The organism is Pseudomonas eucalypticola (assembly GCF_013374995.1).
Classification (GTDB): domain Bacteria; phylum Pseudomonadota; class Gammaproteobacteria; order Pseudomonadales; family Pseudomonadaceae; genus Aquipseudomonas; species Aquipseudomonas eucalypticola.
Genome location: NZ_CP056030.1, coordinates 564,920 through 621,178 on the forward strand (window position 1 = coordinate 564,920; position 56,259 = coordinate 621,178).

Below are 56,259 nucleotides of genomic sequence, written 5' to 3' on the forward strand. Positions count from 1 at the left end.
GTGCCACGCCGTCGGCCTCGGCGATGTCGCCACCCAGGTACCACACCCACTGGCCATCGTGGGCCGGGTGGGTCGTAACGGTGATGCGCGGCTTGGTGCCACCGCCCAGGCAGTGGGCGTACAGCGGCTTGAGGCTGGCACCCTTGGCGATGATCATGTGCAACGGCCGGCGTTGCATGGCGGGCTGGTCCACGCCCAGGTCTTGCAACAACGTGGCCGTACCGGCACCGGCGCTCAACACCACCCGGCCGGCGCGGATCTCGCGGCCGTCGACACGCAGGCCGGCCAGTTCACCGTTCTGTAGCAAAGGTTCGAAGGTTTCGCCGGCCAGCAGGCCGTCACCGCCCAGCTGTGCCAGCCGTTCGATCACGCTGGGGGTGTCGACCACCAATTCCGCCAGGCGGTAGACCTTCCCCTTGAAGGCCTTGTCCTGCAAGGCACGCGGCAAATCGCTGCCTTTGACCTGGTCTACACGGCCGCGCACGGCCTTGCTGGCGAAGAAACTGGTGAGATTGCCCGCCAGGGTGCCTGGCGACCACAGGTAATGGGCCTGGGACAGCACGCGCACGCCACTGAGGTCCAGCTCACCAGTGCCGGCCAACGCTTCGCGCCAGCGTCGCGGCATGTCGGCGATGGCCTCGCTGGCGCCGGTCAGTGCCCCGTGCAGGGCGTACTTGGCGCCGCCATGGATGATGCCCTGGGACTTGAGGCTCTGCCCGCCACCCAAGCTGGCATTTTCCACCAGCACGGTCGAATAACCCAGGCGCCGCAAGCGGGCGTTGAGCCACAGGCCGGCGACGCCAGCGCCGACAATCAGCACGTCAGTGGAAATAGCGGATGACATCAAGCAACCTCACAGGCGAAAACAGACCCGCAGTATACAGACTCAATGCCCGGCGGTTTTCGAGAACAGCTGGATCACTACCACGCCCAGCAGGATCAGGCCCATGCCAGCGACGGCAGGCATGTCCAGTTTCTGGCCGTAGACCAGCAGCGCGGCGATGCTGACCAGTACGATGCCCATGCCCGACCAGATGGCGTAGGTAATGCCCACGGGGATGACCCGCACGACCAGGATCAGCATCCAGAACGCTACGGCGTAGCCGCAGATGACCAGGATCAGTGGCAGCGGGGTGCTCAGGCCTTTCACGGCTTTCATGCTGGTGGTGGCGATCACTTCGCAGCAGATGGCAAGCGCCAGGTAGTAGTAGGCAGTCATGATTCAACCCTCTGAAGTTGCCTGCCATTCTAGGGGTAGGGCAGATGGGGTAAAGTGAATACCTATCGCTATTGGAGATAGGTCAGCATGGCTCTTCGATGGAATCTGGAGCAGATCCTGCTATTCGTGCAGGTCGCCGAGCTGCGCTCGTTTTCGGCGGTGGCCCGCCAGCAAGGGCGTGCCCAATCGGCGGTCAGCAGTGCCATCGCATTGCTGGAAGAAGACCTGGGGGTGACGCTGTTCAACCGCAGCAGCGGTCGGCAGCCGCAGTTGACCGAAGCGGGCAGGGCGCTGCTGGAAGAAGGCCGCGAACTGCTGCGCCAGTGCGAACGCCTGGACAGCCGCGCGTTGGCCCTCAACCGCGGCCAGGAAGCGCAATTGCGCGTGGCCCAGGATGAGGCCATGCCCTACCAGCCCGTGCTCGATAGCCTCGAGGACCTGGCTGGCACCTACCCGGCATTGGAGGTGCAGTTGGCCAGCGGTGCCCAGGGCGACGTGGCGCGCAAGCTGGTGGAGCGCCGCGCCGACCTGGGGCTGCTGTTTCACCATGAGCACATGCCGGCGGCATTGGAGCGCCGCGCCCTGGGCAGTGTGGAGATGGTCACGGTGTGCGCCGTCAACCACCCTTTGGCCGCTACTCCGCGCGTCAGCCGCCAGGAGCTGGCCCGCCATCGGCAACTGCTGATCGCCCTGGAAACCAGCCAGTACGCCGGCGGCGACCCCATCAGCCCGCAGGTATGGCGGGCCGACAGTTTTTACGCGATGGCCGAGTTGCTGATGCGCGGTCTGGGCTGGGCGTGGCTGCCGCGTCATGTGGTGCAATACCCCGCGTACCAGCAGCAGATGGTGGAGCTGGCCAGCGAGTGGGTGCCTCCGGCGCTGGTGGTGGAGCTGGTGTGGCGCCGCGATGAGCCGCTGGGCCCAGCGGCACGGCACCTGGCCGAGTGCTTTACCCGCCATCTGCGGGCCATTGGCTGAGCCGTGGCGCGACGGTGCCGTAGCAGTGGACCTGGCCACGTCCCGGGGCGCCGCGCAACGTCAGCACTCACCGAGTGCGATGCCGACGCGGCCGGGTCCGCTGCTACACGCCTTACTTTTCATGCAGAGCCTAGTAAACTCCGCCGCCATGAACAGAACCCTCTATACCTTGCTGTTTCATCTGGGGCTGCCGCTGGTGGCGCTGCGGTTGTGGCTGCGTGCGCGCAAAGCGCCGGCCTACGCCAAGCGCATCGGCGAGCGCTTTGCCCGTAATCTGCCGGCCGTGCCTACCGGCGGTATCTGGGTGCATGCGGTGTCGGTAGGTGAAAGCATCGCCGCCGCACCGATGATTCGGCAGTTGCTGGTGCGCTACCCGCAGTTGCCCATCACCATCACCTGCATGACGCCCACCGGCTCGGAGCGCATCCGGGCGCTGTTCGGCGACGAGCCGCGCGTGCGCCATTGCTACCTGCCCTATGACTTGCCGTGGGCGGCGGGACGTTTCCTCGACCATGTGCAGCCACGCCTGGCGGTCATCATGGAAACCGAACTGTGGCCCAACCATATTCACCAGTGCGCGCTGCGCGGCATTCCCGTGGCCCTTGCCAATGGGAGGTTGTCCGAGCGTTCGGCCCGCGGCTATGGCCGCTTCGCCAAGCTGACGGCGCCCATGCTGGCGCAAATGAGCCTGATTGCCGTGCAGACCGAAACCGAGGCCGAGCGTTTCAGGCAACTGGGCGCGCGGCCCGAATGCGTGCAGGTGACCGGGTCGATCAAGTTCGACCTCAAGGTTGACGGGCAACTGCTGGAGCGTGCCGCCGCGCTGCGCGAGCACTGGCAGGCATCGGGTCGTCCGGTGTGGATCGCGGCGAGCACCCACGAGGGCGAAGACCCAATCATTCTCGACGCCCACCGCCAGGTATTGGCCAGCCACGCCGACGCGCTGTTGATTCTGGTGCCCCGCCACCCGGAACGTTTCAACCCGGTGTTCGAGTCGAGCGTGCAGCAAGGCTTCGCCAGCGTGCGGCGCTCCAGCGGCCAGGCCATCACGGCGCAACACCAGGTGCTGGTGGGCGATACCATGGGCGAGTTGCTGTTCCTCTATGCCCTGGCCGACAGCGCGTTCGTGGGCGGCAGCCTGGTGGCCAATGGCGGGCACAACCTGCTGGAGCCGGCGGCACTGGCCAAGCCGGTGCTCAGCGGCCCGCACCTGTTCAATTTCCAGGAAATCGCCGCCATGCTGCGCGAGGCCAACGCGCTGATCGAAGTCGATGACGCCGCCGGGTTGGCGGTGGCGGTGCGTCAGCTGATCGAGTTGCCGCAAGATGCCCGGCGTATGGGGGTAGCGGGCTTGGCGGTGATGCAGGCCAACCAGGGTGCCCTGGAGCGGCTGCTCACCGCCCTGGGCACACTGCTCAGATAATCCTGCCCCGCCCAGGCGGCGCCAGCTTTACTGCTTTGCGGGCTTGAGCAGTTCCTGCGCCGCTTTGGCCAGGTCTGGCGGCAGGAAGTCCTTGTCAGGGTTGTAGTCGGGCTTCAGCCAGCGCGCCAGGTCCTGCAAGTCTCGCGGGCTGAGGGTGCCTGCCGCCTGCTTGAGGCGCAAGTTGTCGAGAATGTAGTCGTAGCGGCTGTTGTTGTAGTCGCGCACCGACGAGTACAGCTGGCGCTGGGCGTCGAGCACGTCGACGATGTTGCGGGTGCCCACCTGGTAGCCGATCTCGGTAGCCTCCACGGCGCTCTGGTTGGAGATGATCGACTGCTTGCGCGCTTGCACCTGCTCCACATCGGTGTTCACCGCCCGGTGCAGGTTTCGAGTGTTCTCCACCACCTGGCGACGCAAGCCCTCGCGTTGTTGTTCGCTCTGGCTCAGGCGCTGGTAGGCTTCCCGCACCTGGGAACTGGTCAGGCCGCCGCTGTAGAGCGGAATGTTCACCTGCAGGCCGATGGTGCGCTGTTCCACATCACCATGGTACTCCACCCCCGGGTAGGGGCTGGGGTTGCTGAAGCCCAGCAGGTCGTTGTCCCCTTTCTGGTATTTGGCCACCGCATCCACCGTCGGTGCATGGCCGGCCTTGCGCTGGCGCAGGGTTTCCTCGGCGCTGGTCACGGCGTAGGCGCTGGCCTGCAAGTTGAGGTTCTGTTGCGAAGCGGTCTCTACCCACGTCTTGGCATCGTTGGGGCTGGGCGGCAGCACCGGCAATGTGTGGACGATGCCCTGCACCGAGTTGTAATCGCGGTTGGTCAGCGTCACCAGCGCCTCGAAGGCATCGTCGACCTGGCGCTGCGCCACGATCCGGTTGGCGCGCGCGGTATCGTAGCTGGCTTGCGATGACAGCACATCGGTCTTGTCCGACAGGCCGACGTTGAAACGTTCGTTGGACTGGTCCAGCTGGCGTTTGAGGGCGTTCTCTTCGGCCTTGGTGGCCGCCAGGCTGTCCTGGGCGCGCAGTACGTTGAAGTAGTCCTCGGCGGTCTGCAGGATCAGGTTCTGCTCAGTGGCCGAGAGCTGCAAGGCCGCCTGCTCGTTTACCGCCTTGGCGGCCTTCAGCTGGAACCAGCGGTCGGCGCGAAAGATCGGCTGGGCGAGCGTGGCCTGGTACGTGGTGCCGCTACGGGAGGTGGTTTGCGCCGGCTCATCGAGCTGGGTGCGGACATCGGTGATGTCGCTGCCGGCCGACAGGTTGGGCAGCAGCCCGGCCCGTGCCTGGGGCACCACTTCGCTCTGGGCGGCGTAGTCGGCACGGGCAGCGGCCAGGTCGGCGTTGTTGTTCACCGCTTCCTGGTAGACGCTGACCAGGTCGGTGCGGCTGGCCAGAGGGGCGATCTGCGCTGCCACGGCGTTGCACCCACTCGACACGGCAATGGCCAGTGCAATTTTGCGCAGCATGATTCAATCCTTGTCATTAATCGCAGTGCGAGTGTAGATGCCTGCGGGTGGCACAACAATCAGGCATTTACGCCATTTATCGCACATGCACCCTCAAGGGCTTGGCGTTTTGCCGGCTGCGCGTCTAGACTGACGGCGTTCTTGTCGGGGTGCCTTGAGTGAAAGGCTGAGATCGGTTAATCCGGATCCCGTTGAACCTGATCAGGTTAGCGCCTGCGTAGGGAACAAGATTTCTCGTCCTCCCGGCGAGTCCTCTTGTGCTTCGTCCGGGAAAATCGTTCATTTCTTGAGCGGTTTGCGACGGTCCAAGCACAGCACCGCCCCAGGTGCAGTCCGTGCCTTTTCAGGTTCACTCCCGACATTCCACTGCTGGATGCTGTCTGGAGAGCCTGTGATGAGTAAACAAGAAAAAAACCTTGCCCACCTGAGCGAATCGGCCCAGGTCGACGCGCAATCGGTACAACCGTTCACCCGTTCGCAAAAAGTCTATGTGCAGGGCTCGCGCCCGGACATCCGCGTGCCCATGCGTGAAATCAGCCTGGACGTGACCCCCACCGACTTCGGCGGCGAGATCAATGCGCCGGTCACCGTCTATGACACCTCGGGGCCCTACACCGACCCCAACGTCACCATCGACGTACGCAAGGGCCTGGCCGATGTACGCTCGGCCTGGATCGACGACCGTGGCGACACCGAACGCCTGGAAGGCCTGAGCTCGCATTTCGGCCAGCAGCGCCTGAACGACGCCGAATTGACCAAGCTGCGTTTTGCCCATGTGCGCAACCCGCGCCGGGCGAAGGCGGGCGCCAACGTCAGCCAGATGCACTACGCGCGCAAGGGCATCATCACCGCCGAGATGGAATACGTGGCCATCCGCGAAAACATGAAACTGGCCGAGGCCCGCGCCGCCGGCCTGCTCAATGAACAGCACAAGGGCCACAGCTTCGGCGCCAGCATCCCCAAGGAAATCACCGCCGAGTTCGTGCGCGAGGAAATCGCCCGCGGCCGCGCCATCATTCCCGCCAATATCAACCACACCGAGCTGGAGCCGATGATCATCGGCCGCAACTTCCTGGTGAAGATCAACGGCAACATCGGCAACAGCGCCCTGGGGTCTTCCATCGAGGAAGAAGTGGCCAAGCTGACCTGGGGTATTCGCTGGGGCTCGGACACCGTCATGGACCTGTCCACGGGCAAGCACATCCATGAAACCCGCGAGTGGATCATCCGCAACTCGCCCGTGCCGATCGGTACCGTGCCGATCTACCAAGCGCTGGAGAAGGTCAACGGCGTGGCCGAAGACCTGACCTGGGAGCTGTTCCGCGACACCCTGATCGAACAGGCCGAGCAGGGCGTGGACTATTTCACCATCCACGCCGGTGTGTTGCTGCGTTATGTGCCGCTGACCGCCAAGCGGGTGACCGGCATCGTCAGCCGCGGCGGTTCGATCATGGCCAAATGGTGCCTGGCGCACCATAAAGAGAACTTCCTCTACACCCACTTCGACGAAATCTGCGAAATCATGAAGGCCTACGACGTCAGCTTCTCGCTGGGCGACGGCCTGCGCCCCGGTTCCATCGCCGACGCCAACGACGAAGCCCAGTTCGGTGAACTGGAGACCCTGGGCGAGCTGACCAAGATCGCTTGGAAGCACGATGTGCAGTGCATGATCGAAGGGCCAGGCCATGTGCCCATGCAATTGATCAAGGAAAACATGGACAAGCAGCTGGAGTGCTGCGATGAGGCGCCGTTCTACACCCTGGGCCCGCTGACCACTGACATTGCCCCCGGTTACGACCACATCACTTCGGGCATCGGTGCGGCGATGATCGGCTGGTTCGGTTGCGCCATGCTCTGTTATGTCACGCCCAAGGAGCACCTGGGCTTGCCCAACAAGGATGACGTCAAGACCGGCATCATCACCTACAAGATCGCTGCCCATGCCGCCGATCTGGCCAAGGGGCACCCCGGCGCGCAGATCCGCGACAATGCCCTGAGCAAGGCGCGTTTCGAGTTCCGTTGGGAAGACCAGTTCAACCTGGGCCTGGACCCGGACACGGCGCGGGCCTTCCATGACGAAACACTGCCCAAGGACTCGGCCAAGGTCGCGCACTTCTGCTCCATGTGCGGGCCGAAGTTCTGCTCCATGAAGATCACCCAGGAAGTGCGTGAGTACGCCGCCAACCAGAAGATCGAGGCCGTGGATATTTCCATGGAGGAGGGCATGCGCGAGCAAGCCCAGCGGTTCAAGCAGGAAGGTAGCCAGCTGTATCAGAAGGTCTGATTCAGACGCGTGTAACCCTTGCAGGCGCTGGCACGCCAGCGCCTGCAGGTTCTTCAGACAACCCATATCTCTTTCGAGATCCAAATTGAACACACCCAGCCATTACTCCCCGGACGTCGCCGTCCCTTCCTCCCAGCGCGTATTCGGCGCCCGGGACCTGTTTTCCCTGTGGTTTTCACTCGGCATCGGCCTGATGGTGCTGCAGACCGGCGCTTTGCTGGCGCCGGGCCTGGGCCTGTCCGGTTCGCTGTTGGCGATTGGGCTGGGCACCGCCGTTGGCGTGGTGCTGCTGGCGGCTGTCGGCGTGATCGGCAGCGACACCGGCCTGTCGTCCATGGCTGCCTTGCGCCTGAGCCTGGGCCAGTACGGCGCAGCACTGCCGGCGCTGCTCAACCTGCTGCAACTGGTGGGCTGGGGTGCCTTTGAAATCATCGTCATGCGCGATGCCGCCAGCCTGCTGGGCGCGCGCGCCTTCAGCGAAGGCAGCCTGCTGGCGAACCCCGTGCTCTGGACCTTGGTGTTCGGTGCATTAGCCACCCTGCTGGCGGTCAGCGGGCCGTTGACCTTCGTGCGCAAGATCTTGCGCAAATGGGGCATCTGGCTGCTGCTGGCGGCTTGCCTGTGGCTGACCTGGAACCTGTTGGCCAAGGCTGACCTGGGCGGCTTGTGGGCCAAGGCCGGGGACGGCAGCATGACCTTCGCCGTGGGCTTTGACATTGCCATTGCCATGCCGCTGTCGTGGCTGCCACTGATTGCCGACTACTCACGCTTCGGCCGTGCGGCCAAGGGCGTGTTCGGTGGCACCGTGCTGGGTTTCTTCGTGGGCAACCTCTGGCTGATGAGCCTGGGCGTGGCCTACACCCTGGCGTTTGCGCCCAGCGGCGAGACCAATGCCCTGCTGCTGGCCCTGGCAGGCGCCGGGCTGGGTATTCCGTTGCTGCTGATTCTGCTGGACGAGTCCGAGAATGCCTTTGCCGACATCCACTCGGCGGCGGTATCCACCGGCTTGCTGGTGCGCTTGAAAGTCGAGCACCTGGCCCTGGCCATCGGCGTCATCTGCACACTGATCGCCTGCTTCGCGCCCCTGGCCCAGTACCAGAACTTTCTGCTGTTGATCGGCTCGGTGTTCGCGCCGCTGTTCGGCGTGGTGCTGGTCGACCACTTCATCCTGCGCAAGCGCAGCAGCCAGGCCCAGGCCGTGCCGCTGCGTTGGACCGCACTGGTGGCCTGGGGGGGCGGCATCGCCACCTACCACGTGCTGGCCAACCTCTACCCCGAGGTGGGCGCTACCTTGCCGGCATTGCTGCTGGCCGGCATGCTGCACGCGGTGCTGGCAGTCATCAGCCGCGGCCGGGAAACAGTTCCGGCCTGATCACGCCATTGAGGCGCAGGTAGTCGACCTTGATCTCCGGCTGGCCCAGGGCGTATGGCGCGATGGTGTCCACGTCATACTTGAGGATGACGCCACCGTAGGTCAGGGCGATGTGCGGCGTTTGCTTGAAAGGCCAGTCGTGGACGAACTTGGGGTCGCTGGCCAGGCCGCGGGTCGTCAACCAGCCGCGGTGTGCTTCTTCGGCGGCTTTCCAGAAGGTCGCTTCCTGGCCTGGCACCAGCATGTCCTGCAATGTCAGCACCTTATGCTGCTGGCGCGACCAGTTGATGAAACCGCGTCCTGGCGTGCCGTGAGGCGCGCCGGTATCCAGGTAGCTGGACACTTCGATGATCACCAGGCCGTCATGCTGCTCGCGTACCTTCGATTGCAGGTAGCTGCCATAGCCCGTCGGCGCCTGGCTGAGGAAGGTGTTTTCGTAGGCCTTCAGCGAGGCAGGCAGCGGTGCGTCGTTGCTGGTGCGGGTCAATTGCAGCAGGCGGCGCTCGATGATCGGGTCAAGGTCTGGCTCGTCGGGAAAGTGGATCACGTCCAGGTTCACCAGCGGGCAGTCCGGCGTGGTGCAGCCGGGCTTGGTGTGTTCCCAGGCATCACGCTTGGTTTGCAGCGCAGTGTGCATGTTCGGCTGGAACAGGCTCTGGCAGGCGCCCAGTGTCAGGGCCACGCAGGCCATGGCCGTGAATTTCAGAAGCGACATGGTGTTCCTTGAAGTTCAGGAAGGGGGTTGCGGGCAAATGCTGCCGTGCTTCGACTCTCGACGCCGGCTTCAGTTCGCCACTAAGCTCAATAGTATCGGGCCAGGGGCTTGCCGCCTATCTTGCCGCTCGCGGATCGGTCTTGAAAGGGGCTGCAAACGGGCGACATCACAGTTAGGATGGCGCGAAGCTGCACGGATGATGACGAGGTTTTACATGACAGACAGGGCCCAGCCGACCAAGGTCGAGATACTCAAGCGCGAGAACTGCTACAAAGGTTTCTACCAGCTTGACCGCCTGCACCTGCGCCACGAACTGTTCGACGGCGGCACCAGCAAGGAGATGACCCGCGAAGTATTCGTGCGCCATGACGCGGTATGCGTGCTGCCCTACGACCCCAAGCGAGATGAAGTGGTGCTGCTGGAGCAGTTTCGCGTTGGTTCCATGCTCAAGACCGCCAACCCGTGGCTGGTGGAGATGGTTGCCGGTCTGATCGACAAGGCCGAGCAACCGGAAGAAGTTGCGCACCGCGAAGCCGAGGAGGAAGCTGGACTGACGTTGCAGGCGCTCTGGCCGATCACCAAGTACTTCCCTTCGCCGGGCGGCAGCAACGAATTCGTGCACCTGTACCTGGGGCATTGCAGCAGCGAAGGCGTGGGCGGCCTGTTCGGCCTGAAAGAGGAAAACGAGGACATCCGCGTCACGGTCTGGGCATTCGAAGACGCCCTGCAAGCCGTGCGCGATGGCAAGATCATCAACGCGGCCACGATCATCGCCATTCAATGGCTGGCGCTGAACCGCGAGGAAGTCAGGGGGCTGTGGAAGTGAACCTGTTGCGCGAACGCTACCGCGTCGATCTGGTCGGCCTGCAGGCAGCCTGCGAGGCCAACTATGCGCGGCTGATGCGCCTGTTGCCGAACATGCGCCACGAGCAGCATTCGCGCAAAGTGGCCATGACCCAGGGCGAGCAGATGCTCGGCGTGCTCACCCTGGAAGTGGTGCTGGCCTGCCCCTATACCACCACCCTGCGGGTGCGTCAGGAACATAGCCTGCCGTGGCTGCCGGTGCCGCAGCTGGAAGTGCAGGTCTACCATGATGCGCGCATGGCTGAAGTGGTCAGCGCCGAGCACGCCCGGCGTTTTCGCAGTGTGTACCCGTACCCCAATGCCAGCATGCACCAGCCGGACGAGAAGGCTCAGTTGAACCTGTTCCTGGGGGAATGGTTGAGCCATTGCCTGGCGTGTGGGCATGAGTATGAGTATGTCCGCTGAGCCATGCCCTCGCGTCAGCCCCTGGTTGCCTTCAGCGCCGTTTTGAAGGCCTTGAGGTCGGCCGCAGCGAACATCAGGTGGCGGCCTGCGGTCGAGAACTCAGCCCCGCGCAGCGAAGATTTTCATCCCCAGATGTGAGCCAAGTCCCCCATGAGGTTTGCCCCCCGCCCGCATCCCCACCATAATCCAGGCTGATCCCCGCCCAAGGAGACGGCCTTGCCGAGCGCACCTCTACCTACCGCCGATACACCTGTGCTGCTGGTGCAGATTTCCGACAGCCACCTGTTTGCCGAAGCGCACGGCACCCTGCTGGGCCTGAATACCGCTGACAGCCTGGCGCGCGTGGTGGAAAAGGTGTTGGCCGAGCAGCCGCACATCGACCTCGTAGTGGCCAGCGGCGACCTTTCCCAGGACGGTAGCGTGGAGTCGTACCGGCGTTTCGAGCAGCTCACCGCGCCAATCAACGCACCAAAGCGCTGGTTCGCCGGTAACCACGACGAACCGCTGCCTATGGAGCAGGCTGCCACGGGCCAGGATTACCTGAGCCCGGTGGTCGACCTGGGCAACTGGCGCATTACCCTGCTGGACTCTTCGGTTCCCGGCTCGGTCCCCGGCTACCTCGCCGACGACCAATTGCAGCTGCTGGCCCAGGCCCTCAGCGAGGCGCCGCAGCGCCATCACCTGATCTGCTTCCACCACCACCCGGTCTCCATCGACTGCAAATGGATGGAGCCCATCGGCCTGCGCAATCCCCATGCGCTGTTCGAGGTCCTCGACCGCTTCCCCCAGGCCCGCGCGGTGTTGTGGGGTCACATCCATCAGGATTTCGAGCGCGAGCGCAACGGCGTCCGCCTGATCGCTTCGCCATCCACCTGCATCCAGTTCAAGCCGGGCAGCGAGGATTTCGCCCTGGATGAGCTGGCGCCGGGGTATCGGTGGCTGCGGTTGCTGCCGGACGGCAGGATCGAGACTGAGGTTTCGCGGGTGGAGGGGTTTGAGTTCACGCCGGATATGGGGGCGGATGGGTACTGACGCGAACTTTGCGGCTATGGGGCGTCATTGGCGATCGTGCTGCTAATAAGGAGTTTGCATGTGGCTTAAGCGTCTGCTGGACAAAATTGATGAGCGGCTGCCTTCCCGCAGACAGGCCGCGTCGTTTCAGGTTGAACAGAACGAGCTCGTGGTATTGCGAAATGGGTGTGAGCCGCAGCGCTATTCCGCCACCGAAATAACGGATGTATACGCCCTTCGGCGTGAGCTCTATGTCGAGGACTGCTTATCATTGGTCATCGAATTCACTGGAGGTGCGCAGCTCGAGGTCGACGAAGGTTCACCGGGATGGGTGGAATTGGGTATCGGCCTGGCGCGATTGAAAGGGTGCCAGGTCAATGAACTTTGGTTTCTGGAGGTATTGCAGGCTGAGCCAGGCAAGCGGGTGCCGGTAGTGTTATAAATGTCGAGCCCCTGCAGTTATCCACAGGGGCCGCGTTACAGCATCAGTCGGCGCGGGTTGCCGCTGCTAGATCATCCACAATGGCCTTGGCATCAATCATTAGCGCTGTTGCACCTTCGTAACCGGGCCAAGCCCAGGCCGCTGTTGTGAAGCGGCGGACGGAACACCTTCAACCTCAAGATGCTTGGCACCTGCCTGTAGCCGCTGCCGGTCAGGTTACGCTGGCCTTCGGGTACGCTGAAGATCTGCAGTGGGCCACTCGGCCCGCGCAGCCTGGCGGCAGCGGCTACAGGCTTGGGCGCGTAATATATCGTTGCCAAACATCTCAACCTGCCTAATCCCCCCATCCCACGGTAAACTGGCGCTCTTTTGCTCGGGAGGTGTCGGCGTGGCAGGTTCCATTCTCTATATACACGGGTTGAACAGCGCGCCGGCGTCGAAGAAGGCCAGCACCCTGGTCGAGGTCATGCAGCGCATGGGACTGGAAGAGCAGTTGCGCGTGCCGGCGCTGCACCATCACCCGCGCCAGGCCATTGGCCAGCTGGAGGCGGCGATCGCCGAGCTGGGCGCGCCCTTGCTGGTGGGAAGCTCGCTGGGCGGCTACTATGCCACTCACTTGGCCGAGCGCCACGGGCTCAAGGCCCTGCTGATCAACCCGGTGGTCAACCCGCACCGCCTGTTCGACGGATTCCTGGGTACCCAGCAAAACCTGTATACCGGTGAGCGCTGGGAATTGACCCTGGACCACGTGGATGCGCTCGGCGAGCTGGAAGTAGCGGCCCCGCAAGACCCCCAGCGCTATCAAGTGTGGCTGCAAACCGCCGATGAAACCCTTGATTACCGCCAGGCAGAGCGCTTCTACCGTGCCTGCGCATTGCGCATCCAGGCCGGCGGCGACCATGGGTACCAAGGCTTTGGCGCGCAACTGCCGAGCTTGCTGAATTTCGCCGGGATCGAACCCGGGCTGTACCGCGGCATCGATTTTGCCCAGCTTTGAGCTGCTTATTTTTCATGAACGACTGACGACGAGAACCCATGGCCAATCCCAGCGCTAGCTCTTATAACGCAGACGCCATCGAAGTCCTCTCGGGCCTCGACCCGGTGCGCAAACGCCCGGGCATGTACACCGACACCACGCGGCCTAACCACCTGGCCCAGGAAGTCATCGACAACAGTGTCGACGAAGCGCTGGCTGGCCACGCCAAGTCGATCCAGGTCATCCTGCACGCCGACCACTCGCTGGAAGTAAGCGACGACGGCCGCGGCATGCCTGTGGATATCCACCCCGAAGAAGGCGTCAGCGGTGTCGAACTGATCCTCACCAAGCTGCACGCGGGCGGCAAGTTCTCCAACAAGAACTACCAGTTCTCCGGCGGCCTGCACGGCGTGGGCATTTCCGTGGTCAACGCCCTGTCCAACCAGGTGCGGGTCAAGGTCAAGCGCGACGGCAACGAGTACCAGATGACCTTCGCCGATGGCTTCAAGGCCACCGACCTTGAGGTGATTGGTACCGTTGGCAAGCGCAACACCGGTACCAGCGTGTATTTCGCCCCGGACCCCAAGTATTTCGATTCGCCGAAGTTCTCGGTCAGCCGCCTCAAGCACGTGCTCAAGGCCAAGGCGGTGCTATGCCCTGGCCTGTTGGTCACCTTTGAAGACAAAGGCACTGGCGAGAAGGTGGAGTGGCATTACGAAGACGGTTTGCGCTCGTACCTGGTGGATGCCGTCACCGAATTCAGCCGCCTGCCTGACGAGCCATTCTGCGGCAGCCTGGCGGGCAACAAGGAGGCGGTGGACTGGGCTTTGCTGTGGCTGCCCGAGGGCGGCGACAGTGTGCAGGAAAGCTACGTCAACCTGATCCCCACCGCCCAGGGCGGCACCCATGTCAATGGCCTGCGCCAGGGCCTGCTGGACGCGATGCGCGAGTTCTGCGAATTCCGCAACCTGCTGCCGCGCGGCCTGAAACTGGCGCCGGAAGACATCTGGGAGCGCATTGCCTTCGTCCTGTCGATGAAGATGCAGGACGCCCAGTTTTCCGGCCAGACCAAGGAACGCCTGTCGTCCCGTGAAGCGGCCGCCTTCGTTTCCGGGGTGGTCAAGGACGCCTTCAGCCTGTGGTTGAACGCCCACCCCGAACTGGGCATGCAACTGGCCGAGCTGGCCATCAGCAACGCCGGCCGGCGCTTGAAGGCCAGCAAGAAGGTCGAGCGCAAGCGCATCACCCAAGGCCCGGCGTTGCCAGGCAAGCTGGCCGACTGCGCCGGCCAGGACCCGATGCGTTCCGAGCTGTTCCTGGTGGAAGGTGACTCCGCCGGTGGCTCCGCCAAGCAGGCGCGCGACAAGGAATACCAGGCCATCCTGCCGTTGCGCGGCAAGATCCTCAACACCTGGGAAGTGGACGGCAGCGAAGTGCTGGCCAGCCAGGAAGTGCACAACATCGCCGTGGCCATTGGCGTCGACCCAGGCGCGGCGGACATGAGCCAGCTGCGCTATGGCAAGATCTGCATCCTCGCCGACGCCGACTCCGACGGCCTGCACATCGCTACCTTGCTGTGCGCGCTGTTCGTCCAGCATTTCCGCCCGCTGGTGGACGCCGGTCACGTCTACGTGGCCATGCCGCCGCTGTACCGTATCGACCTGGGCAAGGAAATCTACTATGCCCTGGACGAGGCCGAGCGCGACGGTATTCTCGACCGCCTGGTGGCGGAAAAGAAACGCGGCAAGCCCCAGGTCACCCGATTCAAGGGCCTGGGTGAGATGAACCCGCCGCAACTGCGCGAAACCACCATGGACCCCAACACCCGCCGCCTGGTGCAACTGACCCTGGACGACTTCGCCCAGGCCTCGGAGATCATGGACATGCTGCTGGCCAAGAAACGTGCGGGCGACCGCAAGTCCTGGCTGGAGTCCAAAGGCAACCTGGCCGAGGTGCTGACCTGATGCGAGCTGCGTTGGCAGCCCTGCTGCTGACCTTTTTGCCGCTGCTGGCCCATGCCGAGCCGGTCGAGGAACTCAAGCTGCTCGCCGAACACCCGGTGGACGGCATGGTGGGTGGCAACCTTTCGGGGTTGGCGCTGTGCGGGGACCGCCTGTGGACAGAATCCGACCGCGATGACGGGCTGATCTACCGCCTGGACGTCAGTGAGCCGGTGTGGAAGGCCGAGCAGCTGGCCATTGACGTGCCGCCTCCGCCCGCCGACACCGGCTTGCCGCTGATGCTGCGGGCCACGGCCCATGCGGCATCGGTGATTCGTGGCGGTATCCTCGATTTCGAAGGCATCACCTGCGACGGCGCGGGCAACCGTTACCTGGTCAGTGAAGGCTATGCGGCCGTGTTGAAGGTCCCTGTGGAAGGCAAACCGTCCTGGTTGAAAATTGACCCGGCGATCATCCGTGAGGCTCACGCCCAAGGCATGCTGCGCCGTTTCAACGCCATTTTCGAAGGCCTGACCATCAATGCCGCGGGTGACCACCTGTGGCTGGCGGCCGAGCGCCAGAACCGCGGGGTGCTGTCCGTCTACAGGCAGCCCGGCGGCACCTGGGGCTGCCACGGCACGTGCATCCTGCTCAACGAGGGCGGCGAGGAGATGCAGCCGGCGCAGTTGCCGGGTGCCCACAAGGCGGCCCGCGACTTCTCCGACCTGGCCTTGTACAACGGCAAGCTATACACCCTGGAGCGCAACATCTTCCAGATCTGCCGGCGTAATCTGCAAACGGCACTGAAGGAACACTGCTGGTCGTTCGCCGATGAGGCATTGATCCCGCAGCGCCAGTACGCGCAGAAATACGGCTTGGCCGAGGCATTGGTGGTAGATGCCACCGGCGCCTGGGTGGGTGTGGACAACAACGACTGGACCCGCGCCGATGGCGAAGCCCGGCCGATCGTCTGGCGTTTCGCCGCGCCTCGGGGCGGCTGGGATGTGGCGCCGTGAGCCAGCAGCCTGCGGGCAAGCGTGCCGGGCGGATTTTCATGATCCTGGCCTGGGCGGCCTTGCTGTTCCTGGCCACCCGCTATTTCGGCCATTTGCAGCAGCAGCGCGAGAACCCCAACCCGGTGGTCGCCAGTGAACATGGCCAGGGTTACATCGAAGTGCGCCTGGCCAGCAATGGCCAGGGTCATTTCGTGGCCAGCGGCGCGATCAACGGCACCGCGGTACAGTTTATGCTCGACACCGGCGCCACCGACGTAGCGGTGGGCAAGTCCCTGGCCGAGCAGCTGAAACTGCCTTACGGCTACCCGATCACGGTCAATACCGCCAATGGCCAGGCCCAGGGCTATCGCACGCGCCTGGCCAGCCTGCGACTGGGCGATATCGTGCTCAAGGACGTACGCGCCGTGGCCATCCCGGACATGGATGGCGACCAGGTGCTGCTCGGCATGAGCGCCCTGAAACAACTCGAATTTTCCCAGCGCGGTGGCACCATGCTGCTGCGCCAGACTACACAATGATGAGGCCCGCATGAGCGACTCCCTTGATCTCAGCCTGGATGGCGTAGAACGCCGCTCGCTGGCTGACTTCACCGAACAGGCCTACCTCAACTACTCCATGTACGTGATCATGGACCGGGCGCTGCCGCACATCGGCGACGGCCTCAAGCCGGTCCAGCGTCGCATTGTCTACGCCATGAGTGAGTTGGGGCTGGATGCCGATTCCAAGCACAAGAAGTCGGCCCGTACCGTGGGTGACGTGCTCGGTAAATTCCACCCGCACGGCGATTCGGCCTGCTACGAAGCCATGGTGCTGATGGCGCAGCCGTTCAGCTACCGCTACACCTTGGTCGACGGCCAGGGCAACTGGGGTGCGCCGGACGATCCCAAGTCGTTCGCGGCCATGCGTTACACTGAGGCGCGGCTGTCGCGCTACTCCGAGGTGCTGCTCAGCGAGCTGGGCCAGGGCACCGCCGACTGGGTACCGAACTTCGACGGTACCCTGGACGAACCTGCGGTGCTGCCGGCACGCTTGCCCAACATCCTGCTCAACGGCACCACGGGCATCGCCGTGGGCATGGCCACCGACGTGCCGCCGCACAACCTGCGTGAAGTGGCCACTGCCTGCGTGCGCTTGCTGGATGAGCCCAAAGCCACCATCGAGCAGCTGTGCGAGCACATCCAGGGCCCGGACTACCCGACCGAAGCGGAAATCATCACCCCGCGTGCCGAGCTGCTGAAAATCTACGAGACTGGCCGTGGCTCGGTGCGCATGCGCGCCGTGTACCGCATCGAAGATGGCGACATCGTGGTCACCGCACTGCCGCACCAGGTGTCCGGCGCCAAGGTACTGGAGCAGATCGCCGCCCAGATGCAGGCCAAGAAGCTGCCGATGGTCGCTGACCTGCGTGATGAGTCGGACCACGAAAACCCCTGCCGTATCGTCATAATTGCCCGCTCCAACCGGGTCGACCTCGACGAATTGATGCAGCACCTGTTCGCCACGACCGAGCTTGAGTCCACCTACCGGGTCAACGTCAACATCATCGGCCTGGACGGTCGCCCGCAGCTGAAAAACCTGCGTGCGCTATTGCTGGAGTGGCTGGAATTCCGCATCAACACCGTGCGCCGCCGCCTGAAGTTCCGCCTGGACAAGGTCGAGCGTCGCCTGCATCTGTTGGAAGGCTTGCTGGTGGCGTTCCTTAACCTGGATGAAGTAATTCACATCATCCGGACCGAGGAACACCCCAAGTCAGCGCTGATCGCCCGCTTCGAGCTCACCGAGACCCAGGCCGAATACATCCTGGAAACCCGCCTGCGGCAGTTGGCGCGCCTGGAAGAGATGAAGATCCGTGGCGAGCAGGAAGAGTTGGCCAAGGAGCAGGCCAAGCTGCAGGCCCTGCTGGGCAGCGAAACCAAGCTGCGCAAGCTGGTCCGTTCGGAGCTGATCAAGGATGCCGAAACCTACGGTGATGATCGCCGCTCGCCCATCGTCGCCCGCGCCGAAGCCAAGGCGCTGTCGGAAAACGAGCTGATGCCGACCGAGCCTGTTACCGTCGTGCTGTCGGAAAAAGGCTGGGTGCGCTGCGCCAAGGGCCATGATATCGACGCCACCGGCTTGTCCTACAAGGCAGGCGACGGCTTCAAGACCTCGGCCATTGGCCGCTCCAACCAGTTCTCGGTGTTCATCGATTCCACCGGCCGCAGCTATTCGGTGGCGTCGCACACCTTGCCGTCGGCCCGTGGCCAGGGTGAACCGCTCACCGGCCGCCTGACCCCGCCGCCTGGTGCCTCCTTCGAGTGCGTCCTGCTGCCCGATGACGACGCGCTTTACGTGATCGCCTCCGACGCCGGCTACGGTTTCGTGGTCAAGGGCGAAGACCTGCAGGCCAAGAACAAGGCCGGCAAGGCACTGCTCAGCCTGCCCAATGGCGCCAAGGTGCTGGCCCCACGGCCGGTGGCTGATCGCGAAAGCAACTGGTTGGCAGCGGTGACCACCGAAGGCCGGCTGCTGATTTTCAAGGTCGCCGATCTGCCCCAGCTGGGCAAGGGAAAGGGCAACAAAATCATCGGGATTCCTGGCGAACGCGTGGCCAGCCGGGAGGAGTACGTCACCGATTTGGCGGTGATTTCCGAGGGTGCGACCCTTGTATTGCAAGCGGGCAAGCGTACATTGTCGCTCAAGGGCGATGACCTGGAGCATTACAAGGGCGAACGTGGCCGACGGGGCAACAAATTGCCGCGCGGCTTCCAGCGGGTTGATGCCTTGCTGGTGGAAAACGCCGGATAGCGCGACCCAGAGCGTTCGGTCTGTCGTTTTAAGCGCAGATCGACGCTGAACCGCTGGAGTCGTAGCGCATATTCGCGGATGATATGCCTTCTTGAGGTGCCGGCGTGGTCGTGCACCCGGATGAATTCGTTGAGTATCACTGCGGCGAGCCTTGTGGCTGCCGCCTGGATGAAATGATGACTTTTCTGCGCCTTCCCGTTTTATTGCTGACCGGTGTACTGGCCCTCGCGGGCTGCGCCGCTCACCAGCCGGTCGCGCTGTACCAGCTCGACAGTGGCAACCCCGGGCAACCCAAGCAAAGTGCCGGCATGTCGGTACTGCTGGGCCCGGTATCCGTGGCCGACTACCTGCAACGTGAAACCCTGTTGCAGCGCCAGCCCGATGGCAGCCTCAGTGCGGCGACCGATGGCCGCTGGGCGGGTAGCCTGTCTTCGGACATCGACCAGTTGCTGCTGCGCCAATTGGCGTGGCGCCTAGACAGCCAGCGGGTGACCCTGGCACCGGCCAGCAACGCTGGCACGCCGGATGTGCAAGTGCTGCTGTCTATTACCCGTCTGGACTCCGGCGACTCGCAACCGGCGATCCTGGATGCCCAATGGCGCGTGCTGGACCGCCGGGGTCAGGTGCGAGACAACCGCATCGTACACCTTGAAGAGAAGCACGCCGGTGGCACGGCTGCCCAGGTCAAGGCCCAAGGCATCCTGCTGCAGCGCCTGGCCGAGCAGTTGAGCGTCGCGGTCAAGCCGTTGGCCAACCAGCCAGCCCTGGCTGACGAGAAGAAGCCGGCCGCCAAACCAGTGGCCAAGGAAGAGGCGGACAAGCCGAAGATGCCATTGGCATCGCCTATCCGTACCGACATGGAAGTGTTCCGCTTCTAAGCCGTTACCCACAAAAAAGCCCGCAGCGATGCGGGCTTTTTTGTGTTCGCTGGCCGTCAGGCGCGGGTTTCGTGCATGCGCGCCAGCTGACGCTCCAGCAGCGATGGGTAGGGCTCCAGCAGGCGCTCCACACAGCACGCGCCTTCGGGGCTGGCGATGGGGCGGATGCGGGCACGTTGGCGGACCAGGCTGTCGTCGCTGATGCGACGCTCCACCAGCAGCAGGTTGCGGCTGTGCTGGGACAACGCCAGGGCGTCCTGAGCCGGCTCGGTCAACAGCAGGTCGATCTGGCTCATGCCGGCCAGGTCATCGCCCAGTACCAGGCCCAGTTGCAGTTGCAGGGTAATCCCGCTGTCCGCCACTTCGATTTGCAATTGGTGCCCCAGGGCCCGCAGCAGCTCACCGCAGCAAATGGCGTTGGTCAGGTAGTCCTCACCGCTGCTGTCGCTGTTGAACAGCATCAGCGTGCTGCCGTCGTTCAGGGTGTGCAGTTCGCTTTCGTACAGCGAGGCCGCCTGGTCCAGGCACCCACGGTAGCGCTGCAGTAACTCCATCAGGCGGGCGCGGGGCAGGCGCCGCAGTTGCTCCTGGCCGCCCAGTTGCACCGCCAGCACGGCGCTGTGCTGGGGCTGCCTGGCGACCACAGGCGCAGGCATCGCAGCTGGCTTGACGGCTACCGGCGCGGTGTCACGCAGGTCGGCAAACGGGTCTTCGCCGTCTTCGTCTTCATCTTCTTCGGCATGGACAACCCGTTTGGGCGCGGGCTTGACCGCCACCGGGGCACTCTCGTCAAAGCTGGCGTCACGCAGGTTGCGCACCTCGAAAGCCGGGCCTTCGTCTTCCTCTTCTTCGAACTCCGGCTCCTCCACTTCCGGCACGGGCGCAGGCTCGGGGGCGAAGCGCTGGTGCAGGTCGCGGGCCAGGTCGCCGATTTCATCCTGGCGCTGGGTGGCCGGGGTGTGTTCGTCGATTTCGCGCAGCCACACCCGCAATTGCAGCAGCGGCGTGGAGATATTGCGGCCCATGCGCAGGCTCAACACCAGCGCCAGGACCAGCAGGATCGCGGCCAGGATGCCCATGCTCTGCAGGCTGATGGTCAACGGTTGCTGGAACTGGTTCATGTCCAGGCTGATGCGCAGGTGGCCGGCGGTCACATCCTGGAAGGTGATCTTGGTCTCGTAGACCCCACCTGCCTCGCCCAGCAGGCCAGCCTTGGGCCGGTTGCCAGCCTCGGCCAGGGTACGGTTGTCCACGCTGTAGATGGCGGCATGGGCCACCAGCGGGTTCTTCACCAGGTTGTTGAGCAGCACGTTAAGGCTGAGGATGTCATTGGACACCAGCAGTTCGGTGGCCGAGGTAGCCGTTTGCGTGGTCAGGCTCTGGCCCACGGCGTCGGCTTGCTCATGCATGGCCTGCTTGAACTGCAAACCCATCACGCAGGCGTAGATCACCAGCGCCAGGGCGACCAGCACTACGTTGAGACTGGCGATGCGCAATGCAATCGGCGCACGGCGGTGACGCAGTGCCCGGAAGATCAGCAGGAAGAAATTGTCGGTTTTTACTGGCGTGGGCCGGTTCACTGAGCGCGGCTCTTTATGTCCGTGAAGTTGCTGCGCAGTATAGCGACAGGCCCCAGAGCGGCAAAGCGCTGCCTGTGCCCGATGGTCACTGAAAGTAGGTAGAATGCGATTTTTTTCCACGAACGGGGTGCCCTTTGCGCGAAATCGTCCTGATTAACATCACCGGTTCAGACCGTCCTGGCTTGCTGGCCGCTGTCACCGGTGCACTGGCCGAGGATGGCGTGAGCATTCTGGATGTCGCCCAGTCGCTGCTGCACGGCGCACTGTCGCTGGCGGTGGTTGCCTGTGCCGACGATGGCGCCCGGCTGGCGCTGTTGCGCGAGCGTATACAGGGGGTAGCGGGCGTTCAGGCCCAGTTCACGTCGCTGTCTGAAAAGGACTACCTGGCCTGGGCTGCCGCCGGTACTGACAACCGTTTCGTGGTCACCCTCATGAGCCGGCATATCACTGCCAGCCAGGTGCAAAGCGTCACCGATATCGCTGACCGTCACGGGTTGGTGGTCGAGGCTATTGACCGTCTGTCGGTTCGTCCCGGTTTGAGCGCTCCGGCGCCTGAAGGCAAGGCGTGCCTGGAGTTCACCGTTCGTGGTGAGCCAGCGGATATCAACTTGCTGCGCCGCGACTTTCTCGCTGCGGCCATGTTGCTGGACGCCGATATCGCGATACAGGAAGACACCCTGTACCGCCGCCACCGCCGCCTGGCGGTGTTCGACATGGACTCCACGCTGATCCAGGCGGAGGTCATCGATGAGCTGGCCAAGGCCCATGGTGTCGGCCATCTGGTGTCGGAGATCACCGAGCGCGCCATGCGCGGTGAGCTGGACTTCCGCGCCAGCTTCAAGGAGCGCATGGCGCTGCTGCAAGGGCTGGACATCAGCGTGCTGGATGCCATCGGTGCCTCGCTGCGCCTGACCGAAGGCGCCGAAGTATTGTTCGCCGAGCTCAAGCGCCTGGGTTACAAGACGGCGATCCTGTCCGGGGGCTTCACCTACTTTGCCAAGCAGGTGCAGGCCAAGCTGGGCATCGATTATGTATTCGCCAATGAGTTGCAGGTGGTCGACGGCAAATGCACGGGCGTTGCCGTGGAGCCCATCGTCGACGCCCAGCGCAAAGCCGACCTGCTGGTGGAATTGGCTGAGAAGGAAGGTTTGACCCTGGAGCAGACCATTGCCGTGGGCGACGGTGCCAATGACCTGCCGATGCTGGCCAAGGCCGGCCTGGGCGTGGCCTTCCGTGCCAAGCCGCTGGTCAAGCAGTCGGCGCGTCACAACATCACGACCCTGGGCCTGGATGGCGTGCTGTACCTGCTGGGTGTGCGCGACAGTCAGGCGTGAAGGCGGGCAGTGGGAGTCGGGTTTCCGGCTCCCACGAAAAGACAGGCCCGCTTGCGCGGCCTGCCCCGAATCAGAGGTTCTTCCACAGCGAATCGAATTCGCTGTTCAACTGCTCTGCCACCGCCGGCGCGACTTCCAGAATGCGGTATTCGAACTGGTTGAAGCTGCCGGTGGAACTCACCTTGCGCCCCAGATGGGCGCGTTGTTCGTCGCCATGGCTGTTGATCATGACCTTGTGCCCTTCCTGAAACGGCAGGCGTGGCGCCAGCAGCGATGCCTTGATGTCGATGGCGCGGATTTCCGGCAACTGCAGGCCCCGCACGTACTGGCTGTTCTCCTGGTTGTTGCGCAACAACTGCAAGCCGCACGGCAGGGCGTGAGGGGCGATCAGCTCGATGCCCATCTGCGTGCCGCCGCTGCGCACCTGGCGGATCCAGCGTACCACTGCCACGCTCCAGCCCTGGGCTGGGGCATCCTGGATGCCTACCAGTTCGCCAGCCTGCAACTGTGCTGGTACTTCGCGGGGCCACGCCAGGCAGTAGCCGCCGGGGCTATGGTTGACGATCTGCAGTTCGTGCACAGGGTAGTCCCGACTCGCCTGGGCGCCTGAGCCTTCGGTGTCGAGGGCCGGGTATTCGATTTCCTCATAGGGGAGCAGATCGTTGTTCTCGCCATTTCGAGCCGCGTCGAACGCTTGGCTCCAGCTGTCATTGCCGACCTGGCTGCGCGCCTGGAACGTAGCGCTCAGTCCCGCGTCGGCCCGTTTGAGCAGGGTACTGAAGTCCTGTTCGCCGCCCAGGTAATAGTGCAGGGTGCTCATACCGACGCACAGGCTCATGGTGCCTTGCCCCGGGGTGCGCTGGAACGTGCGCTCGGCCACATCGCCCCAGGCAGCGGCCATGTGCTGGAGCATGTCCACGGTCATGCCGGAGGGCACCTGCAGGCGCGACTGCCCGCGCTCCTCGACGGGCAGGTGCAGCCACTCGGTAATCGCCTTGACCAGGGGGTGTGGGTCCAGGCCGAGCATGGTTGACAGCTGGCTGGCGGGAAACAGGCTTTTGTAACGCGGCGGGGCGTCGCTGTCCGGCGCCACTGCGAACTGCGCCTCGGGGTTGCCCGCCGGTACGACCCGCACCAAGGCGCTCCAGGGTTCCAGCACATTGGCCAGTTGCAGGATGGCTTGCTGACGCATCTGGTTGCAGCGTGAGCTACCCAGCAGCAACGCAGTGGCGTAGGTTTGCTCGATGCTCTGCTGGTGTGCGTGCGCCACCAAGGCATCGTTGACGAAAGTGCGGTGCAGCTGAAACTTGAGCGCCACCTGGTACAGCTGGTGCAACTCCAGCCAGACGCCGTCGGGCACGGGGCAGTACAACAGGTTGGCGCGAACCAGGGGGCCTTTGAGGGCATGCATGGCGCGCTGGATACCGGTGGCCAGCAGCAGGTTGCGGTCTTTCAGGCGCGCCGAAACCCGCAGCACGATCAACTTGTAGCCCACGGCCAACAGGTTCTGCAGGGCCTGGCACAGGTTGGCGATCTTGCGGGCCCGCTCATCCAGCACCACCGCCTGGTTGAGAAAATGCCGCTCCAGGTGGCTGCAGACGAAATACACCTCCGGGCGCAGCAACTCCAGCAGTTGCAGGCGGTTGTCGCTGGGGGTCACCAACTGGTTGAGTTCGATCAGGCCTTGGTACAACTGGCGCGCGGTTTCGCCCAGGTTGGCCTTGGGAAGCGCGGCGATCCAGCGCTTCAGCTCGCGCGGGTTGGCCTCACAGAACGACAGGCTGTGCTGGGAGGGCGTGGGGGCGCGCAAAAGAGGTGGCGGGGGGGCGGCGGACATCGAGCGATTCCCGTTGAGTCAGTCGTGCATGGGTGCGCTATTGTCACCCGATGGCGTCAAGACTGCACGGCCTTGGCGTCGCAGGCAAGTGCGCAACTCGATCGCCGCCCCCAGGCGTCAGGCGTCGGCGGCCTGGCCGATGCGCTGACCCATGTTGACCACGGAGCCAGCGGCCAGCTCGTGTGCCCACTTCACTTGCTGTGGGCCGAACAGCACGACCGCGGTGGAGCCCAGTTTGAAGCGGCCCAGTTCAGCGCCTTTTTCCAAGTGAATGGGCGCGCGGGCGGCTTCGTCGTAGCGTACGGTCTTGAGCTCACGCTTGGGCGGCGTTACCAGGCCGGCCCAGACGGTTTCGACCGAGGCCACGATCATCGCGCCCACCAGTACGACGGCCATCGGACCGCGCTCGGTGTCGAACAGGCACACCACGCGCTCGTTGCGGGCAAACAGTTCCGGCACGTTTTCGGCCGTGGTCTGGTTCACCGAGAACAGCCGGCCCGGCACGTAAATCATTTCGCGCAGGGTACCCGCCAATGGCATGTGCACCCGATGGTAGTCCTTGGGCGACAGGTAGATGGTAGCGAACTCGCCACCCATGAACGGCGCCGCGTTGGCCGGGTCGCCGCCCAGCAGTTCGAGGGTGCTGAAACTGTGGCCCTTGGCCTGGAAGATGCGGCCATGCTCGATGGCACCCAACTGGCTGACAGCGCCGTCTGCCGGGCTGAGGATGGCCCCGGGGGTCGGGTCCAGCGGACGCGCGTCGGCTTTCAGCGCGCGGGTGAAAAACGCGTTGAAGTGCTCATAGGCGGTCAGGTCTTCGACCAGTGCCTGGGACATGTCCACCTGGTAGCGCTTGGCGAACCAGGCGGTAAAGGCGTTCTTGAACCAGCGCACGCGGCATTCGGCGACACAGCCGGCCAGGCGCGACAGCAGGTGGTGGGGCAGCAGGTATTGGCTGAGGATGAACAAACGGGATTTCATCGGGTTTCCTTAAACTTCGACGGGCGTGTCGGGGTGGTTGCCCCATTCGCCCCAGGAACCGGCATAGCCCTTGACGCGCGGGTAACCGAGCGCCTTGGCCACCAGGTAGGTAAAGCCGGAACGGTGGTGGGTCTGGCAGTGGGTAATGATTTCCTTGTCTGGGGTGATGCCCAGTTTTTCAAGGGTTTGGTGCATATCGGTACGGATGCGCAGGTTGCGGGTGGTGTCCATGCCGGCGGTCCACTCGAAATTGATTGCGCCGGGAATGTGGCCCCCTTTGGCGGCCAGTACCTTCTCGCCGCTGTATTCCAGCGGCCCGCGGGCGTCCCAGATGGCCAGGTCGGCGGCGCCGATGCGGCTTTGCAGGTATTCGCGGGTGGCGGTGGGCTCGTCGTGCAGGGTCAGGGCTACGCTGCCGGCATGCGGTGCTGGCACCTCGGTGGTCAAGGGCAGTTGCGCCGCTTCCCAGGCCAGCACGCCGCCGTCCAGGTAGTGGTACTGCTTGTGGCCGATCACGTCCAGCAACCAGATGAAGCGCCCGGCCCAGCCACCGCCTTCGTCGTCGTACACCACATAGACGGCCTGCCGAGTATGCCCCAGCTCGCCGAACAGTGCTTCGAGCGCAGGCAGCGTCGGCATCAGCCCGGGCGCGGGTGGCTGGCCCAGTTGGGTGCGCTTGGGGTCGACGAAGCGGGCCCCCGGGATATGCCCGGCGCCATAGCGGGCGGCGCTGGTCAAGTCCACCAGAATCAGCTCTGGAGCATCGAGGCGTTCTTGCAGCTGAGCGGCTTCGATCACCAGCGGCAGGCCCGAGAAGTCAGCCATGTGAGGTCTCCAGAAGAAAAAGTGGGGGCAGATTGTAGCGCATGCTTCAGTTGCCGCGCTGGCTGAAGGTGGTCAGCGCGCGCTCTATGCATTGTGCGGTTTTTCCGAAAGCCTGGACGGTAATTTCCGAGAAAGGCCCGCCTCCCTGGTCTGCGACCACCAGCATTACCACGCGGTCATTGCTTGCCAGGGAGCGCAACAGCAGGTGCTCGCCCTTGAACAGCCCGCGCAGGGCCGAAGGTATCAGCGCCGAGAACTGGCCGTTGTTCTGGGGCGTGAGGCGAATCTGCGCGGCCTTGGTCAACAAGCGTTGCACCACATTGCTCTGGCTGACCAGCAGGTTGAGGCCGGACGCTTCCGGTGGCAACCCTGCGGTTTGATGCACCCGCAGGTTGGTCTGGTTCTTGTCGATCATCAGCAGCAGCACCCGCTTCATGCCACACGCTACCAGGGCATCACGAGCGCAGGTGGTCAGGTGCATGGCATTGGTGAAACGGCTGGGTTCGGCCAGCAGCTCGGCACAGTATTTACGCCAACTGCCGAGGTCATCGGCGCTGGGTGGCGGCGCGGGTTGCAGGCCCCGGTGCACGCGGCGCGCATCCCATGGCCACAGCAACGCCTCGGCCGGGTGCCAGAGCCCCGGCACTGCGTAGTTGCGCGCGTTTTGTACCGCTTGCTGGTGCACCTGTTGTTGCAACTCGCCCAAGGGCATTTGCAGGTACAGGCAGGTCAGGTATTCCCAGCGCAGCAGGTGCGGGGTGTTCCAGGCCTCCTGGGCCGCCAGTGCCAGGCCGTTGGCCAGCACCACGGTGTTGGCGGGCTGGTTGAGCCAGCGGCGCAGGCCCGGGTCATCGTCCAGGCGCTGCTGCTGGCGCAGGCCATGTTCTTCATCACGGGCAATGTGCAGCACCTTGACCAGCTCGCGGTGCTCATCCAGCAGCAGGTTGTAGCCGTGGAGGATCCAGGCCGGCAGGCGCCACAGATGGGCCAGGCCTTGGCACAGGGCCAGCAGGCGCACGCCAAACAATTCGTGCTCCACTTTGGCGGCTGCCTCGCCCTTGTGCACCACCCGCAGCTCCCATTCCTCCAGCAGGGCAGGGTGGGTGATGGCTAGAGGCCATAATGGCGACAGGAACAGCAGGCTACCCCAATGGACTTCCTGCCACAGCCGCGCCAGGCGCGCGGCAAACAGACCGTTGGCCTGCTGCGCGGCGTGCTGGCTGATCAGCAGCAGTTGGCGCAGCCCCCGAGGCATGTCCTCGGGCAGCGCCGTGGGCAGGCGTTCGAGCAGCTCCTCGGTGCGCTTGAGCCCCAGGCGGTTGAGCGCCACTTCCAGGCTCTCCACCGGCTCGGCCAGGCTCTGGTTGATATGGTGGTTGGCCTCGCGGATAACGCTGAGCACCAATGCCGGGCTATCCTGCATCAGCTCGGCGATGTCGCGCAGTGAACTGCGGCTGTCCTCGAGCGCTGCGCGCACGCGATCATGGCTGGCCAGCGGCACCGGCAGGCGCACGCCGTCGAGCAGTTTCAGCCAGTCTGTAAGGGTGTGGGGCGTCTTGGTAGGCACGTTGCGCTCAATTGGCATGCTGGAGGACCGAACTGGCTTTTCAACTTTTCAGGCTATAGTCTGGCGCAGAACTGCCGATAAGTAGAACAAGAGATTCAGAATCTTGCGCCCTCACCCTGACCACGACATGTAAGTGCTTCCAACCTATGGCTAAAATTATCGGCATCATCGTCGTATTCGCGAGTGTGCTCGGCGGATACGTTCTGTCCCACGGTAAAATTGCAGCGTTGATCCAGCCGTTCGAAGTGCTGATCATCGGCGGCGCCGCCTTCGGTGCCTTCCTGCAGGCGAACCCCGGCTACATGACCATGAAGGTCATCAAGAAAGGCCTGGGCATGTTCAAGTCGCGGTTCTCCCACGGCTTCTACATCGAGGTGCTGAGCCTGGTCTACGAGATCCTCAACAAGAGCCGTCGTGAGGGCATGATGGCGATCGAGAGCGACATCGAAGACGCCGCCGCCAGCCCCATTTTCGCCAAGTACCCCACCGTGCTCAAAGACGAGCGCATGACGGCTTATATCTGCGACTACCTGCGTATCATGTCCTCGGGCAACATGGCGCCCCATGAGCTCGAAGGCCTCTTCGACATGGAGCTGCAGAGCATCAAGGAAGAGCTGGAGCACACCTCCCATGCCGTCACAGGCATCGCCGACGGCATGCCCGGTTTCGGTATCGTCGCGGCGGTACTGGGTATCGTGGTGACCATGGCATCCTTGGGCGATGGCGACAAGGCCGTGATCGGTGCCCACGTGGGTGGCGCGCTGGTGGGTACCTTCTTCGGTATTCTCGCTGCCTACGGTTTCATGGGGCCATTGGCCACGGCCATCGGCCATGATGCCAAGGAAGAAGTGAACGTCTACGAAGCCATCAAGGCTTCGCTGGTGGCCTCGGCCTCGGGCATGCCGCCGTCGCTGGCGGTTGAGTTCGGCCGCAAGGTACTGTTCCCGGCCCACCGCCCGAGTTTCTCCGAGCTGGAACAAGCGGTCCGCGGTCGCTGAGTCATGGAAAATAACCAGCCGATAATCATCAAGCGCGTCAAGCGCTTCGCTGGCGGCCACCATGGTGGTGCCTGGAAGATCGCCTTCGCCGACTTCGCTACGGCGATGATGGCGTTCTTCCTGGTGCTGTGGTTGCTGTCCACGGCCACCCCGGAGCAGAAACTGGCCATCGCCGGTTACTTCCAGGACCCGGTGGGCTTCTCCGAAAGTGGCTCGCCCTACATCATCGACATGGGTGGCACGCCCAAGCTTGCGCCGGACAAGACCCTGAACCCGGATATCGAGAGCTCGCCGCCCACGCCGACCACGCCCGACAAGATCAATGAGAACGATGCCGAGCAGATGGCCGAGAAGATCGACCAGGAACGCTTGAACCTGCTGCTGCAGGAACTGCAGAACAAGGTGGACCAGAATCCGCAACTGCAGAAGTTCAAGGACCAGATCCTGTTCGAGATCACCCAGGAAGGCCTGCGCATCCAGATCATGGACGCTGAAAACCGGCCGATGTTCGACACCGGCAGTGCGCGCCTGAAGCCATACTTCGAAGACATCCTTTTGGCCATGGCCGACACCATCAAGGCGGTGCCGAACAAGATCAGCGTCAGCGGCCATACCGACGCCCAGCCTTATTCGGGCCAGGGCGACTTCGGCAACTGGGAGCTTTCCGCCAACCGCGCCAACGCCGCCCGGCGCGCGCTGGAAGGGGGCGGCTACCCGGATGGCCAGGTGGCACGCGTGGTGGGCTATGCGTCGTCGTCGCTGTTCGACCGCAAGAACCCGCTGAACCCCGTCAACCGCCGCATCGACATCGTGGTGCTGACCAAGAAGGCCCAGCGCGAAATCGAAGGCGAAAGCACCCCGGACGCTACGCCGCCAGCCAACGGCACCAAGCCCGGCGCCACACCTGGCGCTGCCGCCCCGGCAGGTGCCGCCAAGCCGACGCCAGGGCCCGGCGCTTCGGCCGCCGACCCCAACGCGCCCATGCAGCCGCGGGAATTGCGCCAGAAGCTGAACCTGTTCGAGGACGGCACCTTGAAGATGGACGAGCCGAAGGAGTAAACCTTCCGCTTCGCCCGACGCCCGCCCCGACCCTGTCGCGGCGGGCGTCGTGCGTTTCAGGCATGGCGGGTGATGGCGGTAATGATGTGGCGCGTGTGCCAGCCACACTCGGCATGGGCCGCGTCCCGCACCCTTGGCGATATGCGCTCTGGCCCGAACGGCTTGACCACTATCACCGGCTTGCTCAGCCGCTGGGCCATCTCGATTTCGGGGTCGATCCACTGGCTGTAGGTGGGGTACACCCCGGCCATGATCAGGAGTACCGAGCACGGCCGAAGGTGTTCGGCGATGGCCTGCTGCAATTCCGCCGGGGTGCGCTCCACCACCGGGTGCGGGTCAGGCACTGCATGGCTCTGGAAAACGAAGCTGGCGTCCAGTTCAAGCAGGTTGAGCAGGCGGTCGTAAGCGTCCGAGTAACGCCAGGAGCGGCTGATGAACAAGTGATACGTCGACATTGCAGTCCCTTTCAGTCGAATGAATGACGGGCTGACAATCGTTCAGAATCGTTTTATTCAGCAACGGATGGTGCGATAAAAAGAACCGTCCTACACCGTAGGGTAAAATTTCCTACAGTTTTCGCCCGAAAACTGTAGGAATTTCCCTGGTTCGCTCACTGCGCCCGCGTCGGCGGCAGCGACCGGCTAGTAGGTATCTTCCGGCAAGCTGGCGATGATCGAGCGGTAGCTGTTCATGCGTTGCTGCTGCACCCGGCCTTCGGCCAGCGCCTGGAGCAGGGCGCAACCTGGCTCGCGGTCGTGCTTACAGTCACGGAAGCGGCAATGGCCGATCAGTTCGTCGAACTCGATGAAACCCGCCTCCACGTCGGCGCGGCTGACGTGCCCCAGGCCGAACTCGCGAATGCCAGGGGAGTCGATCAACTCGCCACCACCCGGGAAGTGGAACAGCCTCGCCGTGGTCGTGGTATGCGTACCCTGCCCGGACAGTTCCGACAGCGGCCCTACGCGGGTCTGCACCTCAGGTAGCAGGCTGTTGACCAGCGATGACTTGCCTACGCCGGACTGGCCGACGAACACGCTGATGTGCCCGTCCAGTTGCGCCTGCAACTGCTGCATGCCATCGCCGTGGTGCGCCGACACCTCCAGCAACGGGTAGCCGAGCTGGCGGTACACGGCCAGCAGGGCGTTCAGCGCCGGGGCGTTCTGGTCGTCGATCAGGTCGGCCTTGTTGAGCAGCAGCAACGGGCGAATCCCGGCATGCTCGGCGGCCACCAGGTAGCGGTCGATGAGGTTGGCGTGGGGTTCAGGCATGGGGGCGAACACAATGACGATCAGGTCGACGTTGGCCGCCACCGGCTTGAGCTGGCCCCGGCTGTCGGGCCGGCACAGCTCGGTGCTGCGGGGCAGCTGGGCAACGATCACGCCGATGCCCTGGTTGCCTGCGCGCCATACCACCGTGTCGCCGGTCACCAGCGCGGGCAGGTTGGCGCGCAGGTGGCAACGGAACACCTGGCCGGCCAGTTCGCCTTCCTGGGCCTCGACCTCTACCTGCACACCGAAGTGGGCGATCACCAGACCCGTCTGTTCCGGGCCCAGGTCACCACCTTCCAGCGCTTCCAGCGTGTGCGATTCGCGTTTGGCGGCGCGAGCGGCGCGCTCACCCTGGATTTTTTCGATGCGCCAATTCTGGCGGCGGTTGAGCTGGCGTTTGGCCATGAGTGTTCCGTGCGGGGGTAATTAAAACGGCGACGAGTTTAGCATGCCCGGCTGAGCTAAACTGCGCAGCCAAGCCGAGGAGTCTTTCACATGCAAAACGCTGACAACCTGATCTGGATCGACCTGGAAATGACCGGCCTGGACCCGGACACCGACGTCATCATCGAAATGGCTACTATCGTCACCGATAGCAACCTGAACACCCTGGCCGAAGGCCCGGTCATTGCCATCCACCACAGCGACGAAGTGCTGGCGCGGATGGATGAATGGAACACCCGTACCCACGGCAATTCGGGTTTGACCCAGCGTGTGCGTGACAGCAAGGTCAGCATGGCCGAGGCCGAAGCCCAGACCATCGCTTTCCTCGAGCAGTGGGTGCCCAAGGGCAAGTCGCCGATTTGCGGCAACAGCATCTGCCAGGACCGCCGTTTCCTGTACCGCCACATGCGCGGCCTGGAAAACTACTTCCACTACCGCAACTTGGACGTTTCCACCCTCAAGGAACTGGCCGCGCGTTGGGCGCCGAAGGTCAAGGACAGCTTCAAGAAGGGCAGCACCCACCTGGCGCTGGACGACATCCGCGAGTCCATCGCCGAGCTGCGTCACTACCGTGAGCACTTCATCAAGTTCTGATCGGGGGTGCTGTGGGAGCTGGCAAGCCAGCTCTCACTTTCCAATCGGCTAATAAACCGGCCGCCGACTCAAGCGCAGCGACAAGGCGATATCCCGCGCCAGCGCCTCGATGTCAGCGCTCTCCAGGTTGGCCGTGCTGACCCGAACCGCTGCGCTGCCCCCCGGGCTGAAGGGCGTGCCGGGCTGCACGCCCCAGCCATAGGATGCCAGCGCCTGCACGGCAGAAGCCTCGTCTGCCACCGGCAACCACACATGCATTCCCTCGCCGCCTTGCTCGCACTGCACCCCATGGCGGCCAAGTGCGTCGATCAATGCGTGGCGCCGCTGTGCATAGCTCTCAGCGGCGTGCCGCAACTGCCCTTGGTCCAGCGCTTGCTGCCACAGCCTCGCGGCCAGGCGCTGCACCAGCAGGCTTACCCAGCGCGATGCCAGTGCCTGCAAACGCTGCATGGCCGCCAGCACCTGGGGGGCGCCCGTCACCACCGACAGCCGCAGGTCGGGCCCCAGAAATTTGCTGGCCGAGGTGATGTGCACCCAGCGCGCCGGCATCGCCATGGCCTGGGGTGGGGTGGCATGGCTGAGCGGGCCCCAATGGTCGTCCAATATCAGCAGCGTCCCGGGCGCTTCTTGCAGCGCGTTTGCCCAGGTTTGCCAGCGGCTTTCCGAAAACGTTCGCCCTGTGGGGTTCTGGGCTCGCGGCGTGAGAATCACAGCCGCGGCATTCTGCAGTGCCTGTTCACTTGGAACGCAGGCGCCGTGGTTGTCGCTGAGCAAGGCGACGGGTTTCAGCCGCAGGCTGGCCAGCAGTGCCAATACCGGTGGCCAGCAAGGTGATTCCACGAGGACCCGATTGCCGGGGCGGCAGTGGGCGCGCAGGGCTTTTTCCATGCAGTCCATGGCGCCCTGAAATACGCCGATGTCCTGGGACGGCAGGTGCTGGCTATGCAGCCAGCGCGCCGCCAGGTCCAGCAGCTGAGGCTCATTGGCCTGGATATCGTAGCCCGTGTCGCCGGGCATACCAGCCCATTCCTGGGCGTCCAGGCGCGGCAGCAGGCGCGCGTCGACGTTGCCGCTGGCAAGGTCGCGCAAATGCTCTGGCAGTGCATGGCGGGCAATGGCGCTCGCTTGCTCGGCCGCCACGCGGGTGCCGCGCCTGCCGTCCGTCACGACCCACTGGGCATCGCGCAGTAACTTGTACGCAGCGCCCACGGTGTTGGGGCTGACGTCGAGCTGCGCTGCCAAGGAACGAACGGCTGGCAGAAGATGCCCGGTAACAATTTCCCGGTCGCGGATAAGCTGTTCAATCGATTCAGCGATCTCGACAGCAGTGGAGCCAGTCACCAATAATGTATTCATACATTAACTATATTGTATTGGTACAAAAATGAAAAGTGCTTGGGTTGTGCGTCATCTGGCGTTCGAAGGCTTGGGCGTATTTGCCGAGGTGCTCGAACAGCGTGGTTATCGCGTGCGCATGTTCGAGGCGCCAGTAACCGACCTTGCTGAACTGGACGCCGGCGAACCGGACTTGCTGGTGCTGCTGGGCGGTCCCATCGGCGCCTTCGATGAGGCTGTCTATCCGTATCTGGCCGGCGTCTTGCAATGGGTGGAGCAACGGCTGGCCTCAGGCCGCAAGTTGCTCGGGGTGTGCCTGGGGGCGCAACTGATCGCCCGGGCGATGGGGGGCCAGGTAAGACCCATGGGGGTGAAGGAAATAGGCTATGCCCCGCTGACCCTCACGGCCGCGGGGCGCACGTCGGTGCTCGCGCCGCTGCACGCATCGATACCGGTATTGCATTGGCACGGCGACCAGTTCGAGATCCCCCGGGCGCCACGCACCTCGCGGCCTCCGCCGCCTGCCCGCATCAGGCTTTCGCCGTTGGCAACGCCGTGCTGGCGTTGCAGTTCCATCTGGAAGCAGACCCTCGGCAGATCGAGGCCTGGCTGGTAGGCCATTGCGCTGAGTTGCACGGTGCAGGCATCGACCCGCGGGCGCTGCGCAGCCAGGCAGCCGAGTTGCGCGCCGGCGAGGTGCTGCTGTGCCAGCAGCTGTTCGCCGACTGGCTGGATCTGCCCGAAGGCCCGGCCTGATGCGCCTGGGCAGGCTTGAGGCCTTGTTGATAGGCAAAGCGGTGCCCTTCACCCGGGACGGCACCCACAGCGCCATCGCCAAACAACCGGCAGGTGCCACGATCGCCGTGTCGACCTTGGGCTTGCAGGGAGACGAACAGGGAGACCGGCGCATCCATGGCGGCATCGACAAGGCCGTCCATCAGTACCCGTCCGAACACTACGCGTCATGGCATTCGCATGTGGGCGCACATCCTCTGCTGCAGGCGCCAGGTGCGTTTGGCGAGAATCTTCATACCTCGGGCATGACGGAAGATACGGTTTGCCTGGGCGATGTCATCGGCTGTGGCAGCGCGGTACTGGAAGTCAGCCAGACGCGACAGCCCTGCTGGAAGCTCAACGACCGCTTTGTCGTGGGCGACATGGCGTTGCAAATGCAGCGCACGGGCATGACAGGCTGGTATTACCGGGTTTTGGAAGAAGGGGAGATGAGCGTCGGCGATTCATTTGAACTGCTGACGCGGCCTTATCCGGAATGGACCCTGCGGCGCATCATTTCACTCCTCTATCACCGCTCGATGGACCGTGCCGAGTTGGTAGCGCTGCGGATGCTGCCATTGGTGCCCTCCTGGCAACGCCTGGTTGATCGCCGCTTGCGCGAGGGGCAAGTGGAGGATTGGAGTGGGCGGTTGCACGGTTCTACATCATCGATATGAAGAAGGAATTGTTTCTTGGAACTATTCAGGGTTGAAGTCAGCAAGGAAGGAAAGCTGTGGTGCGCGATCGACGTTGAGCGATCAAACCCGTTGAATGTGCTGGGGGATGTCATCGGCAGGTTTGGTGTGGATGAAGGCTTCAGTCTTCGTGTGCTGAAACGAGTGGGTGAAAAGCGGCTCCTGGAGTCTACGCCTGAAGGTATAAAACTGTGTTTTGCCGAGCCTATTTTTACGCCCTATGTTTTTGATTGATTTGCTATTGGTCTTTTGTGTGTTTGAGTGTAGGAGACTTCTCTTTCTTGTTTGAGGGGTATTGATTTGAACAATATTGCACGATAATTGTTGCTCTTGGGATTCACGTTCCCAGTGAACAACCAAAGATGCTGATATCAGCATCGTCGTGCAGTATTTTCAGGGAGAAAATCAATGTCCTGTGCGGGTGATGAGTCCAGTGCGGTTACGGCCATGCTGGAGAAACTGACGATGCTTTGGAATAGTCGGGCAGCGGTCAATCGTGCACCGCTTTCATTCGAGCATATGGTATTTGATGCGGCGCGTCCTGACTTCTGCGAAGCGTTGCTGCCATTCTCCCGGCATGAAGCGTGGCAGTGCGCCACCGGCCAACAGCAGTCCGAGTGCCTGACATACGCCTGGATTATCTACAATCTGAAAACGATCTACATCGAGTGCGATATTGTCACGCCTGCCTGCGAAGACCTTCTCAAGTTTTCGCCACTGGTTGGGCATCGAAGGTCCGTCATGCAGGAGGCGATAGCCGAGGCATTGCTGGACGAGGCCCTGCATACGAAAATGTCGGTCAGTGCCTGCAATTACATCTATGACCGGCGGCATGTACCGCTGTTGAACTTTTCGCAATTCAATCTGCTGCGGTGGAAGGATGAAATACTGGCGTCCTGCACAGCGGAGTGGCAGCGCAGATTAACGCGCTTCGGCATGGCGTGCGCCAGCGAAACCATGATCACCGATTATTTGAAACGAATGTCTGAAGATGCTGCCATTCAAGTTGTCTGTCGCGAAGTAACCCGAACGCATGCCGAGGATGAATGGAGTCATTCGAGTGTCTTCTCTTTTGTTGCCATGGATATCGTCCAGGGGCTTTCCCTGTCCGAGCGGGTTTATTTGCAGCAAGTCATCAGGAAAACCGTGCATATGTTCGCCGATAACGAAATGGGCGCTTGGGCTCATGTGTTCTCACTGGTGGGGCTGGCCGGGGCCGATGACATCATTGCCGACAGCCAGGGTTTTGCCGAGGTGCAGGTCTATACCGATTCTGTCACCGCATTGCTTGAACGCATCGGTCTTGATTGAGGCTGCTATCTGGTGGTTGCCGCGGACAATAGAGAGGAGAGGGCTTTGGAATCGTATTTGGTCTGTGACTGGCTGCGGCAGGAAGCACAGGATATATGGTCGATCGGTTTCACTGCGCTCGATGACAAGGTTGGCAAGTACATTCGGTTAGGGCATTTCATTCTCATTGACTTTCCTGATCTGCAGGGGCGTCCGGGGCGTCGCTGTTATTCGATCTGCGGGGTGGGACCCGCCAATGGGTTTCAGGTATCGGTCAGGCGTTCAGGCAAGGGTGGCGTTTCCGATAGCCTGGTGGACCGAATGCGGCCTGGGTGCGTGGTGGCCTTGGCGGGAGTAGGGGGGGACATCAATGTCGACCGGGTTGTGCACATGAACTCCCTGTTGATGCTCGCCTCCAGCATAGGGGTGACGTTGCCCATTGCCCTGCTGCGCGGCTTGCTGCAACGGCGTCAGCGAGGTGAAGCTGTTCCGAAGGTTCATTTTGTTGCAGTCATCCAGGACCTGCAGCGCTTGCCCTTCCTGCAGGAACTGTTGTCACTTCACCTGGAGTCCGATTGGTTTGAGCTCAGCGTGCACCTGACACGCCAGCGCATCCTGTCGCGTGTGCAATGCTTCGCCCCTGGCAGGCCCGCCCCGGCGGCAGTGTTCGGCACGCAGGAATGGGAGGGTGTGGTGATCTGCGGCGGCTATTCTTTTGCCCAGTGCCATGAGGAATATGCGCGCCAGCATTTGCCTGGCAGCGAAATCTTCGTCGAGGCGTTCAACAGCGTGAACCCCGAGGGCGCGGAAACAGCAGCGACGGTGCGGGTCAAGGCAAGGATCGATGGTGTGGTGCTGAATATTGACCCTGGCAAATCACTGCTGGAGGGGTTGGAGGAGCAAGGTGTTTCCATCCCCAACCAGTGCCGCGCGGGAATATGCGGCCGATGCCGGATCAAAGTGCGGTCCGGCGAATATCGGACCAGCGACGATTTCGCCATAAGCGCGAAGGATCGGGCGAAGGGTCACGTATTGGCCTGCTGCACTTACGCGCTGGGTGATGAAATATCGGTAGAGCGGCCCGGCTCACAATAACCTGCTGGCCTGAGTGGGTTTCCAGAACAGCGACTGCCTTTGCGCGCGCTGGGGCGGTGGATGCTTCCAGCCACTACGCCGAGGCGCGTTGTGCATGCTGACGCAGCGCCCATTCCACATGCTCGCGCACTAACTCGGAAGGGTAATCGCGCCGCGCCTCCAGGGCCTCCAGCACTGGAATGGTCGAAGGCGCGTTCCCCAAGCCCACCGCCAGGTTGCGCAACCAGCGCTCATAACCCGCCCGCCGCAGGGGCGAGCCTTCTGTGCTGTTCAGAAACCGGTCCTCGTCCCACAGGAACAGCTCCGCCAGGCCGGCGTTGTCCAGGTTGTGCCGCGGCTTGAAGTCGCCCTCGGCAGTGGGGCGTGCGAAGCGGTTCCAGGGGCAGACGATCTGGCAGTCATCGCAGCCGAACACGCGGTTGCCGATCAGCGGTCGCAGCTCTTCCGGGATCGCGCTCTTGAGCTCGATGGTCAGGTACGAAATGCACCGCCGCGCATCCAGCACATAGGGCCCGACGAAGGCGTTGGTGGGGCAAATGTCCAGGCAGGCGCTGCAGCGACCGCAGTGCTCGGTTGCGTGTGGTTCATCGACTGGCAGCGGCAGGTCGACAAACAATTCGCTGAGGAAGAAGTAGCTGCCTGCCTTGCGGTTCAGCACCAGGGTGTTCTTGCCTATCCAGCCCAGCCCCGCCTGTTCGGCGATGGCTTTTTCCAGCACCGGGGCGCTGTCGACGAAAGCGCGGTAGCCAAACGGCCCGATAGCCTGCTGGATCCGTTCGGCCAGGTGCTGCACGCGCTTGCGAATCAGCTTGTGGTAGTCGCGACCCAGGGCGTAGCGCGACACATAGGCCTTTTCCGGCTGGGCCAGCAACTGCGCCATGCCAGTGTCGCCGGGCAGATAGTCCATGCGCAGGGAGATCACGCGCAAGGTGCCCGGTACCAGTTCTTCCGGGTGCGAGCGCTTGCTGCCGTGGGCGCCCATGTACTCCATTTCGCCGTGGTAGCCGGCCGCCAGCCAGCGTTCCAGGTGTTTTTCGTGTTCGCCAAGGTCCAGGCCGGCGATGCCGACTTGCTGGAAGCCCAGTTCGCGGCCCCAGTCTTTGATGGATTGGGCCAGGGCGGGGAGATCGGCGATAACGGCGGACATGCGAAGAGGGAAACCGAGGCTGAGGTGGGTATAATTCTGCCAGACATTGCGAGTGAACGTTCAACCATGCCACTTCCAGACGACGACATGCCCGACCTGCTGTACAGCGCGGCCCAGGTGCGGGCCCTCGATGCGGCCCTGATCGCGGCCGGTACCGACGGTTTCGAACTGATGCAGCGCGCCGCCCATGCCGCCTGGCGCGCCTTGCGCCGCCAGTGGCCTCAGGCCGATGGGGTAACGGTACTGGCCGGGCACGGCAACAATGCCGGCGACGGCTACCTGATTGCGGCCCTGGCCCAGCGAGCGGGCTGGTCGGTGACTGTGCTGGCGGTGGGTGATACCGCCCGTCTGCAGGGTGATGCCGCGGCGGCGCTGGCTGAGGCGCGGGCTGCCCGGGTCGACATCCAGCCTTGGTCGGCGGATACGCCCTTGCAAGGGGTGCTGGTGGACGCGCTGCTGGGCACTGGCCTGACCGGCACGGTGCGTTCGCCCTACGCCGACGCCATCGACGCTATGAACGCCAGTGGCCTGCCAGTGTTGGCGGTGGATATCCCTTCGGGGCTGTGCACCGATACCGGTCAGGTCCTTGGCCATGGGGTCAGGGCCGACCTCACGGTGACCTTCATCGGCTTGAAGTTCGGGCTGTTCAGCGGCCAGGCTGCCGACCAGGTGGGCCGCCTGGTGTTTGACGACCTGCAGGCTGAGCCGGCGATCGTGGCTGCCCAGCCGGTCATGGCTCGGCGCCTGAGCATCGCTTCACTTCCCCGCCCCGCCCCAAGGCCCATGACCGCGCACAAGGGCAATTACGGCCAGGTGCTGGTCATCGGTGGCGACCTGGGCACGGGGGGAGCCACCTTGATGAGCGCGGAAGCGGCCTTGCGCACGGGGGCTGGCATGGTCAGCCTGGCGACCCGGTCCGAGCATGTGCCAGCGGCCATTACCCGACTGCCCGAGGTGATGGCCCTGGGGGTTCATTCGTCCAATCAACTGCTGGGCCCGCTGGACAAGGCCGATATCGTCGTCATCGGCCCCGGCCTTGGCCAGGCCAGTTGGGGGCGTAGCCTGCTGTCCATTGCGGCGACGGTGGCCAAGGCTCAGGTCTGGGACGCCGATGCCCTGAACCAGTTGGCCGAGGGCCGCGTGGCCTTGCCAGCGGGGTGCATCATTACCCCACACCCGGGCGAGGCAGCGCGCCTGCTGGGCGTGACGACCGCCCAGGTGCAGGCCGACCGTGCCCATGCGGCGCTGGCCCTGGCGAAGAAGTTTTCGACCGTCTGCGTACTGAAAGGCGCCGGCAGCTTGATCGCCGCGCCGGATGGCCGCCTGGCACTGTGCAACCACGGCCACCCGGCCATGGCCACCGCCGGGCTGGGGGATGTGCTCAGCGGTGTGCTGGGCGCTCTTCTGGCCCAGCACATGGCGCCGTATGATGCCGCCTGTCTGGGCGTGTGGCTGCACGCATGCGCGGGCGAGCAACAAGGTAGCAAGGGCCGCGGGCTGGCGGCCACCGATCTGATTCCAGCCATCCGTCAGTTGTTCGAGGAGCTGTCCCCTTGTCTGAAATAGAGCTGTTTGTGCCCGACGAAGACGCCATGGTCGCCTTTGGCGGCCGTCTGGCACAGGTCACCCAGGCCATCGGGGTGATCTTCCTCGAAGGCGACCTGGGGGCCGGTAAAACCACGCTGTCACGTGGGCTGATCCGCGGGCTTGGGCACACCGGGGCGGTGAAGAGCCCGACCTTCACCCTGGTCGAACCTTACGAGTCCGCGAGCTTTCGCGCCTATCATTTTGATCTGTATCGCCTTGTCGATCCCGAAGAACTGGAATTTCTTGGCATTCGGGATTACTTTGAAGGTGACGCTCTCTGTCTGATCGAGTGGCCTCAGCGTGGTGCGGGCTTTTTGCCAAAGCCTGACCTGACCATTACCATACGCCCCCACGCGGGCGGCCGTTCGCTGACTTTGACGCCACAGGGCGCGCGTGGCGAGTCGTGGTGTGCCGTCCTGGCACGGGAATTCAAATAATTTTGGGTGGGTGTTTGTATGCGCATTCGCGCGCTGGTCGCGTTGGTGGGGTTGCTGTTGGTGGCATATGCCGTCGACGCCGTGGCGGCTTCGCAGGTCAAGAGTGTTCGCCTGTGGCGAGCGCCGGATAACACGCGACTGGTATTCGACCTGTCGGGCCCGGTCGAGCATAGCCTGTTCACCCTGCAATCGCCTGACCGCCTGGTGATCGACATCAACGGCGCTACCCTGGGCACGCCGTTGAACCTGCCGATCGCCAATACGCCGATTACCTCGGTACGTTCGGCCCAGCGAACGCCCACCGACCTGCGGGTGGTCATCGACCTGAAGAAGGCCGTGACCCCGAAAAGCTTCTCCCTGGCGCCCAACCAGCAATATGGCAACCGCCTCGTGGTAGACCTGTTCGACAACGCCGCCGACGCCACGCCGCCACCGCCGGAGCCTACCGTGGCCACTACTCCGGCCGTGCCGGTGACCCCGGTGCAGCCGGCGATCAAGCTGGCGCCGGTGCCAAACGGCAAGCGTGACATCATTGTTGCCATCGACGCCGGCCACGGCGGCGAAGACCCAGGTGCCTCTGGCTCGCGCGGCCAGCATGAAAAAGACATCACCCTGCAGATCGCCCGCGAGCTGCAACGCCAGATCAACGGCGAGAAGGGTTTCCGCGCCGAGTTGACCCGTACAGGTGACTACTTTATCCCGTTGCGCCAGCGCACCGAGATCGCCCGCAAGAAGGGCGCCGACCTTTTCGTGTCCATCCATGCCGACGCCGCGCCATCCTCGGCGGCCGTGGGCGCCTCGGTATTCGCCCTGTCCGAGCGCGGGGCCACTTCCGAGACCGCGCGCTGGCTGGCTGACAGTGAAAACCGTTCCGACCTGATCGGCGGTGCCGGGGCCGTGAGCCTCGATGACAAGGACAAGATGCTCGCCGGTGTGCTGCTGGACCTGTCCATGACGGCCTCGCTGAGCTCCAGCCTCAACGTCGGCCAGAAAGTATTGAGCAACATCGGCCGCGTGACGCCGCTGCACAAGGCACGGGTCGAGCAGGCCGGGTTCATGGTGCTGAAGTCCCCGGACATCCCCTCGATCCTGGTGGAGACTGGCTTCATCTCCAACTCGGGCGAAGCCGCCAAGCTGCAAAGCTCCAGCCACCAGCAAGCGCTGGCGCGCTCCATCACCAGCGGCGTACGCCAGTTCTTCCAGCAGAACCCGCCACCGGGCACCTACATCGCCTGGCTGCGCGACAGCGGAAAACTGGCCCAGGGCCCTACCGAACACGTGGTGCGCCCCGGCGAAACCCTGCCGATGCTTGCCGTGCGCTACAACCAGTCGGTGGCTACCCTGCGCAGCGCCAACAACCTGACCACCGATGAATTGAAGATAGGCCAGACCCTGGAAATTCCTGCAACCGTATTGGCGGCACAGCAATGACGTCTTCCGCCCGTATTGAGCTGCTCAGCCCGCGGCTCGCCAACCAGATCGCCGCTGGCGAGGTGGTTGAGCGCCCGGCGTCGGTGATCAAGGAACTGCTGGAAAACAGCCTGGACTCCGGCGCCCGGCGCATTGATGTGGAAGTGGAGCAGGGCGGTGTGAAGCTTCTGCGGGTACGCGACGACGGCAGCGGTATTGCCTCGGACGACCTGCCCCTGGCGCTGGCCCGCCACGCCACCAGCAAGATCCGTGACCTGGAAGACCTGGAACGGGTGATGAGCCTGGGGTTTCGGGGTGAAGCCCTGGCGTCGATCAGCTCGGTGGCACGCCTGACCCTGACCTCGCGCACCCGGGATGCCGAGCAGGCCTGGCAGGTGGAAACCGAAGGCCGGGACATGTCCCCGCGCGTGCAGCCGGCCGCGCACCCGGTAGGCACTTCGGTTGAAGTGCGCGACCTGTTCTTCAATACCCCGGCGCGGCGCAAGTTTCTCAAAACCGAAAAAACCGAATTCGATCACCTGCAAGAAGTGATCAAGCGCCTGGCCCTGGCGCGTTTTGACGTAGGCTTCCACCTGCGCCACAACGGCAAGAGCATCCTCAGCCTGCACGAAGCCCACGACGACACGGCCCGCGCCCGACGCGTGGGTGCCATCTGCGGCCCGGGTTTCCTGGAGCAGGCCCTGCCCATCGAAGTCGAGCGTAACGGCCTGCACCTGTGGGGTTGGGTCGGCCTGCCGACCTTCTCGCGCAGCCAGGCCGACATGCAGTACTTCTTCGTCAACGGCCGCGCCGTGCGCGACAAGCTGGTGGCCCACGCGGTGCGCCAGGCCTACCGCGATGTGCTGTTCAACGGCCGCCACCCCACGTTCGTCCTGTTCTTCGAAGTGGACCCAGCGGTGGTGGACGTCAACGTCCACCCCACCAAGCACGAAGTGCGCTTCCGTGATGGGCGCATGGTGCATGATTTCCTCTACGGCACCCTGCACCGCGCCCTGGCGGACGTGCGCCCGGAAAACCAGTTGCCGGCTGCCCCGGCCATCGAACCAGCAGCGCGCCCCAGCGGCCTGGAGGCCGGTGAATTCGGGCCCCAGGGCGAGATGCGCCTGGCCGCCAGCGTGCTCGAGCAGCAACAGCAGCAACCGGAAGTTGCCAGCCGCGGCTACAGTGCCAGCTCAGGCGCGGGCTACCAATATGTCCCCCGCCCAGCCCAGCCGATGCCAACCGCCGAGACCCAGGCGGCCTACCGTGAATTCTATGCACCGTTGCCCCAAGCAGCGGATACCGCGGCCCCCAACCTGCCGGAAGGCCAGGGTGATATCCCGCCGCTGGGCTACGCGTTGGCCCAGCTCAAGGGCATTTACATCTTGTCCGAGAACGCCCAGGGCCTGGTGCTGGTAGACATGCATGCCGCCCACGAGCGCATCATGTATGAGCGCCTGAAGGTGGCCATGGCCAGCGAAGGCCTCAGTGGCCAACCGCTGCTGGTGCCCGAGTCCATCGCTGTCAGCCAGCGCGAGGCCGATTGCGCCGAGGAGCATGCGGTGTGGTTCCAGCGCCTGGGCTTCGAGCTGCAACGCCTGGGCCCGGAAAGCCTGGCCATCCGGCAGATCCCGGCCCTGCTCAAGCAGGCCGAGGCCAACCGCCTGGTGCATGACGTACTCGCCGACCTCATGGAGTACGGCACCAGCGACCGTATCCAGGCCCACCTCAACGAGCTGCTGGGCACCATGGCCTGCCATGGCGCCATCCGCGCCAACCGGCGCCTGGCCATCCCGGAAATGAACGGCCTGCTGCGCGACATGGAAAACACCGAGCGCAGCGGCCAATGCAACCACGGCCGTCCCACCTGGACCCAAATGGGCCTGGACGACCTGGACAAACTCTTCCTGCGTGGCCGTTGATACCCATGAGTGCGTTACCCCCCGCGATATTCCTGATGGGCCCCACGGCTGCCGGCAAGACCGACCTGGCCATCGAACTGAGCAAGGTGCTGCCCATCGAGCTCATCAGTGTCGATTCGGCGCTGGTGTACCGTGGCATGGACATCGGCACCGCCAAGCCTTCCAAGGCCATTCTGGCCGCCCACCCACACCGCCTGATCGACATCATCGACCCGTCCGAGGCCTATTCGGCGGCCGAATTTCGTGCTGACGCCTTGCAGGCGATGGCCGAGATCACCGCGCGGGGCAATATCCCGTTACTGGTCGGCGGCACGATGTTGTATTTCAAGGCATTGCTGGATGGGTTGGCCGATATGCCCCCGGCCGATGCCGCCGTGCGCGAAGAGCTGGAGGCCATGGCCCAGGCCGGCGGGCTGCAGGTTCTGCACGACGAACTGGCCAGGGTCGACCCCGTTTCGGCGGCGCGCATCCACCCCAATGACCCCCAGCGCCTGATCCGCGCTTTGGAAGTCTACCGGGTAAGTGGTTCCAGCATGACCGAGCATCGGGCGCGTCAATCTGCGCAAAGTACCGACGCAGGCGCTACGGGCGCCGGTCAATTGCCCTATACTGTTGCCAGCCTGGCGATTGCGCCGACGGATCGTCAGGTGCTTCACGAGCGTATCGCCCTGCGTTTTCGGCAGATGCTGGAACAGGGGTTCGTCGACGAGGTCAGAGCCTTGCGTGCCAGAAGTGACTTGCACGCCGGCCTGCCGTCTATACGTGCAGTGGGTTACCGCCAAGTCTGGGATCATCTGGATGGCAAGCTGAGCTCGGTGGAAATGCAGGAACGCGGCATCATTGCGACACGTCAACTGGCCAAGCGGCAGTTCACCTGGCTGCGAAGCTTCGGTGATCTTCACTGGTTGGACAGTCTGGCTTGTGACAATCTGCCACGCACCTTGAAATACCTTGGAACGGTCTCCATATTGAGCTGAGTCCTTGTAATTGCCGTCTATCCTTGGGGTGGGGCGGCCTAAGCCATCATTTTTTCTGATATTTCTTACTATTGATCCTTAAAGGAGTGCGGCACATGTCAAAAGGGCATTCGCTACAAGACCCTTACTTGAATACATTGCGTAAAGAGAAGGTCGGCGTTTCGATCTATCTCGTTAACGGTATCAAGTTGCAAGGCACCATCGAATCGTTCGACCAGTTCGTGATTCTGCTCAAGAACACCGTAAGCCAGATGGTTTACAAGCACGCTGTCTCCACCGTCGTTCCTGTGCGCCCGATCCGTCTGCCTAGCGCGACCGAATCCGAGCATGGCGACGTCGAACCAGGTAACGCCTGATAGGAGTCTGCTTTGTTCTTTGAGCGCCACGGTGGTGGTGAACGGGCCATTCTCGTTCACTTGGATGGTCAGGACCCTGAGGCGCGCGAAGATCCGCAGGAGTTTCAGGAGCTGGCCGTTTCGGCCGGCGCCGAAACTGTCGCGTTCGTCAACGTGGCGCGGCATCAGCCCACGGCCAAATACCTGATAGGCAGCGGCAAGGTCGAGGAATTGCGCGACCAGGTCAAAGCCGAACAGGTCGATCTGGTGATTTTCAATCACACCCTCACACCCAGCCAGGAACGTAACCTCGAGCGTGCTTTCGAGTGTCGCGTGCTTGACCGTACCGGTCTGATCCTGGATATCTTCGCCCAGCGGGCGCGCACCCATGAAGGCAAGCTGCAGGTGGAACTCGCCCAGCTCGAGCACATGAGTACGCGGCTGGTTCGCGGCTGGACCCACCTTGAGCGTCAGAAAGGCGGTATCGGCCTGCGCGGCCCGGGTGAAACCCAGCTGGAAACCGACCGCCGCCTGCTGCGGGTGCGCCTGCGCCAGATCAAGGCACGCCTGGAAAAGGTGCGCAGCCAGCGCGAGCAGGCCCGTCGTGGCCGGCGCCGCGCCGACATTCCTTCGGTATCGCTGGTGGGCTACACCAACGCCGGCAAATCCACCTTGTTCAATGCCGTGACCTCGTCCGAGGTGTATGCGGCGGACCAGTTGTTCGCCACCCTGGACCCGACCCTGCGCCGTCTGGAGCTTGATGATCTGGGCCCGGTGATCCTGGCCGACACCGTGGGCTTCATTCGTCACCTGCCACACAAGCTGGTGGAGGCTTTCCGAGCTACGCTCGAAGAGTCGAGCAACTCCGACCTGTTGCTGCACGTGATCGACGCTCATGAGCCGGAGCGTATGGCGCAGATCGAACAGGTCATGGCGGTGCTCACCGAGATCGGCGCTCAAGGCTTGCCGATCCTGGAGGTGTATAACAAACTCGACCTGCTGGAAGGGGTGGAGCCGCAGATCCAACGCGATGCCGACGGCAAGCCGCAGCGGGTATGGGTGTCGGCGCGCGACGGGCGTGGCCTGGACCTGGTGAAACAGGCCGTGGCCGAGCTGTTGGGCGAGGACCTGTTCGTCGCAACCCTGCGCCTGCCACAGCACCTGGCGCGCCTGCGGGCACAGTTTTTCGAGATGGGTGTGGTGCAAAGCGAGGCGCATGACGAGGAAGGTGCCAGCCTGTTGGCGGTACGTGTACCCCGTAGCGAACTCAACCGTCTGGTCAGCCGGGCAGGGATGGAACCGCTGGAATTCATCGAGCAACACACTTTGCAATAAAAGCCCTGCAACGCGGCGGTGCCGCGAGCTCGGGCATTCTGTAGCATTGGTTGGCGCGCCGTGGGTGCGTCTTTGCTTTATCAGATGGAGAGCGCTATGGCTTGGAATGAGCCGGGTGGCAACTCGAACAATCAGGATCCTTGGGGTGGCAAACGCCGTGGGGGCGACCGCAAGGGGCCACCGGATCTCGACGAGGCCTTCCGAAAGCTGCAGGAAAGCCTGAACAGCATGTTCGGTGGTGGTAAAAAACGCGGGGGTGACGGCAACGGCTCGTCCAGGGGCGGTGGCTTCGGCCTGCTCGGGATCGGCCTGGTCGTGCTGGCCGCCATTTGGCTGTACAGCGCCATCTACGTGGTAGATGAGCAGGAGCAGGCCGTGGTGCTGCGCTTCGGCAAGTACTATGAAACCGTGGGTTCGGGCCTGAACATCTATTTCCCGCCCTTCGACAAGAAGTACCTGGAAAACGTGACGCGTGAGCGTACGTACACCAAGCAGGGCCAGATGCTCACCGAGGACGAGAACATCGTCGAGGTGCCGCTGACCGTGCAATACCGCATCAGCAACCTGCAGGACTACGTGCTCAACGTCGACCAGCCGGAAGTCAGCCTGCAGCATGCCACCGACAGCGCCCTGCGCCACGTGGTGGGGTCCACCACCATGGACCAGGTGCTGACCGAAGGCCGTGAGCTGATGGCCAGCGAAATCAAGAAGCGCCTGCAGGGCTTCATGGACACCTACAAGACCGGTATCACCATTACCCAGGTCAACGTGCAGAGCGCGGCCGCCCCGCGTGAAGTCCAGGAAGCCTTCGACGACGTGATCCGCGCCCGTGAAGACGAGCAGCGCTCGCGCAACCAGGCAGAAACCTACGCCAATGGCGTGGTGCCGGAAGCCCGGGGTCAGGCCCAGCGCATCATCGAGGACGCCAATGGCTACCGCGATGAGGTGGTGTCGCGTGCCAAGGGTGAGGCCGACCGCTTCACCAAGCTGGTGACCGAGTACCGCAAGGCACCGGAAGTCACTCGTCAGCGCCTGTACCTGGAAACCATGCAGGACGTCTACAGCAACACCAGCAAGGTGCTGGTGAGCAGCGAGAAGGGTGGTAACAACCTGATCTACCTGCCGCTGGACAAGATGGTCAACAGCAGCCACGGCAATGCGCCAGTGGCCTCGGGCAGCGTGACGCCGCAGGTCACGGACGCGGCAGGTGCCCGCGCCGCCGCCGATCTGCAGCAGCAACAACGTGAACTGCGTTCCAGGGAGACTCGCTGATGGGCAATAAATCACTGATCGCCCTGATCGTTGGCGTGATACTGGCCATCGTGGCGTGGAACAGCTTCTACATCGTCTCCCAGACCGAGCGCGCGGTGATGCTGCGTTTCGGTCGCGTGGTACAGGCCGATGTGCCCCCTGGCCTGCACGTGAAAGTGCCGTACGTGAACCAGGTGCGCAAGTTCGACGCTCGCCTGATGACCCTCGATGCCCCTACCCAGCGGTTCCTGACCCTGGAGAAAAAGGCCGTGATGGTCGATGCGTACGCCAAGTGGCGCGTGAAGGACGCGGAGCGCTTCTATACCGCTACCTCGGGCATGAAGCAGATCGCCGATGACCGCCTGTCCCGCCGCCTGGAATCGGGCCTGCGTGACCAGTTCGGCAAGCGCACCCTGCACGAAGTGGTGTCGGGCCAGCGTGACGAATTGATGGCCGGTATCACCGAGTCGTTGAACAAGATGGCCAACGACGAGTTGGGCATCGAAGTCATCGACGTGCGGGTCAAGGCCATCGACCTGCCCAAGGAAGTGAACAAGAGCGTCTTCGACCGGATGAGCACCGAGCGTGAGCGTGAGGCTCGCGAGCATCGCGCCAAGGGTAACGAGCTGGCCGAAGGCATCCGTGCCGACGCCGATCGTCAGCGCCGCGTGCTGCTGGCCGAGGCCTATCGCGAGTCGGAAGAAGCCCGCGGTGACGGTGATGCCCAGGCGGCCGCCATCTACGCTAAGGCTTACGGTCAGGATCAGGAGTTCTACTCCTTCTACCGTAGCCTGCAGGCTTACCGTCAGAGCTTCTCCAACAAGAGCGACGTGCTGGTGCTGGACCCAAGCAGCGACTTCTTCCGCTACATGGAGAAGTACAAGCCTTGAATGGCGCACTCCGCCGGGCGGTCAAATCGCCCGGCGGGGTGACCATTTCTGAAAACGTGTTATGATGCGGCAGCCGGGAAATTCCCGGCTTTTTTGCGTCTGCAAGATCGATTGGCTCTTCGCGCCAGTCTTTTGCGAAGTGTTTCAGACTGTTTCCAAAGTAATCGAGGGCAATGGCTCACGCAGGCAGGGCGGCATGAAAACCGCTGCAACGTGCCTCGCCATTGCCTGCTTCACTCAAGGCTCGCCCGGAGGCGTGCCGCCCGGATCATAGGGGAAAGGCGTAATGGCAACGGTAGACCGCTGGCTGCTGCCAGATGGCATCGAAGAAGTACTGCCGCCGGAAGCGGCGCGCATCGAAGTAGCGCGTCGCCAGGTGTTGGATCTGTTCCAGAGCTGGGGCTATGAGTTCGTCGTCACCCCGCATATCGAGTACCTGGAGTCGCTGCTGACCGGCGCCGGCCAGGACCTGGATCTGCGCACCTTCAAGGTCGTCGACCCGCAATCCGGGCGGCAGATGGGCTTCCGTGCCGACATCACGCCGCAGGTGGCGCGTATCGACGCCCACACCCTGCGCCGTGAGGGCCCTAGCCGCCTGTGCTACGCCGGCAGCGTGCTGCATGCCCAGCCGCGTGCCCTGTCATCCTCGCGCAGCCCGATCCAGTTGGGTGCCGAGCTGTATGGTGATGCCAGCCCGAGCAGCGATGTGGAAGTGATCAGCCTGATGCTGGCTATGCTTCAACTGGCGGATGTCGCGGATGTGCACATGGACCTGGGCCATGTGGGCATCTACCGGGGCCTGGCGCGCGCCGCCGGCCTGAGTGGTGCGGTGGAGCAGCAGTTGTTCGACGCCCTGCAGCGCAAGGCCATCGACGAGGTCATCGCCCTCACCGAAGGCCTGCCGACCGACCTGGCGGCCATGCTGCGCGCACTGGTCGAGCTGTGCGGTGGGGCTGAAGTGTTCGCCGAGGCCCGTGTACGCCTGGCCAACGCCCCGGCGCCGGTCATCGCGGCCCTGGACGACCTGCAGGCCATCGCTGAGCGCCTGGCGGCCCGTTTCCCCGAGCTGCCCCTGTATTTCGATCTGGGCGAGCTGCGCGGCTACCACTACCACACGGGTGTAGTGTTTGCCGTGTTCGTCCCGGGTGTTGGCCAGTCGATCGCCCAGGGTGGTCGTTATGACGATATCGGCGCCGACTTCGGTCGTGCGCGTCCGGCGACGGGGTTCTCCACCGACCTCAAGACCCTGGTTACCCTGGGTCGCGCCGAGGTGGAACTGCCCAGCGGTGGCATCTGGATGCCAGACAGCACCGATGCGGCACTCTGGCAGCAGGTCTGCCAGCTGCGTCGTGAGGGTCAGCGCGTGGTTCAGGCGCTGCCTGGCCAGGCGTTGAGCGCGGCCGCGGAGGCCGATTGCGACCGCCAATTGATTCAGCAGAACGGGCTGTGGCAAGTACTGCCGCTGGCTTCTTGAGTTTTCCCGCCGGCCGAAGCCGGCACCAAGTTTGCGCGAATGAGGACAAGTGTCATGGGTAAGAATGTCGTAGTCCTGGGCACCCAGTGGGGTGATGAGGGCAAAGGCAAGATCGTTGATCTGCTGACCGAACATGCAGCCGCCGTAGTGCGCTACCAAGGTGGCCACAACGCTGGCCACACCCTGGTGATCGACGGTGAAAAGACCGTGCTGCACCTGATTCCGTCGGGCGTGCTGCGCGAAGGCGTGCAATGCCTGATCGGCAACGGCGTGGTGGTCGCCCCCGACGCCCTGCTGCGTGAGATCATCAAGCTGGAAGAGAAGGGCGTACCGGTGCGTGAGCGCCTGCGCATCAGCCCCTCCTGCCCGCTGATCCTGTCCTACCACGTAGCCCTGGACCAGGCGCGTGAAAAAGCCCGTGGCGAGCACAAGATCGGTACCACCGGTCGTGGCATCGGCCCGGCCTACGAAGACAAGGTCGCGCGCCGCGGCCTGCGCATCGGTGACCTGTTCCACCGCGAGCGTTTCGCCGCCAAGCTGGGCGAGTTGCTGGACTACCACAACTTCGTGCTGGTCAATTACTACAAAGAGCCGGCCATCGACTTCCAGAAGACCCTGGACGAGTGCATGGAATACGCCGAGCTGCTCAAGCCGATGATGCTGGACGTCACCGCCGAGCTGCACGCCCTGCGTCGCGCGGGCAAGGACATCATGTTCGAAGGTGCCCAAGGCTCGCTGCTGGACATCGACCACGGTACCTACCCGTACGTGACCAGCTCCAACACCACCGCTGGCGGCATCGCCACGGGTTCGGGTGTCGGTCCCATGTACCTGGACTACATCCTGGGTATCACTAAGGCCTACACCACTCGCGTGGGTTCCGGTCCGTTCCCGACCGAACTGTTCGATGACGTGGGTGCTTACCTGGCCAAGCGTGGCCACGAGTTCGGTGCCACCACTGGCCGTGCCCGTCGTTGCGGCTGGTTCGACGCCGTCATCCTGCGCCGTGCCATCGACGTCAACAGCATCTCGGGCATCTGCCTGACCAAGCTGGACGTGCTGGACGGCCTGGAAACCATCAACATCTGCGTTGGCTACAAGAACGCCGAAGGCGCGGTCATCGACGCACCGACCGACGCTGACAGCTACATCGGCCTGGAGCCGGTGTACGAGCAGATGCCAGGCTGGAGCGAGTCGACCCTGGGTGCCAAGACCCTGGAAGAGCTGCCGCTGGCTGCCCGTAACTACATCAAGCGTGTCGAAGAGCTGGTCGGTGCGCCGATCGACATCATCTCGACCGGTCCGGACCGCAACGAAACCATCGTGCTGCGTCACCCGTTCGCGTAAGCCTGCTGTAGCAAGCTCAAAGGGCCCTTCGGGGCCCTTTGTCGTTTATGCGTGGCTTGGCCAGCTCGGCGTTCTGTGCGCCCTCCAGGGTTGCGCTGTGGTACGTCTGCGAACTCGCAGCGCCTGTGTCCCAAGCGGGTGCGCGGAAGAAGAGGGCGCTGCGGTTTTCAAACGCCAGAAACGCAAAAACCCGCGTTAGCGGGTTTTTGGGGTGACTCAGAGATCAAGGATCTGTGAATCTGAATTGGTGCCCAGAAGAAGACTCGAACTTCCACGACCGTAAGGTCACCAGCACCTGAAGCTGGCGTGTCTACCAATTTCACCATCTGGGCATTCACTTCGACGTTGTCCGTCGTTGTGGGGCGCACTATACGGAGGGTATCGAGACCTGTAAACCCCTGAATGCAAAAATATTTGAAAAAGTTTTTCGGAGGGCAGATACGCAAAAACCCGCTTTCGCGGGTTTTTGTGAGTGGCTCAAGATTGCTGTAATCTCAAGCCTGAATTTGGTGCCCAGAAGAAGACTCGAACTTCCACGACCGTAAGGTCACCAGCACCTGAAGCTGGCGTGTCTACCAATTTCACCATCTGGGCATCATCGTCAGCGCTGTTGCGTTTCCGATGGGGCGCACTATACGGGCGTCCTTTTGACCTGTAAACCCCTGTTATGAAAAAAGTTTAGGTTTTTTTGCATGGTGCAGGTTTCAGCCCGAATGTGCGGCATCGCGGGGGCTGTCAAACGGTGAAATTTCCCGTTTCAATACGCGTATGCCAAACTAACCCTTATATAGACAAGGTGAAATTTCTCTAATGGCCGATTGGCAGTCCCTCGATCCCGAGGCCGCTCGTGAAGCGGAAAAATACGAAAACCCTATTCCCAGCCGCGAGCTGATCCTCCAGCACCTCGACGAGCGCGGCTCTCCCGCCAGCCGCGAGCAGTTGGTGGACGAGTTCGGGCTGACCACCGAAGACCAGGTGGAGGCCCTGCGCCGCCGCCTGCGCGCCATGGAGCGCGACGCCCAGCTGATTTACACCCGCCGCGGCACGTATGCGCCGGTGGACAAGCTCGACCTGATCGCCGGCCGCATCAGTGGCCACCGTGACGGCTTCGGCTTCCTGATCCCCGACGATGGCTCCGATGACCTGTTCATGAGCCCGGCGCAGATGCGCCTGGTGTTCGATGGCGACCGCGCCCTGGCCCGGGTTTCCGGCCTGGACCGCCGTGGTCGCCGTGAAGGCGTGATCGTCGAAGTGGTGTCCCGTGGTCACGAGACCATTGTTGGCCGCTATTTCGAAGAGGGCGGTATCGGCTTCGTCACCCCGGACAACCCCAAGGTCAATCAGGAAGTGCTGATTACCCCGGGCCGCAACGCCGGCGCCAAGATTGGCCAGTTTGTCGAGGTGAAGATCACCCACTGGCCAACCCCGCGCTTCCAGCCCCAGGGCGATGTCATCGAAGTGGTCGGCAACTACATGGCGCCGGGCATGGAAATCGACGTGGCGCTACGTACCTATGACATTCCTCACGTATGGCCGCAGGCCGTGCTCAAGGAAGCCGCCAAGCTCAAACCCGAAGTGGAAGAGAAGGACAAGCAGAACCGCGTCGACCTGCGCCACCTGCCGTTCGTCACCATCGACGGCGAAGATGCCCGCGACTTCGACGATGCCGTGTACTGCGAAGCCAAAAGCAAGCTGCGCCTGTTCAACGGCGGCTGGAAGCTCTATGTCGCCATCGCCGACGTGTCCAGCTACGTGAAACTGGGCTCGGCCCTGGACGAAGAAGCCCAGGTGCGCGGCAACTCGGTGTACTTCCCCGAGCGCGTGATTCCGATGCTGCCGGAAGAGCTGTCCAACGGCCTGTGCTCGCTGAACCCGCACGTCGACCGCCTGGCCATGGTCTGCGAGATGACCATCTCCAAGACCGGCGAGATGACCGATTACCAGTTCTACGAAGCGGTGATCCACTCCCATGCGCGCCTGACCTACAACAAGGTCAGCACCATGCTCGAACATTCGCGCACCAGCGAGGCCAAGGCCCTGCGCGGCGAGTACGGCGACGTGTTGCCGCACCTCAAGCAGTTGTACGCCATGTACAAAGTGCTGCTGGGTGCCCGCCATGCCCGTGGCGCCATCGACTTCGAAACCCAGGAAACTCGCATCGTCTTCGGTTCCGAGCGCAAGATCGCGGAAATCAAGCCGACCGTGCGCAACGACGCCCACAAGCTGATCGAAGAGTGCATGCTGGCCGCCAACGTGGCCACCGCCGAATTCCTGCAGAAGCATGAAATCCCGGCCCTGTACCGCGTGCACGATGGCCCGCCGCCAGAGCGCCTGGAAAAACTGCGCGCCTTCCTCGGTGAGCTGGGGCTTTCGATCAACAAGGGCAAGGACGGTCCGTCACCCAAGGACTACCGCGCGCTGCTGGAAAGCATCCAGGACCGCCCGGACTTCCACGTGATCCAGACCGTGATGCTGCGCTCCCTGAGCCAGGCGGTGTACAGCGCCGAGAATAACGGCCACTTCGGTCTGAACTACGAGGCGTACACCCACTTCACTTCGCCGATCCGCCGTTACCCGGATCTGCTGACCCACCGCGCTATCCGCAGTGTGATCCGCTCGAAGATGGACACCCCGCACGTCAAGCGTGCCGGTGCCATGACCATTCCGAAAGCGCGTATCTACCCGTACGACGAGCCGGCCCTGGAACAGCTGGGCGAGCAGTGCTCCATGAGCGAGCGCCGTGCCGACGAAGCCACCCGCGACGTGGTCAACTGGCTCAAGTGCGAGTTCATGAAAGACCGCGTGGGCGAAACCTTCCCGGGCGTGATCACCGCGGTCACCGGTTTCGGCCTGTTCGTGGAACTGACCGATATCTTCGTCGAAGGCCTGGTGCACGTCACCGCGTTGCCGGGCGACTACTACCACTTCGACCCGGTGCACCACCGCCTCGCGGGCGAGCGCACCGGCCGTAGCTTCCGCCTGGGCGACACCGTGGAAGTGCAGGTCATGCGGGTCGATCTGGACGAACGCAAGATCGACTTCGGCATGTCGGAAAAAACCACCAGCGCCCCGGTGGGTCGCAAGAATCGCCAGGCTGAAAAGCCCGCGGCGAAGAAGGCTACTGACAAGAAGCCGGCTGCCAAGTCCCACGACAAGCCTGCTTACGAAAAACCGGTCTATGAAAAACCAGCGCCTGCCGCGCCGGTGTCCAAGCCGTCCAAGCGCCCGGCCAAGTCGTCGGAGTCGGCCAGCGCCTACCGCGCTTCCGATGCCGCGGCCAATAACGCCGATGTGCGCAAAAGCCGGGAAATGAAAAAAGCGCTGTTGGCCGAAGCCAAGAGCGGTGGCGGCAAGCCTGCGCGTTCGGACAAGTCGTCCGGTGCCAGCAAGCCCACCACGCATCGCAAAGGCCCGTCGAAGACGGGTGCCCGTAAACCGAAGGCGAAGTCATGAGTCAGTTGGAAAAGATCTACGGCGTGCACGCCGTGGAAGCCCTGTTGCGTCACCACCCCAAGCGGGTCAAGCAGATCTGGTTGGCGGAAAGCCGCAACGACCCGCGTGTACAGCCGCTGATTGCCCTGGCCGCTGAGAACCGCGTGTCGGTGGGCCAGGCTGAGCGTCGCGAAATGGACGCCTGGGTCGACGGCGTTCACCAGGGCGTGGTCGCCGAAGTCAGCCCCAGCCAGGTCTGGGGCGAAGCGATGCTCGACGAGCTGCTCGACCGTACCGAAGGTGCCCCATTGCTGCTGGTACTGGATGGCGTGACTGACCCGCACAACCTCGGCGCCTGCCTGCGTACCGCCGATGCGGCGGGCGTGCTGGCCGTGATCGTACCCAAGGACAAGTCGGCGACACTGACCCCCGCGGTGCGTAAAGTGGCCTGCGGCGCGGCCGAAGTGATTCCGCTGGTGGCCGTCACCAACCTGGCGCGCACCCTGGAAAAACTCCAGCAGCGTGGCCTGTGGGTGGTGGGCACCGCCGGCGAAGCCGAGCAGGAGCTGTACCAGCACGACATGACCGGCCCGACCATCCTGGTCATGGGTGCCGAAGGCAAGGGCATGCGCCGCCTGACCCGCGAGCACTGCGATTACCTGGTGAAGCTGCCGATGCATGGCAGCGTCAGCAGCCTGAACGTGTCGGTAGCCACCGGCGTGTGCCTGTTCGAAGCCGTTCGTCAGCGCGGCGCCAAGAAGTAAGATCGGCGTCGTCCGTTTCCCGAGCTTCGCCCGGCCCCACAGGGGTTCATGCCGAACCCTGTGGGAGTGAAGCTCGGAAAGCAGGCACCGCAATTCTGTTCAAATATTCACCAATTCCCTTGCTTGTCCCCCGCCCCTTCTCTACAATTGCGCCCCTTGCCTCGACGGCAGGTGCTGGCAGTTCATCGTCGCCACCTTTTCCGCGAGCAAGACATACAGTGTCATTCACTCCTTGTCTGACCGCTCTGGCGGCAGGCTACAACCCGTAAGGAGCATTCATGCGTCATTACGAAATCATCTTTCTGGTCCACCCTGACCAGAGCGAGCAAGTCGGCGGCATGGTTGAGCGTTACACCAAGCTGATCGAAGAAGACGGCGGCAAAATCCACCGTCTGGAAGACTGGGGCCGTCGTCAACTGGCCTACGCAATCAACAATGTTCACAAGGCTCACTACGTGATGCTGAACGTTGAGTGCACCGGCAAGGCCCTGGCCGAGCTGG

At 63.4% G+C, this 56,259-nt stretch carries 51 protein-coding genes, 2 tRNA genes and 1 riboswitch (2 of these 54 only partly in view); of the genes, 38 read left to right on the forward strand and 15 right to left on the reverse strand.

Annotated elements, in window-relative coordinates:
- Nucleotides 1-844, reverse strand: the 5' portion of a protein-coding gene (locus HWQ56_RS02590; protein WP_176569719.1) for an NAD(P)/FAD-dependent oxidoreductase. Its footprint begins 332 nt before the window's first position; 844 of the gene's 1,176 nt are visible here — the first part of the coding sequence; it begins with the start codon at nucleotides 842-844; its stop codon lies beyond the left edge, outside the window.
- A gap of 42 nt (nucleotides 845-886) precedes the next feature.
- Nucleotides 887-1,219: a DMT family transporter gene (locus HWQ56_RS02595; RefSeq protein ID WP_158157198.1), complete on the reverse strand. Its 333-nt coding sequence runs from the start codon at nucleotides 1,217-1,219 to the stop codon at nucleotides 887-889.
- A gap of 87 nt (nucleotides 1,220-1,306) precedes the next feature.
- Between HWQ56_RS02595 and HWQ56_RS02600 the strand changes: the two genes are divergently transcribed.
- Nucleotides 1,307-2,197, forward strand: a complete 891-nt coding sequence (locus tag HWQ56_RS02600) for a LysR family transcriptional regulator (RefSeq protein ID WP_158157200.1) — start codon at nucleotides 1,307-1,309, stop codon at nucleotides 2,195-2,197.
- Nucleotides 2,198-2,345: 148 nt separating this feature from the next.
- The gene (gene waaA, locus HWQ56_RS02605) at nucleotides 2,346-3,620 is read left to right on the forward strand and encodes a lipid IV(A) 3-deoxy-D-manno-octulosonic acid transferase (protein WP_158157202.1); all 1,275 of its coding nucleotides are present in this window, start codon (nucleotides 2,346-2,348) and stop codon (nucleotides 3,618-3,620) included.
- A 27-nt stretch (nucleotides 3,621-3,647) separates the two neighbouring features.
- On the opposite strand, the gene HWQ56_RS02610 is transcribed toward waaA, so the two are convergent.
- The gene (locus tag HWQ56_RS02610) at nucleotides 3,648-5,084 is read right to left on the reverse strand and encodes a TolC family outer membrane protein (RefSeq protein WP_158157204.1); all 1,437 of its coding nucleotides are present in this window, start codon (nucleotides 5,082-5,084) and stop codon (nucleotides 3,648-3,650) included.
- A 135-nt stretch (nucleotides 5,085-5,219) separates the two neighbouring features.
- A riboswitch (TPP riboswitch) is annotated at nucleotides 5,220-5,325 on the forward strand.
- 153 nt (nucleotides 5,326-5,478) lie between these two features.
- Between HWQ56_RS02610 and thiC the strand changes: the two genes are divergently transcribed.
- Together thiC and cytX are read left to right on the forward strand one after the other, a co-directional pair.
- Nucleotides 5,479-7,368: a phosphomethylpyrimidine synthase ThiC gene (gene thiC, locus HWQ56_RS02615; protein WP_158157206.1), complete on the forward strand. Its 1,890-nt coding sequence runs from the start codon at nucleotides 5,479-5,481 to the stop codon at nucleotides 7,366-7,368.
- 85 nt (nucleotides 7,369-7,453) lie between these two features.
- Nucleotides 7,454-8,740: a putative hydroxymethylpyrimidine transporter CytX gene (cytX, locus tag HWQ56_RS02620; RefSeq protein ID WP_176569720.1), complete on the forward strand. Its 1,287-nt coding sequence runs from the start codon at nucleotides 7,454-7,456 to the stop codon at nucleotides 8,738-8,740.
- Here cytX and HWQ56_RS02625 read toward each other — a convergent pair.
- Nucleotides 8,709-9,455 carry a DUF3298 domain-containing protein gene (locus HWQ56_RS02625; protein WP_176569721.1) on the reverse strand — a complete coding sequence of 249 codons (747 nt, stop codon included), beginning with the start codon at nucleotides 9,453-9,455 and terminating at the stop codon, nucleotides 8,709-8,711. The genes cytX and HWQ56_RS02625 overlap by 32 nt on opposite strands.
- 214 nt (nucleotides 9,456-9,669) lie before the next feature.
- On the opposite strand from HWQ56_RS02625, the gene HWQ56_RS02630 reads away from it, so the two are divergent.
- From HWQ56_RS02630 to HWQ56_RS02675, 10 genes are all read left to right on the forward strand, one after another.
- The gene (locus HWQ56_RS02630) at nucleotides 9,670-10,281 is read left to right on the forward strand and encodes an NUDIX domain-containing protein (protein WP_158157212.1); all 612 of its coding nucleotides are present in this window, start codon (nucleotides 9,670-9,672) and stop codon (nucleotides 10,279-10,281) included.
- A complete protein-coding gene (locus HWQ56_RS02635) occupies nucleotides 10,272-10,724 on the forward strand; it encodes a DUF1249 domain-containing protein (RefSeq protein WP_158157214.1) in 453 nt (150 codons plus the stop codon). The genes HWQ56_RS02630 and HWQ56_RS02635 overlap by 10 nt, the downstream gene beginning before the upstream one ends.
- Nucleotides 10,725-10,940: 216 nt before the next feature.
- Entirely contained in the window at nucleotides 10,941-11,756 is an 816-nt protein-coding gene (gene cpdA / locus HWQ56_RS02640; protein ID WP_176569722.1) for a 3',5'-cyclic-AMP phosphodiesterase, read from the forward strand.
- Between the two features lie 58 nt (nucleotides 11,757-11,814).
- A complete protein-coding gene (locus HWQ56_RS02645) occupies nucleotides 11,815-12,177 on the forward strand; it encodes a hypothetical protein (RefSeq protein WP_176569723.1) in 363 nt (120 codons plus the stop codon).
- Nucleotides 12,178-12,565: 388 nt separating this feature from the next.
- The gene (locus HWQ56_RS02650) at nucleotides 12,566-13,174 is read left to right on the forward strand and encodes a YqiA/YcfP family alpha/beta fold hydrolase (RefSeq protein ID WP_176569724.1); all 609 of its coding nucleotides are present in this window, start codon (nucleotides 12,566-12,568) and stop codon (nucleotides 13,172-13,174) included.
- Between the two features lie 38 nt (nucleotides 13,175-13,212).
- Nucleotides 13,213-15,117, forward strand: coding sequence for a DNA topoisomerase IV subunit B (gene parE / locus HWQ56_RS02655; RefSeq protein ID WP_176569725.1), 1,905 nt, complete (start codon nucleotides 13,213-13,215; stop codon nucleotides 15,115-15,117).
- Nucleotides 15,117-16,109: an esterase-like activity of phytase family protein gene (locus HWQ56_RS02660; RefSeq protein ID WP_176569726.1), complete on the forward strand. Its 993-nt coding sequence runs from the start codon at nucleotides 15,117-15,119 to the stop codon at nucleotides 16,107-16,109. Before parE ends, HWQ56_RS02660 begins: the two co-directional genes overlap by 1 nt.
- Complete coding sequence (locus HWQ56_RS02665) at nucleotides 16,106-16,627, forward strand: retropepsin-like aspartic protease family protein (protein WP_158158653.1); 522 nt, start codon at nucleotides 16,106-16,108, stop codon at nucleotides 16,625-16,627. Before HWQ56_RS02660 ends, HWQ56_RS02665 begins: the two co-directional genes overlap by 4 nt.
- Nucleotides 16,628-16,637: 10 nt before the next feature.
- Nucleotides 16,638-18,896 (forward strand): DNA topoisomerase IV subunit A, encoded by a 2,259-nt coding sequence (gene parC, locus HWQ56_RS02670; protein WP_158158652.1) that lies wholly within the window; start codon nucleotides 16,638-16,640, stop codon nucleotides 18,894-18,896.
- Nucleotides 18,897-19,072: 176 nt separating this feature from the next.
- Nucleotides 19,073-19,774, forward strand: coding sequence for a PqiC family protein (locus HWQ56_RS02675; RefSeq protein ID WP_176569727.1), 702 nt, complete (start codon nucleotides 19,073-19,075; stop codon nucleotides 19,772-19,774).
- A gap of 56 nt (nucleotides 19,775-19,830) precedes the next feature.
- Here HWQ56_RS02675 and HWQ56_RS02680 read toward each other — a convergent pair whose 3' ends face one another.
- Nucleotides 19,831-21,354 carry a histidine kinase gene (locus HWQ56_RS02680; RefSeq protein ID WP_158158650.1) on the reverse strand — a complete coding sequence of 508 codons (1,524 nt, stop codon included), beginning with the start codon at nucleotides 21,352-21,354 and terminating at the stop codon, nucleotides 19,831-19,833.
- 134 nt (nucleotides 21,355-21,488) lie between these two features.
- Here HWQ56_RS02680 and serB point away from each other — a divergent pair, with 134 nt between their 5' ends.
- Complete coding sequence (serB, locus tag HWQ56_RS02685) at nucleotides 21,489-22,688, forward strand: phosphoserine phosphatase SerB (protein WP_158158649.1); 1,200 nt, start codon at nucleotides 21,489-21,491, stop codon at nucleotides 22,686-22,688.
- 70 nt (nucleotides 22,689-22,758) lie between these two features.
- Here the strand turns inward: serB and HWQ56_RS02690 are convergent, their stop codons facing one another.
- The 4 genes from HWQ56_RS02690 to HWQ56_RS02700 form a co-directional block, all read right to left on the reverse strand.
- Nucleotides 22,759-24,525, reverse strand: coding sequence for a molecular chaperone (locus tag HWQ56_RS02690; protein WP_176569728.1), 1,767 nt, complete (start codon nucleotides 24,523-24,525; stop codon nucleotides 22,759-22,761).
- A 117-nt stretch (nucleotides 24,526-24,642) separates the two neighbouring features.
- On the reverse strand, nucleotides 24,643-25,506 hold the full coding sequence (gene asd / locus HWQ56_RS28945) for an archaetidylserine decarboxylase (RefSeq protein ID WP_199267125.1): 864 nt from the start codon (nucleotides 25,504-25,506) through the stop codon (nucleotides 24,643-24,645).
- A gap of 9 nt (nucleotides 25,507-25,515) precedes the next feature.
- A complete protein-coding gene (locus tag HWQ56_RS28950) occupies nucleotides 25,516-26,331 on the reverse strand; it encodes a rhodanese-like domain-containing protein (protein WP_199267126.1) in 816 nt (271 codons plus the stop codon).
- Between the two features lie 46 nt (nucleotides 26,332-26,377).
- On the reverse strand, nucleotides 26,378-27,916 hold the full coding sequence (locus tag HWQ56_RS02700; RefSeq protein WP_158157039.1) for an HDOD domain-containing protein: 1,539 nt from the start codon (nucleotides 27,914-27,916) through the stop codon (nucleotides 26,378-26,380).
- Between the two features lie 128 nt (nucleotides 27,917-28,044).
- Here HWQ56_RS02700 and motA point away from each other — a divergent pair, with 128 nt between their 5' ends.
- Together motA and motB are read left to right on the forward strand one after the other, a co-directional pair.
- Nucleotides 28,045-28,896: a flagellar motor stator protein MotA gene (motA, locus tag HWQ56_RS02705; protein WP_158157041.1), complete on the forward strand. Its 852-nt coding sequence runs from the start codon at nucleotides 28,045-28,047 to the stop codon at nucleotides 28,894-28,896.
- Nucleotides 28,897-28,899: 3 nt separating this feature from the next.
- Entirely contained in the window at nucleotides 28,900-29,955 is a 1,056-nt protein-coding gene (gene motB, locus HWQ56_RS02710) for a flagellar motor protein MotB (protein ID WP_176569729.1), read from the forward strand.
- Nucleotides 29,956-30,011: 56 nt separating this feature from the next.
- Here the strand turns inward: motB and HWQ56_RS02715 are convergent, their stop codons facing one another.
- Complete coding sequence (locus HWQ56_RS02715; protein ID WP_176569730.1) at nucleotides 30,012-30,410, reverse strand: TIR domain-containing protein; 399 nt, start codon at nucleotides 30,408-30,410, stop codon at nucleotides 30,012-30,014.
- A gap of 186 nt (nucleotides 30,411-30,596) precedes the next feature.
- Entirely contained in the window at nucleotides 30,597-31,628 is a 1,032-nt protein-coding gene (rsgA, locus tag HWQ56_RS02720) for a small ribosomal subunit biogenesis GTPase RsgA (protein ID WP_158157047.1), read from the reverse strand.
- 90 nt (nucleotides 31,629-31,718) lie between these two features.
- Here rsgA and orn point away from each other — a divergent pair, with 90 nt between their 5' ends.
- The gene (gene orn, locus HWQ56_RS02725) at nucleotides 31,719-32,261 is read left to right on the forward strand and encodes an oligoribonuclease (RefSeq protein ID WP_158157049.1); all 543 of its coding nucleotides are present in this window, start codon (nucleotides 31,719-31,721) and stop codon (nucleotides 32,259-32,261) included.
- 48 nt (nucleotides 32,262-32,309) lie between these two features.
- On the opposite strand, the gene HWQ56_RS02730 is transcribed toward orn, so the two are convergent.
- Nucleotides 32,310-33,617 carry an aminotransferase class I/II-fold pyridoxal phosphate-dependent enzyme gene (locus HWQ56_RS02730; RefSeq protein WP_176569731.1) on the reverse strand — a complete coding sequence of 436 codons (1,308 nt, stop codon included), beginning with the start codon at nucleotides 33,615-33,617 and terminating at the stop codon, nucleotides 32,310-32,312.
- A gap of 28 nt (nucleotides 33,618-33,645) precedes the next feature.
- Between HWQ56_RS02730 and HWQ56_RS02735 the strand changes: the two genes are divergently transcribed.
- The 6 genes from HWQ56_RS02735 (at nucleotide 33,646) to HWQ56_RS02755 (ending at nucleotide 37,450) form a co-directional block, all read left to right on the forward strand.
- Entirely contained in the window at nucleotides 33,646-34,212 is a 567-nt protein-coding gene (locus HWQ56_RS02735; protein WP_245217813.1) for a glutamine amidotransferase-related protein, read from the forward strand.
- 14 nt (nucleotides 34,213-34,226) lie between these two features.
- A complete protein-coding gene (locus tag HWQ56_RS29205; RefSeq protein ID WP_280634417.1) occupies nucleotides 34,227-34,352 on the forward strand; it encodes a hypothetical protein in 126 nt (41 codons plus the stop codon).
- On the forward strand, nucleotides 34,352-35,047 hold the full coding sequence (locus tag HWQ56_RS02740; protein WP_158157053.1) for an MOSC domain-containing protein: 696 nt from the start codon (nucleotides 34,352-34,354) through the stop codon (nucleotides 35,045-35,047). The genes HWQ56_RS29205 and HWQ56_RS02740 overlap by 1 nt, the downstream gene beginning before the upstream one ends.
- A 15-nt stretch (nucleotides 35,048-35,062) precedes the next feature.
- Nucleotides 35,063-35,299 (forward strand): hypothetical protein, encoded by a 237-nt coding sequence (locus HWQ56_RS02745; protein WP_158157055.1) that lies wholly within the window; start codon nucleotides 35,063-35,065, stop codon nucleotides 35,297-35,299.
- A gap of 213 nt (nucleotides 35,300-35,512) precedes the next feature.
- On the forward strand, nucleotides 35,513-36,376 hold the full coding sequence (locus tag HWQ56_RS02750; protein WP_199267128.1) for a diiron oxygenase: 864 nt from the start codon (nucleotides 35,513-35,515) through the stop codon (nucleotides 36,374-36,376).
- Nucleotides 36,377-36,421: 45 nt separating this feature from the next.
- Nucleotides 36,422-37,450 carry a 2Fe-2S iron-sulfur cluster-binding protein gene (locus HWQ56_RS02755; protein ID WP_176569732.1) on the forward strand — a complete coding sequence of 343 codons (1,029 nt, stop codon included), beginning with the start codon at nucleotides 36,422-36,424 and terminating at the stop codon, nucleotides 37,448-37,450.
- Between the two features lie 73 nt (nucleotides 37,451-37,523).
- Here HWQ56_RS02755 and queG read toward each other — a convergent pair whose 3' ends face one another.
- On the reverse strand, nucleotides 37,524-38,597 hold the full coding sequence (queG, locus tag HWQ56_RS02760; protein ID WP_158157061.1) for a tRNA epoxyqueuosine(34) reductase QueG: 1,074 nt from the start codon (nucleotides 38,595-38,597) through the stop codon (nucleotides 37,524-37,526).
- Between the two features lie 66 nt (nucleotides 38,598-38,663).
- Between queG and HWQ56_RS02765 the strand changes: the two genes are divergently transcribed.
- The 11 genes from HWQ56_RS02765 to HWQ56_RS02815 all read left to right on the forward strand — a co-directional run bounded on the left by HWQ56_RS02765 (nucleotide 38,664) and on the right by HWQ56_RS02815 (nucleotide 51,562).
- Nucleotides 38,664-40,163: an NAD(P)H-hydrate dehydratase gene (locus HWQ56_RS02765; RefSeq protein ID WP_158157062.1), complete on the forward strand. Its 1,500-nt coding sequence runs from the start codon at nucleotides 38,664-38,666 to the stop codon at nucleotides 40,161-40,163.
- The gene (gene tsaE, locus HWQ56_RS02770) at nucleotides 40,151-40,621 is read left to right on the forward strand and encodes a tRNA (adenosine(37)-N6)-threonylcarbamoyltransferase complex ATPase subunit type 1 TsaE (protein ID WP_158157065.1); all 471 of its coding nucleotides are present in this window, start codon (nucleotides 40,151-40,153) and stop codon (nucleotides 40,619-40,621) included. Before HWQ56_RS02765 ends, tsaE begins: the two co-directional genes overlap by 13 nt.
- A gap of 18 nt (nucleotides 40,622-40,639) precedes the next feature.
- Nucleotides 40,640-42,052: an N-acetylmuramoyl-L-alanine amidase gene (locus HWQ56_RS02775; protein WP_158157067.1), complete on the forward strand. Its 1,413-nt coding sequence runs from the start codon at nucleotides 40,640-40,642 to the stop codon at nucleotides 42,050-42,052.
- Entirely contained in the window at nucleotides 42,049-43,953 is a 1,905-nt protein-coding gene (gene mutL, locus HWQ56_RS02780) for a DNA mismatch repair endonuclease MutL (RefSeq protein ID WP_158157069.1), read from the forward strand. Before HWQ56_RS02775 ends, mutL begins: the two co-directional genes overlap by 4 nt.
- A 5-nt stretch (nucleotides 43,954-43,958) precedes the next feature.
- Nucleotides 43,959-44,930, forward strand: a complete 972-nt coding sequence (gene miaA / locus HWQ56_RS02785; protein WP_158157071.1) for a tRNA (adenosine(37)-N6)-dimethylallyltransferase MiaA — start codon at nucleotides 43,959-43,961, stop codon at nucleotides 44,928-44,930.
- 95 nt (nucleotides 44,931-45,025) lie between these two features.
- The gene (gene hfq, locus HWQ56_RS02790; RefSeq protein ID WP_008368554.1) at nucleotides 45,026-45,286 is read left to right on the forward strand and encodes an RNA chaperone Hfq; all 261 of its coding nucleotides are present in this window, start codon (nucleotides 45,026-45,028) and stop codon (nucleotides 45,284-45,286) included.
- 12 nt (nucleotides 45,287-45,298) lie between these two features.
- Nucleotides 45,299-46,600, forward strand: coding sequence for a ribosome rescue GTPase HflX (gene hflX, locus HWQ56_RS02795; protein ID WP_158157073.1), 1,302 nt, complete (start codon nucleotides 45,299-45,301; stop codon nucleotides 46,598-46,600).
- A gap of 96 nt (nucleotides 46,601-46,696) precedes the next feature.
- The gene (gene hflK / locus HWQ56_RS02800; protein ID WP_158157074.1) at nucleotides 46,697-47,872 is read left to right on the forward strand and encodes an FtsH protease activity modulator HflK; all 1,176 of its coding nucleotides are present in this window, start codon (nucleotides 46,697-46,699) and stop codon (nucleotides 47,870-47,872) included.
- Nucleotides 47,872-48,741, forward strand: coding sequence for a protease modulator HflC (gene hflC / locus HWQ56_RS02805; RefSeq protein ID WP_158157077.1), 870 nt, complete (start codon nucleotides 47,872-47,874; stop codon nucleotides 48,739-48,741). The genes hflK and hflC overlap by 1 nt, the downstream gene beginning before the upstream one ends.
- A 286-nt stretch (nucleotides 48,742-49,027) precedes the next feature.
- Complete coding sequence (locus HWQ56_RS02810; protein ID WP_158157079.1) at nucleotides 49,028-50,215, forward strand: ATP phosphoribosyltransferase regulatory subunit; 1,188 nt, start codon at nucleotides 49,028-49,030, stop codon at nucleotides 50,213-50,215.
- Between the two features lie 54 nt (nucleotides 50,216-50,269).
- Entirely contained in the window at nucleotides 50,270-51,562 is a 1,293-nt protein-coding gene (locus HWQ56_RS02815) for an adenylosuccinate synthase (RefSeq protein ID WP_158157081.1), read from the forward strand.
- Between the two features lie 245 nt (nucleotides 51,563-51,807).
- Here the strand turns inward: HWQ56_RS02815 and HWQ56_RS02820 are convergent.
- A tRNA-Leu gene (locus HWQ56_RS02820) sits at nucleotides 51,808-51,894 on the reverse strand.
- Nucleotides 51,895-52,069: 175 nt separating this feature from the next.
- Nucleotides 52,070-52,156, reverse strand: a tRNA-Leu gene (locus tag HWQ56_RS02825).
- A 216-nt stretch (nucleotides 52,157-52,372) separates the two neighbouring features.
- Between HWQ56_RS02825 and rnr the strand changes: the two genes are divergently transcribed.
- From rnr to rpsF, 3 genes are all read left to right on the forward strand, one after another.
- Nucleotides 52,373-55,015 carry a ribonuclease R gene (rnr, locus tag HWQ56_RS02830; RefSeq protein ID WP_158154336.1) on the forward strand — a complete coding sequence of 881 codons (2,643 nt, stop codon included), beginning with the start codon at nucleotides 52,373-52,375 and terminating at the stop codon, nucleotides 55,013-55,015.
- Nucleotides 55,012-55,758, forward strand: coding sequence for a 23S rRNA (guanosine(2251)-2'-O)-methyltransferase RlmB (rlmB, locus tag HWQ56_RS02835; RefSeq protein WP_158154337.1), 747 nt, complete (start codon nucleotides 55,012-55,014; stop codon nucleotides 55,756-55,758). The genes rnr and rlmB overlap by 4 nt, the downstream gene beginning before the upstream one ends.
- Nucleotides 55,759-56,036: 278 nt before the next feature.
- Nucleotides 56,037-56,259, forward strand: partial view of a 30S ribosomal protein S6 gene (gene rpsF / locus HWQ56_RS02840; protein ID WP_027979704.1) — the 5' portion only. It continues 203 nt past the right edge of the window; only the first 223 of its 426 coding nucleotides appear in the window; it begins with the start codon at nucleotides 56,037-56,039; its stop codon lies off the right edge, out of view.

Excerpts from the sequence above, each read along its gene's own strand:
- HWQ56_RS02775 (WP_158157067.1), top strand. The coding sequence starts at position 40,640 with ATGCGCATTCGCGCGCTGGTCGCGTTGGTGGGGTTGCTGTTGGTGGCA.
- HWQ56_RS02645 (WP_176569723.1), top strand. The coding sequence starts at position 11,815 with ATGTGGCTTAAGCGTCTGCTGGACAAAATTGATGAGCGGCTGCCTTCC.
- rnr (WP_158154336.1), top strand. The coding sequence starts at position 52,373 with ATGGCCGATTGGCAGTCCCTCGATCCCGAGGCCGCTCGTGAAGCGGAA.
- HWQ56_RS02595 (WP_158157198.1), bottom strand. The coding sequence starts at position 1,219 with ATGACTGCCTACTACTACCTGGCGCTTGCCATCTGCTGCGAAGTGATC.
- parE (WP_176569725.1), top strand. The coding sequence starts at position 13,213 with ATGGCCAATCCCAGCGCTAGCTCTTATAACGCAGACGCCATCGAAGTC.
- waaA (WP_158157202.1), top strand. The coding sequence starts at position 2,346 with ATGAACAGAACCCTCTATACCTTGCTGTTTCATCTGGGGCTGCCGCTG.
- HWQ56_RS02625 (WP_176569721.1), bottom strand. The coding sequence starts at position 9,455 with ATGTCGCTTCTGAAATTCACGGCCATGGCCTGCGTGGCCCTGACACTG.
- HWQ56_RS02610 (WP_158157204.1), bottom strand. The coding sequence starts at position 5,084 with ATGCTGCGCAAAATTGCACTGGCCATTGCCGTGTCGAGTGGGTGCAAC.
- queG (WP_158157061.1), bottom strand. The coding sequence starts at position 38,597 with ATGTCCGCCGTTATCGCCGATCTCCCCGCCCTGGCCCAATCCATCAAA.
- mutL (WP_158157069.1), top strand. The coding sequence starts at position 42,049 with ATGACGTCTTCCGCCCGTATTGAGCTGCTCAGCCCGCGGCTCGCCAAC.
- HWQ56_RS02730 (WP_176569731.1), bottom strand. The coding sequence starts at position 33,617 with ATGAATACATTATTGGTGACTGGCTCCACTGCTGTCGAGATCGCTGAA.
- HWQ56_RS02735 (WP_245217813.1), top strand. The coding sequence starts at position 33,646 with ATGAAAAGTGCTTGGGTTGTGCGTCATCTGGCGTTCGAAGGCTTGGGC.
- hflC (WP_158157077.1), top strand. The coding sequence starts at position 47,872 with ATGGGCAATAAATCACTGATCGCCCTGATCGTTGGCGTGATACTGGCC.
- orn (WP_158157049.1), top strand. The coding sequence starts at position 31,719 with ATGCAAAACGCTGACAACCTGATCTGGATCGACCTGGAAATGACCGGC.
- motA (WP_158157041.1), top strand. The coding sequence starts at position 28,045 with ATGGCTAAAATTATCGGCATCATCGTCGTATTCGCGAGTGTGCTCGGC.
- HWQ56_RS02765 (WP_158157062.1), top strand. The coding sequence starts at position 38,664 with ATGCCACTTCCAGACGACGACATGCCCGACCTGCTGTACAGCGCGGCC.
- HWQ56_RS02630 (WP_158157212.1), top strand. The coding sequence starts at position 9,670 with ATGACAGACAGGGCCCAGCCGACCAAGGTCGAGATACTCAAGCGCGAG.
- hfq (WP_008368554.1), top strand. The coding sequence starts at position 45,026 with ATGTCAAAAGGGCATTCGCTACAAGACCCTTACTTGAATACATTGCGT.
- HWQ56_RS02740 (WP_158157053.1), top strand. The coding sequence starts at position 34,352 with ATGCGCCTGGGCAGGCTTGAGGCCTTGTTGATAGGCAAAGCGGTGCCC.
- HWQ56_RS02700 (WP_158157039.1), bottom strand. The coding sequence starts at position 27,916 with ATGCCAATTGAGCGCAACGTGCCTACCAAGACGCCCCACACCCTTACA.
- HWQ56_RS02675 (WP_176569727.1), top strand. The coding sequence starts at position 19,073 with ATGACTTTTCTGCGCCTTCCCGTTTTATTGCTGACCGGTGTACTGGCC.
- HWQ56_RS02660 (WP_176569726.1), top strand. The coding sequence starts at position 15,117 with ATGCGAGCTGCGTTGGCAGCCCTGCTGCTGACCTTTTTGCCGCTGCTG.
- HWQ56_RS02690 (WP_176569728.1), bottom strand. The coding sequence starts at position 24,525 with ATGTCCGCCGCCCCCCCGCCACCTCTTTTGCGCGCCCCCACGCCCTCC.
- HWQ56_RS28950 (WP_199267126.1), bottom strand. The coding sequence starts at position 26,331 with ATGGCTGACTTCTCGGGCCTGCCGCTGGTGATCGAAGCCGCTCAGCTG.
- hflK (WP_158157074.1), top strand. The coding sequence starts at position 46,697 with ATGGCTTGGAATGAGCCGGGTGGCAACTCGAACAATCAGGATCCTTGG.
- asd (WP_199267125.1), bottom strand. The coding sequence starts at position 25,506 with ATGAAATCCCGTTTGTTCATCCTCAGCCAATACCTGCTGCCCCACCAC.
- motB (WP_176569729.1), top strand. The coding sequence starts at position 28,900 with ATGGAAAATAACCAGCCGATAATCATCAAGCGCGTCAAGCGCTTCGCT.
- HWQ56_RS02750 (WP_199267128.1), top strand. The coding sequence starts at position 35,513 with ATGCTGGAGAAACTGACGATGCTTTGGAATAGTCGGGCAGCGGTCAAT.
- thiC (WP_158157206.1), top strand. The coding sequence starts at position 5,479 with ATGAGTAAACAAGAAAAAAACCTTGCCCACCTGAGCGAATCGGCCCAG.
- rlmB (WP_158154337.1), top strand. The coding sequence starts at position 55,012 with ATGAGTCAGTTGGAAAAGATCTACGGCGTGCACGCCGTGGAAGCCCTG.
- parC (WP_158158652.1), top strand. The coding sequence starts at position 16,638 with ATGAGCGACTCCCTTGATCTCAGCCTGGATGGCGTAGAACGCCGCTCG.
- HWQ56_RS02600 (WP_158157200.1), top strand. The coding sequence starts at position 1,307 with ATGGCTCTTCGATGGAATCTGGAGCAGATCCTGCTATTCGTGCAGGTC.
- miaA (WP_158157071.1), top strand. The coding sequence starts at position 43,959 with ATGAGTGCGTTACCCCCCGCGATATTCCTGATGGGCCCCACGGCTGCC.
- HWQ56_RS02715 (WP_176569730.1), bottom strand. The coding sequence starts at position 30,410 with ATGTCGACGTATCACTTGTTCATCAGCCGCTCCTGGCGTTACTCGGAC.
- HWQ56_RS02810 (WP_158157079.1), top strand. The coding sequence starts at position 49,028 with ATGGCAACGGTAGACCGCTGGCTGCTGCCAGATGGCATCGAAGAAGTA.
- HWQ56_RS02815 (WP_158157081.1), top strand. The coding sequence starts at position 50,270 with ATGGGTAAGAATGTCGTAGTCCTGGGCACCCAGTGGGGTGATGAGGGC.
- rsgA (WP_158157047.1), bottom strand. The coding sequence starts at position 31,628 with ATGGCCAAACGCCAGCTCAACCGCCGCCAGAATTGGCGCATCGAAAAA.